The following is a 52,098-nucleotide window of genomic DNA, read 5'->3' as shown; positions in this document are numbered from 1 at the left end:
CAGGACAAGGCGGAGGAAGGAGGCAATGCGGGGGCATCGTCGACCGATGACAACGCAGTACTGGGGTGGACAGCGAGTGCTGATTGCTCAAGGCTTTCTGCATCGGGGTACTAGGGACATTCTACCACATTTCGCCTTGCTTTTCCACAAAAGACATCATTTGGATGCCTCGGTATTGTATTTCCTACACCTTTCCATTATACTGTAGATAGAAAGAAAAAGGGGGAGCCTGAAATGGAGATATCAAAGAGCGACTGGAAGCTTTTTAGAGAAAAAATAGCCGATTGGCAGGAAAACTATATGGATCGCCTGAATAAGGAGTATATAGCTCTGCTGAGTTCGGATAAGGGCAATCCTTCCGACAGATTCTGGAAGCTGGAAGGGCGGATCAGGAGAGACAAAAAATCCCCGGGCGTCATGATTGAGAGGGAGAAATCAAGCGCGGTCTTCGATATTGCGGATCTCATCCGCCTTAAAGTCATCACAGTCGATGACCTGGCTGATTTCAGCGACACATTAAAGGAAGCGGTAAAAATGATACTGGACAGGTAGGCGCGCCTGCGCAGACCAGTCAAAAGCCGGCAGGATGGTCTGCCAAAGAAATACCGGAAGATTCTGCCGGAAGAAGGGGCGAAGAGATGAATTGGAAGAGACTGTTTGCGGCACGGATCCTGGAACGGGGATACGATTATTATTGTGATGACGCAGTGGAAAACATGGAGATTGCCGCGGACAGCATAAGGGCAGATGTCATTGGGACAGAGGAGTATGAGGTGGAGATTACCCTCAGGAACGGGGAAGCCGTGGATATGTACTGCTCCTGCCCTTATGCTGAGGACGGAAACCGTTGCAAGCATATGGCGGCGGTCTTATACCAATGGTCTGAGGAGGGACAGGAGGCGGAAGAGTCGGGAGGAGCCGAAGAGGACGACAGCCCCAAGACCATTTCCGTCGAGGAAATTGTCCGGGAAGCGGATATTGACGTGGTAAGGTCGTACCTGGTATCGCTTTTGAAAGAAGATGAAAAGCTGCTGCTCCGTTTTCGAGGCATGGTGAAGAAAGGGACGACAAAAGAGGACATAAAAAGGTACGTCCGCCAGATAGACCGTATCACGGACAGATACCTGGGAAGAGACGGCTTTATCAGTTACTATGAGGCGGACGGCTTCTTGTCCGAGCTGGACGAAATATTGGATGCAGATGTGCGCCGTATGGTTGATGATGGAGACTATATGAGCGCCTTTGCGTTGATGAATCACATGTTTACTGTCTTAGGGGATGTGGCCATGGACGACTCCGATGGCGGCACCGGCACGCTGGCCGGGGAGATAGAGCAGTATTGGCGGGAGATCCTGTCCAAAGCCGACATGGATGTAAAGCAGCAGATGTTCCGCTGGTTCACGGAGCATCTGGACGGTTCCGTCATAGACTATCTGGAAGAATATATAGAGCAGGTTATCATGGAGGAATTCCAGGAAAAGGAATTCAGGGAGCCTAAGCTGCAGTTCATAAAAGATATGATAGAGAAGTCATCGCTCCAAAGCGACAGCTGGAGCGGCAGCTACCACACGGGAAAATGGGCCACCAGATATCTGGGAATGATTGAAAAGCAGAAAAATTCCGGAATCCTGATAGAGGAATTCTGCAGAAAGCATTGGCGCAATTCCTTGGTAAGACGGTATTACATAGAATTTTGCACAAAAAAGAAAGAATACGCGCACGCTCTGGAAGCCCTGGACGAGAGCATGGCTTTGGATAAAGAATACAGGGGCCTGGTAGCGGAGTACAGCAATCAGAAAAAAGAGATTTTTCTTTTACAGGGGAACCGGGAGGCGTACAGAAAGCAATTATGGAAGCTGGTTCTGGAAGATGACCCGGGGAAGCTGCATATCTACAGGGAATTGAAGAAACAATATCCCCCCGGGGAATGGAAGGAAAAAAGGGAAGAGGTATTCGCGAATCTCCCGGGACATGTGCGCCCGGACGAGCTGTATAAAGAAGAAAAGCTGTATGACAGACTGCTTGAACTTGTCACGGGGAGTCCGGGGCTGAATATGCTGCAACAGTATGAAGATGTCCTGAAGAAGGACTATCCCGGGGAACTGCTGCAGAAATACAAAGAGGAAGTCGATAAGATGGCGATGCACACCGGCGACAGAAGCAAGTACCGGCAGCTTGTGGCGCTGCTTTGCAGAATGAAGAAGATAACGGGAGGTTCTAAAGTGGCAGAAGAAATCGCGGCAGAATGGAGGGGCAAGTACCGGAACAGGCGCGCGATGATGGATGAGCTGGGGAGGCTTTAGGGAGCCAAGACAGAAGTACGTGAAAACGATTGAACCGCCTTGGTACCGAACGGTATGCCAGGCGGTGTGGAAGGGGGACTGATTATCCCCCTCTCCGATTTTCCCGCGTGGGCGGGGGTGAGCCTGCTTTTCATGGCTTCGGGGCTGAACGGCGCACTAGCCCTGCAGCCCCCTGGCCTGCCTGTCCATGTCCTCGATGACGATGTCATGGATCTCCCCCAGGGAAGCGCAGTATTCCAGCACCTTCCAGGGCTCATTGGTGTGGTAATGGATCTTGATCAGCTCATCGTCCCCCACCGCCAGCAGACAGTCGCCCTTAAAGTTCTCCGTGAAATAATCCGTAATCGTATCTTCGTCCAGATTTTCACCCTCTATCAGCAATTGCGTGTCGTATCGAAATTCCAGCATGGTCATCCATCCTCCTGTTTTTTGAAGTCCCGGCCCCAAAGGGCCACCCTCATTATATAATGGAACGAACCCATAACGCAAGCTTCTTTTTCCAGGACCCTGATGGCCTTGCCAAATCCTACCGGTTCAGCGGCTTCCTGGAAAAGGCCTCCCGGTAGGCGGTGGCGGTGACGCCCTCATAGCGCTTGAAGAGCCGCATGAAATATTTCTCGTCCCCGATGCCCACCTGGGTGCCGATCTCCGCCAGGGTCAGCTTCGGCGTGGAGGTCAGGAGGTTCTTCGCCACCCGGATGCGCTGACGGTTCAGATATTCGGTGATGGTGCACCCGCTGTAGCGCTTGAATACGGAAGTCAGGTAGGAGGGATGGTAGCCGAACTTCTCCGCGATGCCCGCCACGGACAGGGCAGTGTCGAAATTGAGCTCCAGCCATTCCATCAGGTCCGCGATGCCCAGGGGGACTTTCTCGTTCTGCTGCATCAGGTGACGGCGGAAGAAGCATTCATGGGTCACCTCCAGCAGCAGGGTGCTCTGGGCATAGCTGCACTGGGTGGAGGACAGGCTCCCTAAGCGCTTGGCCAGATCCAGGAGCTGCACGAACAGCACATTGACCCGGCTGTTGGCGGACAGCGTGCCGGTCTCCGGAAGGATGTACCGGGGGCGGCTCTCGTCCGGGAACAGGGCGGCCTCCGGGGGTTCCTCGTAGACGGCGCTGACTTCCGCGTCGAAGTGGAAATGGGTCCAGTAGAAGCCCAGCTCCCCCTGGGAGGCCCGGGTGCCGAAATGGCATTCCCCGGGGAACAGCAGCACGAACTGCCCGGGGCTCAGCGCATAGTCCCTCTGGCCGGACTGGATGTGCAGGGTGCCCCTGGTGACGGAGATGAGCTCATAGGACTGGATGGTGCGCTTGGAATGGAGGAACTGGTCCTCATTGTTGAGATTGCCCGCGGACAGGAAACGGACCGGCCTGGAGGCGTCTGATACCAGGTACAACATCTATGATTTGTCCACCTTTCATTGAAAACTGTATGTTGCGTTTATTTATGAAAATGATAACATAGTTCTTGGGAACAGGCAATTCCCGTTTTGGAGATATTCGTATTTGTACACATCTGAATATGAGACGGACCGCAAGGATACATGCCGCCTGGCGGCAGAATGGAGGATGGACATGAAAAAAACGGCAAAAGAGGTAAATGTCAGCCAGGTGAAGGTGGCGGACGGATTCTGGAGCGGGATGCAGGAGAAAGTCATCGATGTAGTCATCCCTTTCCAGGAAAAGGTTCTGAACGATGAAGTGCCAGGGGTGGCGAAGAGCCACGCCATCGAGAACTTCCGCATCGCCGCTGGCTTGAGCCAGGGTGAGTTCTACGGGATGGTATTCCAGGACAGCGACCTGGCGAAATGGCTGGAGGGCGTGGCCTATTCCCTGTCCGTGAAGCCGGACCCGGCGCTGGAGAAGCGGACGGACGACATCATCGATATCATCGAGAAGGCCCAGCAGCCCGACGGCTATCTGAACACCTACTTCACCATCAAGGAGCCCGAGCACCGCTGGCAGAACCTCCACGAGTGCCATGAGCTCTACTGCGCCGGGCATATGATGGAGGCCGCCGTGGCTTATTTCGACGTCACCGGGAAGGATAAGCTCCTGCATGTGATGGAGCGCATGGCCGACCATATCATAGACCGCTTCGGCCCCGAGGAGGACAAGGAGCACGGCATCCCGGGACACCAGGAGGTGGAGATTGGCCTGATGAAGCTCTACCGGGCCACGGGGAAAGAGAAGTACAGGGACATGGCGAAATATTTCCTGGAGGAGCGGGGGAAGAATCCGGACTATTTCCACCAGGAGAAGCTGAAGCGCGGCTGGCAGCACTGGGGGCAGTACAGCATCGAGGCCATGGACGTGACCTACAACCAGGCCCATGAGCCCATCTACGACCAGAAGGAGGCGGTGGGCCATGCGGTCCGTGCCCTGTATATGTACACCGCCATGGCGGACGTGGCCGGGGCGGACGGGGACGAGAGGATGTATCAGGCCTGCCGGACCCTGTGGGACAATGTGGTGAACAAGAAGATGTACATCACCGGGGCCCTGGGCGGGAACCCGGAGGGGGAGGCCTTCTCCAACAATTACGAGCTGCCCAACGACATGGCCTACGCGGAGACCTGCGCCTCCATCGCCATGGTGTTCTTCGCCCACCGGATGCTGGAGATGGAGATGGACGGCGCCTACGCGGACATCATGGAGAAGGAGCTGTACAACAGCACCATCAGCGGCATGCAGCTGGACGGGAAGAAGTATTTCTATGTGAACCCTCTTGAGTGCGAGCCGGGAGTGTCCGGGAAGCTCTTCGGGTATCAGCATTCCCTGCCGGTAAGGCCCGGCTGGTACGCCTGCGCCTGCTGCCCGCCCAACCTGGTGCGGCTGGTGACCTCCTTGGGGCAGTACTGCTGGAGCGAGAACGAGTCCACGATCTACTCCCACCTGATGATCGGGCAGAGGGCGCAGCTGGAGAAGGCGGACGTCACCGTGGAGACCAGCTACCCCTGGGAGGGGAGGACCCGCTATACCGTCGCGCCCAAGACGGAGGAGGCGTTCACCTTTGCCATCCACATCCCTTATTATGTGAAGCCGGAGGACCGGCGGGTGTTCCTGACCGTGAACGGAGAGAAGCTGGACATGCAGAAGCTGGTGAAGAAGGGCTATGCCTACATCACCAGGAGATGGGAAGACGGAGATGTAGTAGAGGTGGAGTTCCCCATGGAGGTGCGCAAGGCCTACGCCAACCAGCATGTGCGGGAGGACGCGGGCTGCGTGGCCCTGCTGCGGGGACCTGTGGTCTACTGCTTCGAGGGCGTGGACAACGGGGAGCTGATTCAGAGCCTGCGGATTCCCAAAGAGCTGAAGGCGGAGGCTGTGACCTGCGAGGAGGGCGTGCTGAAAGGAAATGTACTGCTGAAATTTGAGGGTCTCCGCATGGTGGGCAGCGATGAGTTGTACAGCGAGGAGCCTCCCGTGAAGGAGAAAGCGCAGATGACGGCCATCCCTTATTATGCCTGGGCCAACCGGGGCGAGAACCAGATGCGGGTGTGGATGCAGGAAGAAGTCTGAAAATAGCTGAGAAAAGAATGGCTGCAAAGAAAGGGGCTGTCGGCTGCGCGCGGACGGCTCCTTTTTCAGGCCGGCTCTGCAGAAATTCATGATTGAATTCCGCGGCGTTTTATATTATACTGCTTAACGATTTCACTTGCCGTGAAATCAGACTGCATAACGCTGACCGGTTCAATCGCATGATTGCATTAGGCAGTATTCAGCGTTATGCAGTATAAGCTGGAAGTAGCGTAAAAAGCGGAGAGCGGGAAAACCGGGATACATAATCCGAGAGAAGGAGACGAGGTGCGTGACATGAGGAAGAGGATGGCGGCGCTGCTGATGACGGTGCTTTTGATCGTGCAGATGACGGGCTGCCGGAAGGACACCGGAGGACGGGACGACTACTATGCGTTCATCAATCAGCCCATTCTTTCGAGGATTGAGCTTGAGCCCACGGAGGCGGGCTGGGACTGGTTCGGGGAGCTTCAGGCCGCCGCCAGGAACGAGATGGAGGAGACCATCCGGGAGCTGGCAAACGACAGGAAAACCTATGAAAAAGGCAGCTCCGAGCAGAAAATAAAAGATATGTACGAATGCGTCTCCGATATGGACAACCGGAACGAGACAGGCCTGGGCCCGCTGCAGCCCCATATGGACCGCATACGGAACGCAGCGAGCATAGAGGAGTACGTGGAGGCCCTGGCGCGCCTACGGGGACAGTACGGCTTCAGCAGCATCCTGGGCGGCTACAGCGTCATGCAGGACATGGCGGATTCCGGCAGGTACGCTGTATACATGATGTACGCGGACACTCTGATCGGCAAGGAGTATGTGGAGGGCGAGGACACCCGGGAATATATGGAGGCCTACTTTGCCTATGTGGAGGACATGCTGCTGGAATTCGGCATGACCCGGCAGGAGGCGGCGCGGAGCGCGGATTCCATAGAGGGGCTTTTGCGGGACATCTGCGGGTCCACATTGACCGCGGAGCAGTATCAGGATCCGGCCCTGATTTACAATGTGTACACGGAGCAGAAGCTGCAGGAGCTGTACAGCAATGTGGACGTCCGTAAGCTGCTGGAGCTGCTGCGGATAGACGGGCAGGACAGGTATATCGTGATAGACGTGGGGCAGGCGGAGAAAATCAACTCCCTGCTGGTGGAGGAGAACCTGCAGGCGCTGAAGGACTACTCCACCTTCGCGCTGCTCAACGATGTGGCGGAATACGGGAGCGCCGCGTATGTGAAGCTCTATACGGATATGCAGAACGCGCTGTATGGCATTACGGAGAGCTGGGACGACGAATTCGTCTGGATGAATCTGACCCAGGAGCTGCTTCCGTGGGATTTCGGGAAGATATATGTGAAGGAGCATTTTTCCCGGGAGGACAAGGAGGCGGTGGAGGAGATGATCGGCCTCATCCTGGAGGAATACGAGGAGATCATCGACAGGCAGGACTGGATGAGCCTGGTGACCAAGGAGAGGGCGGTCAGGAAGCTCAGGACCATGCAGGTCAAAATCGGGTATCCGGACGAATGGCCGGCGGCCGGCGACATGATGCAGGTGACGCCCGTTTCGGAAGGCGGGAGCCTCATGTCCAATCTGCTGGCGGGCATAGAGGTGTCCATAGAGGACGACCTGGACAGGCTGGGGCGGGAGGTGGACCGGACGGAGTGGGACGTGACGCCCCAGACAGTGAATGCCATGTACGACCCGCTGAACAATGAGATCATCTTCCCGGCGGCCATACTGCAGGCGCCGTTTTATGACAGCGGGAGCAGCCAGGGGGCCAATCTGGGGGGAATCGGCTTCGCCATAGCCCATGAGGTCAGCCATGCCTTTGATTCCAGCGGTGCCCTTTATGACGAATACGGAAATTATAATGTCTGGTGGCTGGAGGAAGAGCTTGCCGCCTATGAGGAGCTGTCGCAGTCCATCGTGGAGTATTATGAAGGGTATGAAGTGATGGGCATGCCTGTGGACGGGGAGCTGACTCTGGCGGAAAACATCGCCGACCTGGGAGCCATGACCTGCATCACGTCGATCATCGGCGACGACAGGGAGATGCTGGAGGACGCTTTCGAGCAGATGGCCTACAACTGGGCAGACGTCACCACGGAGAGCTATGCGCTGTACCTGCTCAAGGTGGACACGCATGCGCCGAACAAGGTGAGGGTGAATGCGGTGCTGAGCTCCTGCGACGCCTTCTATGATGTGTACCGCATCTGGAACTGGGATGATATGTATGTCGCGCCCGAGGACCGGGTGGGCATCTGGAAATAGGGAGGATGCCCACGGATGGGGAAAGGCGGAGCAGCGCATGGGAAGCCGGCGGGGACAGGCCGGGCGGATGAAAAAAGAGAGATGAGGAGGGACGGCATGAAGAGGTTATTGGTGACAGGGGCATCGGGATTCATGGGGGGCAGGGTGGTAGATTTCTACCGGGAAAAATATGAGATCTGCGCCCCCGGGCACGGAGAGCTGGACATCACGGACGAGGCCGGGGTCATTGCCAGGCTCCGGGACTGGAGGCCGGACTATGTGGTGCACTGCGCGGCCATTTCGGACATCGGGCAGTGCGACAGGGAGCCGGAGCGCTCCTGGAAGATTAATGTGGACGGGGCGGTGAACCTGGCCAGGGCCTCTGCTTTGGTGGGCGCGAAATGCCTGCTGTGCAGCTCGGACCAGGTCTATGCCGGGAGCGGCGTCAGGGGCCCCCACCTGGAGACGGAGGCTGTGGTGCCCGGCAATCTCTACGGCAGGGAGAAGCTCGCCGCCGAGGGGCTGTGCATGGAGGCGAACCCTGACAGCGTGCACTTGAGGCTGTCCTGGATGTATGACGCGCGGACCCTGAATCCGGGGGAGCACGGGGATTTCCTGCGGACGCTTCTGCCGAAGGTGGGGACCGCGGAGAAGCTGCACTACCCTGTGAACGACATCCGGGGCATCACGGACGTGAACCGGGTGGCCGGGAACCTGGAGGCGGCCTTTTCCTTAAAGGGAGGCGTCTACAATTTCGGCGCGCCGGGCAGGAAAGCCATGTTCTACATGGTGCATTCCCTCTTCGAGAGGCTGGGCTGGGATACGGGGCGGCTCGTAAAGGAGGGGGAGGCAGGCGAGGAGAATCCCAGGGACCTGACCATGAGCCAGGAGAAGCTCAATGCAGGCGGCATCTTCTTTGAGGACACGGAGGAGCGGCTGCTGGCTGTCCTGGCGGCAGAGATGCATGCCGGATGAGAACAGGAAGGCGGCAAGGGCGGTATGACATGGCCCTTGCCGCCTTTTCGGCTACTGTGTTCTGTTCAGGTCTGCGGCCGCCTGGCAGGCGCCCTGCAGCAGGGGCAGCGCCACGTACATCCGGTGGAGCCTTCCGTTGGAGCGGATCTCCAGCAGGATGTCCGTCCTGCCCCGGACGGGTGCCTGGGGCGTCACGGCGAAGTCGAACTCCGTGATGCTGGAGCCGCCGTGGGTCTGGTTCAGGTTTACGCAGATGGTATCGGAGGGGTCGCCGCTCCAGCCCTCCGGCAAGTGCAGGCGGCACTCCAGCCACTGCTGGCTGTGGAGGCGGTTTTTGGCCTTTACATGGAAGACCTTCGTCTGCCCCTCACGGATATCCAATTCTCCGTCATATTCTATACGGATATCCATGAGGCAGTTGGACCTGCGGACGCACACCGGGGACACGGATATCTCCCGGGAGAAATCCTCCCTGTCGAAGACACCGGTCTTGGTGACGGCATTGGCGATGCACTCCACCGGGTGGAAGGCGATGGCGCCGGTTTCGTCCAGGTCGAAATGCCCCTGCAGGAAGGTGGGCATCAGCTGGATGATTCGGGCGGTGAGGGCGCTGACGGTCTCGGGCACGTCCAGGCAGGCCTTGGTGCGGTCGATGGACACGGTCTTGATCTCGTCGCCTATGGGCTGCAGCCATTTCTCATCGATGGCCGCGGTGCCGCCTATGATGCCCAACAGCGCTCCCAGAGTGCCCGCGGTGCAGTCCCCGTCCTCGCAGCAGCCTGCGGCGATGCAGATGCTCCGGGAGAAATCCCCCTCCCCGTACACCCAGCCCAGCGCCATGATGCCGATATTGCTGGGGGCGTCATAGCCCAGATTGCCGACAGGAACGTCTTCCTCCGGTTCCTGGTCCCTGTAGCCGTGGAGCATGCCGAAGGAGCCCGGGAATTTCTGCAGGATGGCCTTGCGGGCGGCCTTCCAGTCCATGCCCTTCTCATGGCATTCCAGGGCGGCCCGCACCGCCCCTGCCACGGCGCAGTCCTTCGGGATATAGGAGAGGGCCGCGTCTATGAGCGCGTGCATGTCCTTCTCCACGAAAGCAGCACTCTGGAGGGCGGCACAGAAGATCTCGCCGTACATGCCCTCACCCGCATGGTCGCATATGGCGTCCTCATAGGCGTATCTCACGGCAATCTCCGGGTGCCCCGGGGCCAGGCAGGCCCAGATCTCGCTGCGGATGAAGCAGCCGCAGCTATCCTTGTTGTGGTTCCTGTACCAGCCGGAGATGGGGGGCACCAGGCCGTAGCGCAGATTGTTCTTCCCCGCGCCGTACTCCGACCAGTCCGCCACGATGTAGGAGAGCCAGTATTCCCCCAGGATCTCCGCGTCCACGCCGCGGCCGTATTGCTCTGCCGCGTTCAGCCACACCAGCTGCAGGTCCAGATCGTCATTGGGCAGCACGCCCAGGGACAGGTCGTGGGTGTAATAGTCGATGTCATAGACCCCGCGGATGCACTCAAAGGGCGCGCCCAGGGTCCCCCCGATGTTCTTGCCCAGAAAACAGGCCTTTACCTTGTCACGGTATTCCTTGAAAGATAGCTGTGTTCCCATAGATGGCCTCTCCAATCTTTTTTTGTGATTGTTCTCTGTATACCATATTCCGCGGGGGCTGTCAATAAGGAAAATATGGCCGCTTCGCCCGTCCGGGAAGCGCTTCGGGTATCGGCCGCCATACCCTGTTACGCCTGGGCCAACCAGGGCGCGGACCGGATGCGGGTGTGGATACAGGAAGAGGTCTGAGAATAATTGAGAAAAGGAAAGCCAGGGGAAATCCCTGGCTTCAGACCGCCCACGGTATTGCGCCGAAACCGGCTTGTGGGAGTAGTCAGAGACAGTATATGCGTATGTGCGGATAATATTACAGCATCTGCTGCCAATCGCCGCGGAAGCCATAGTAATCCATCCGTACAAATGGATATTTTTTTTTCAGCATAATGATGGAATCTTTTAATTTCCTGAATTCATTCGGGGAAAGCATCCGTCTCATAATTAGAAGGAAACCGTAAAAATGTGCATTGTCAAGTTCACCTTTGCTGTTTTTTATTAACAATGCCTTCTCTTTTTTGTTAAGGGAGGGCTTCTGCTCAAAAAGGCGGTTATATATTCTGCATCCATGTGCACAGAGATTACGGATAATTGTCATGCTGTGCATATAGCTTCCCAGGATGGATGAGCCTTTTCCCATGGACAAGCCAAAGACGCGGGCAACGGCATCCTGGATGGCTGGCTCAGAGATGGCATATAAAAAAGAGATGTCGGATATGGTCAACAAATCGACATATGCCCACAGAGGAATGTCTTGTCCGAGGTCATTTACAAAATGCTTCAGATAAGCCTCATGGGGGAGGCGCTGTGCTTTCTGCTTTTCTGCTTTATCGATGATTTCCCTGTGCCTGGCTTTGTTGGTAAAAAAGGTAGGGATGAGGTATCCGACAGGACCATGGGCTTTTGCAAATTCGTGTGCGTAGACAGATTTCATCTGTACTTCAATTATCTCCAGGTATTGGAGGATGATGTGCCTGAACTCGTGGTCGAAACGGTAGATATCCACAATGTTCTGGAAAGTAGCGGACTGGAAGAATATGTCGTTCTTGCGGAGTGTGAGAGAATAGCCGCTGAGCCGATAATAATTATTGTGGAGCAGAAAGTCTCTTGCGCTGGGCACATCCTCAATGGTGAGGCCGCGGGAACGGAGGATTTCCAGTTGTTCTTCGATTGTCTTAAACTCCTTGCCAGGCATAATTCGGCTCCTTATAAACAAAACGCCCTCAAGTGTGCATACGTTTCCGCAGAGGCCTGAGGGAGATGTTATCTGTATCTTACCACAAAACAAAAAAATGTCAAGGGACAAATCTGCCCAAAATGCAGCGGTCAAGCGGGCCGCAACAGGAAAATGCAGGCCCCCTGCGGATTACATGCCGCGATAGACGCACAGTGCATCGGACAGCTTCAGGGTGTCCACGCATTCCCTGCCGCCCGCCCCTTTCCGGAAAAGCTGCAGCGTGCCGACCCCTCCGCCGCCTGCCCACAGGGGGCGACTGTCCTTATATCCGTCCGGATCCTCGTACTGGAGCTGCAGCATCTCCCTTTTGGCACAGCTTCCGGAGAGCTTGACCACCACGTTCTGGTTCTGGGCCAGCACATGCCAGACGAACCGCTTTCCGGTCTCTTTGGTCTCCCATTTGCAGCGGGAGAACTGGAAGTCCTCCCCCATATAGGTCAGCTGCAGCATCAGTCGGGGCCGCAGGGGGAAGAGGAGGAGCCTGGGGTGCAGACAGTTCAGGGCCACCACGGAATGCCGCAGCTCCCTGTCCGAGCGCCCGCTGAGGAGCTTCCCGCAGGCGAACTGGAACCACGGCCTGCCCGTGCTGCGCCCCCAGTGCTTGTCCGCGTAGCCGTAGCCGGTCTCCGGGGCCACTTCATAGGATGCCCCGTCCAGCGTCACGGTGCCCTGAAAAAAGCTGCGGATGCCCTCCCCGTGCCAGAAGCTGTCCAGTCTGCGGAAGGTCTCCGCGAGCCTGTTGCAGAGGCCGCCTGTGTGGCAGGAAACGGCCTTCTGCACCTTTACGTCCCACTCCATGGCGCCTGCCTGTGTCATGCGGGAGCGGTGCCTGGCCTCTCCCGGTGTCACCTCCAGATTGCCCACAATCCTGTCTTCACTGTACAGGAAAAGGCCTGTGAGGGGATCCTCTATCTGCATGACCAGGGGGCTGCCCGTGGCCTGCAGCGCGGAGATTGGGTAGAAGGCGTGGAGCTGCCTGCCGCCGTTCCCCTCCGCATCGGGAAAGGCCCCGGCCTTTATCATCACATAGGAGGGCCGCATGCCCCGCTTCCTGAAATAGGGATGCTGGCCTAAAATGGGCCTGGCCGCGCCCAGACCGGGATTGACGATGAAGAATTCCACGAAAAAAGTGCGGGCCTCCCCGGTCTCAGGCTGTACGCCGGAAAAGGAATGCCACCAGCGCATGTAACCTCTTTTGGCCAGGGAGCCTCGCAGCATATGTGAATTTCTCGTCAGGTCAGACAGGTTCATCCTTCGTTCTTGCCTCGCTTCTCTTCCTGCGTGGGGATTCCTCGCCCCGATCCATATGGGAATCATAACAATATTTAGTAGCAGATAAAGGTATTATAATACCAGATATAGGAAATGACAAGAGTGTTATAAAAATTTCCCTGGTATTTCCGGACATGAAGGGACTGCCCGTGAAAAATACGGCCGCCTGCAGTCCGTCTGCAGTGCGGCCGTATCGAATATCTGTGTTCGGTTTTGCGTTTATGAACCTTCAGGCCCTATTTGGCCTCATCGGGAAGCTCTACCCCAAGCTTCTCGGCCTGGGCAGTCAGGACATCCCTTCCGCCTCTGTCAAGCCATTCCTTCACATAGTCGTCCCACTCGTCCATGCTGCGCTCGCCTACCACGAACTTGTACAACTGCTGGATCTCATACTCGCCCAGGTTCGGAGCGATGGTGCTGGTGGAAACGGTGCTCAGGAGCCCGTCGTTGGGCCATCTGTCATAACCGGCCATGGCCTTGATGCCCTCGTTGGTCTTCTCCTTCTGCGCCTTCAGGTCAGGATCCATGTCATCGGTGACATATTCCATCTGCCACTTCAGGGTATAGCCGAAGTTCTGCCAGGTGGCAAGGGCCAGATTGGTGGTGCCATAGGTGCCGTCGAATCCCGGATGGCTGGCGTCCACGTAGCAGTAGTTGGTGCCGTCGGGCAGATATTCCCTCACGTCGGCCTCATATCCCTCGTGGACCTCATTGCCGCCGCCCTGGACAGTGGCGAAGTAGCTGTCGCCGCCATAGCACATGGAATCCATGATATGCAGGATCCTCATCAGCTTGCCCTGATCTCCTTCCACCTTGCTCTTGGGAATCGCCCAGAGGGGACCCGCATTGCCGCCTGCGCCTCCCTTTGCGCCGTCGGGCAGGCTGGGCAGATATGCCCATGTCTTTGCGGCGCCGGCGAAATCGTTGTCGTTGGCCAGGGCCTGCTCATTGTAAAGGGCGCCGGAGGGATAGTTCACCATGCCCACCCTGCCTTTCAGCATATAGGCCTTGGCGCTCTCCCAGTCGATGGTGAACCAGTCGGGAGCCAGCACGTTCATGTCATAGAGCTCATGCATGAAGGTGATCCAGCCTTTGTGGGAGCCGTCCAGCATGGGGGATACCAGCTTGCCGTCCTGGGCACGGGCAGCGGGATTGCCGAACCAGGGCTGGAATCCGCCCAGGCATCCGAAACCGGTGCCGTTTCCTGCGCCTGTCATGAACCAGGTGTCGTCCTGGCCGTTTCCGTCAGGATCGTCAAAGGTGCATGCCCTTGCGTATTCCTTAAGCTCGTCCAGCGTGGTGGGCATTTCCATGTTCAGGCTCTCCAGCCAGTCCTCGCGGATCGCCAGGCCCCAGATGTCTCCGTCCTGGATGGCGTATTTGGTAAAGACAGGGATGCTTCCGTCCTCCATGGTGGTGTATTCCAGCAGAGTGGTGGTGACGAATTTGCAGGTCTGAGGCATGTAGGGATAGATTTCCGATGCGTCCACCAGCAGGCCCTGTTCGCCCAGGGTAAAGCCGTAGTCGAGGCTGGGCAGAGAGAACAGATCCGGCACATCGTCTGATGAAAATCTGGTGGAAAGGATGCTTTCCAAGTCGCCGCCGGCGGCAGTGGTCAGGGTGATCGTCACATTGAACTTCTCATTCAGCCATGCCGCGATGGGATCGTTGGCCGGAAGCTCTTCCCCATAGTTGTAGGTGAGGAACTCCAGGTCATAATGTACGCTCATGTCATCGTAGTCATACCAGCCGTCCTCGGCCAGGGTGGGATTCGCGGGCATGGTATCCGGGAACTGGATGTCCTCGAAAGCAGGCACGTTTGCGGCTGCCGCTCCCCCGGCCGCCCCGTCGTCGGGTGCTTCGCTGTCGGATGCCTCGGCTTCCTCCCCGCTGCTCTCTTCGGCGCTGTCCTGGGCCTCTTCGCCGGATTCCTCCGCGGAAGACTGCTCTTTGCTGTCTCCGGACGCTTCTTTGCCGTCGCTGCCGCAGCCGGCCAGCATGGACGCGGACATGGCCGCTGCCAGACACAGAGCCATTAGTTTCTTTCTCTTCATTACTTTATCCTCCTTTTTTTCTCTATGTTAAGCCATTGCAGACAGAACCCATTCCCGTCTGCCGGCGTAACAATCCGATGAAATCTCAGGTCAGCCTTTCACGGAACCCGTGTACATGCCATAGATGAAATACTTCTGCAGGAATGGGTACACGCACAGGATGGGCAGCACCGCCACCACCACGCTGGCCATCTTCAGGGACTGGGGCGTCATCTTCACGTAGGTGGAGACCAGGTTGTTGCTGATGTCCGTCTGGGCGGTCTGGGTCAGCAGGTTGCGGATGATGTACTGGGCCGGATAGAGATTGGAATCCCGGACATACAGCATGGTGGAGAACCAGTCGTTCCAGTGCGCCACCGCCGCGAAGAGCCCCAGCGCGCAGAGGGTGGGCTTGAGCAGGGGCAGTGCAATATAGGACAGCTTTTGCAGCTCCGATGCGCCGTCCAGCTCCGCGGAATCCATCACATCCTGGGGCAGCCCCTCCACGAACATCTTCACCACCAGCACCCCGTATGGATTGCCGAAGGCCGGGACGATGTACACCCAGAAGGTGTTGAGCAGGTGCAGCTTGCTCATCAGCAGGTATCCGGGAATCAGCCCGCCGCCCAGGATCATGGTGATGATTAGGTAGATCATCAGGGCCTTGCGGCAGGGGAAATCATAATTCGCCAGGGTATATCCCAGTATCAGCGGGAAGACCAAAGCCACCACCACGCCCAGCAGGGTGCGGATCAGGGTGATCAGCATGCCGTGCAGGAAGTTGGTCCCGGTGATGATGTATTTGTATGCGCTCAGCACGGGCTTCCTGGGAATGATGATGAAATAGTTGCGCTCCAGCATCTCCCCCTCGGAGCTTAAGGACATGCCCAGCACGTAGAACAGCGGAACCACGCATATCACCAGCACCAGCACCATGATGACATTGATGACGATCTGGTATGTCCATTCCTGCCTGGACATTTTGATCCGGTTCTCCTTGGGCGTTCTGAATTTTATAGTCTCTTTTTCTGCTTTCATGTGCGTCCGGCTCCTTTCCCTAAAACATGCCGCGCCCGGCCACCTTCTTCGAGGCGGTGTTCGCGATCAGTATCAATACCAGGCTCACCACGGCCTTCATCATGCTCACGGCCGAACCAACGCCGTACTGCATCCTGCCCAGGCCTATCCGGTACACCCATGTGTCTATGACATCCGCCACATCGAAGACGCTGGCATTGTAGAACAGCAGGATCTGTTCAAAGTCGCTGTTCAGGATATTGCCCATGGCCATGATCAGCGAGAAGGAGATCACGGGGATCATGGCGGGGAGCGTCACGGCCCTGATTCTGGCAAGAGGCCCTGCCCCGTCGATCTTGGCCGCCTCGTACAGCTCCGGGTTCACGCCGGTCAGCGCGGCGAAATAGAGAATCGTGCCCCATCCGGCCTCCTTCCAGACCTGGGAGCCCACCAGCAGAGGGACGAAAGCCTTGCTGGAAGTCATGAACGGATAGGTATTGCCGCCCAGCTTGCCGATCAGGATATTGATGAAACCGCTTTCGCTGAAGAAGGCAAATACGATGCCGTAGATGATGACCCAGGAGAAGAAATGGGGTATGTACACCAGCGTCTGGCCGAATTTCTTGAACAGGGTGCTGCGCAGGTCGAATATGATGATCGTCAGCAGAATCGGCGGGAAGAAGGTGAACACCAGCCTGGCGATGCTGATGGTCAGCGTGTTGCGCAGCAGCTTGAACATTTCCGGGTCGTTCAGCACATATCTGTAATGCTCCAGCCCCACCCAGGGCGCGTTGGAGATTGTGCTCCCGACCTTCATGTCCTTCAGGGAGATCATGAATCCCCAGATGATGGGGATGTAGTTGAAGATAAAGTAGTACGCCACCCCGATCAGCACGAACGGTAACAGCAACCGGTACTTCTTCAGGCGGAATCCCAGCGGCCGCCTGCGATACGTCAGTTCATTTTTTCCCATGTCTGCTTATGCCTCCTTCTCCTTGGCGAAACATTAGATTATTTTGGCCTTCGACAGATTCGGGTTCGCTTTTGCGCCATAAAGTACACTTTTTGGCGCAGAGAAAGACCGCGATTTCTTCTACAAAAAATACGGTCTGCGAGACAAATGATATTTCGTCATATACTAAGTAATATTTGATTACAATTAGGATATTATGCTGGAAAATGCTGATGTTCTTTCATGCTAAAGAAACAGACTCCGAAAAGCACACTTTTTGGATTCGCCCGGAAAGCTGTCATTTTTACCAAATTTATTTGTATAAATACTTGATTTTTTTACTTTTGTGTAGTATAGTTATTAAATCATTCGACAGTTTGTTGAAGTGCCAAAAAGTGTACTTTTTGGTGCGAAAGGGAACATGTATCTTTTCGATTCTCCTTCTGAACATCACCGTTCGCCCCGCGGAGCACATGATTTTGCGCACATTTTTAAAGTAGACTGGCGAGACATCCCACAAACGGAAAAAGGAAAAGAAAGTATGAATTATAAACAGTTGGATCGGGCTCTGCGGCAGTTGGAGCCGATGGAGGAATATTACAGGGAGACGGGGGGCAACCTGGAGTATCAGATGAGGAACAGGGCCAAGAGACGAGGGGCGTTTTATCAGATGGACTATGAGCCCAAGTATAAGAACGATCTGTTCTCCTTTCAGGCCCACCCGTACATATACATTTCCCGGCATATCCGCTATGTGCCGGTCTTTAACCACAAGCATGACTGGGTAGAGCTGTGCTACATGTATTCCGGCTCCTGTGAGCAGACCATCAACGATTCGGTGCATCTGACGCTGAAGGAGGGGCAGATGCTGATTATCGACACGGACGCATACCACTCCATCGGCAATACAGGGGAGAACGACATCCTGATCAACATGCTGCTGAAGAAGGAATTCTTTACAGAAATCTTTTTCAGCCATTTTTCGGAGCAGAGCGTCCTGCTCCGGTTCCTGCTGAACGCCATTTCGGAGAAAGCGAACCATGACAACTACATCTTGTTCCCCTCGGAGGACAGCACGCGGATCGGGCTGTTCATGCGGGAGCTGATGATCGAGTTCCTGGCCCCCCGCAGCCCCAGCTCCGTGGACGTGGTGGACAACCTGATCAATCTGATTTTCCTGGAGCTGGCCCAGGTCTACCAGTCCGAGGCCATGCGCTCCGGGCTCCAGGTGCCGGAAAATAAGGTATTCAGCATCCTTCGCTACATCCAGGCCAACTACAGGAGCTGTACGCTGACCTCCACGGCGGAATTCTTCGGGATGAATCCGAATTACCTGTCCACGCTGCTCAAGAAGAGCACCAACTATACTTTCAAGGAGCTGGTGCAGGGGCATCGCTTCGCCTATGTGACCACCATGCTGCAGAATACCCAGGTGCCTGTGGACGAGGTGATATTCCGGGCGGGCTATGAGAACACTACCTATTTTTATAAGAAATTCAAGGAAAAATACGGTTGCTCTCCGAAGCAGTACCGGATAGAGAATTCTTGAACAAAATATGAAGTTTTGATGGAAAAACTGTGAAGAAAGGAGGTTAAAAACAGGAGTATATTCAGGTATGATAGGAACATCAGAAAGGAGAGGTGCAAATATGCAAAAGACCAAGAAAAAGCCCGGGCATATCAAGCGGCAGCTAAAACGCTACAGCGTGCTGTATGTGATTCTGCTGTTGGCTATCGTCTATTACTTTGTGTTCATGTACGTGCCGCTGATTTGGGGTGTGGAGATTTCCTTTAAGGATATGAAGATTGGCAGCACCATCCAGGATGCCCCATGGGTGGGCTGGAAGAACTACAAGTACTTCTTCCAGAACAAATCCATGCTGAAGCTCCTGCGCAATACCCTCATCATCAGCATCAACAGCATGATTTGGGGCTTTTTGCCGCCAATCCTTCTGACGATCGCGATATTTGACCTGCGCAGCAAGAAATATCAGAAGTTCTGCCAGACCATGGTGTATATCCCGCACTTTTTCTCCTGGGTCATCATCTACGGCATCGTGTTCGCGTTCTTCTCCGGGAACGGATTCGTCAATGGCATCATCCGCGCCCTGGGCGGCACGGAAGTGGGCTTTCTGACATCCAAGAAGGCGTTCCTGCCCCTGCTGATCGGGACCCAGATCTGGCAGAGCGTAGGGTGGAGCACCATCCTTTACTTTGCGGCGCTGACCTCCGTGGACACCGAGCTGTACGATGCGGCGAAGATTGACGGGGCCGGCCCCATCCAGAGGATCCGGGCGGTGACCTTCCCGGCCATGAAGCCGGTCATCACTTTCTCCCTGATCATGTCCCTGGGCGGCGTGCTGGGCACCAACTTCGAGCAGATTATGATGTTCTACAACTCGGCCCTGTACGATGTGGCGGACGTGATCGACACCTGGGTATACCGCGTGGGCCTGGGGCAGATGCAGTACGGCTATGGTACTGCCACCTCCATGATGCGCTCGGTGGTGGGACTGGTCCTGATGGTATCGGCGAACACGATTTCCAAGAAGGTATCGGGACGAGGAATGTTCTAAAGGAGGGGCCAAATGAAGAAAAATCGAAAAGTATCGGTTCCCCGGGGCAGCCAGATTAAGATGTCCCGGGAGGAGAAGCTGTATCAGGCGTGCATCGCCATCGTGGTGGGATTCGTGACGGTGGCCTGCATCCTTCCGCTGCTGTATGTGGTGGGGATGTCCCTCACCTCCGAGGGCGAGATGATCGAGAAGAACTTCTTCGTCATCATCCCGGAGCATCCCACGCTGGCGGCCTACAAGAACCTGTTTTCCAGCGCCAACTTCTTTGACGGCATGAAGATTACGATATTGCGTACCTTCATAGGGATATTCTCGGCATTGGTGCTGACGGTGCCCGTGGGCTATATCCTGGCCATCAAGGAGCTGCCGTTCAAGAATCCCATATTGCTGTATTTCATCACCACCATGCTGATCGGCGGCGGGACCATTCCCTCTTATCTGCTGTACCGGGATCTCCATCTGCTGAACAGCTTCTGGGTCTACATAGCCCCCAGCCTGGCCAATACCCATGGGATACTGGTGGTGAAGCTCTTCGTGGAGGGCATCCCCACGGATTTGATGGAGTCGGCGGATCTGGACGGCGCTTCGGAGCTGCAGAAGATGTGGCATCTGGGGATTCCGCTGCTGCGCCCCACAATCCTGGCCCTGGGCCTGTTCGCCGCGGTGGCCCACTGGAATTCCTGGATGGACGCCATGATCTACGCTCCCATGAATACGAAGATATGGCCGATCCAGTACATCATCCGCAACATGATGCTGGCAGCCAGCACCAGCATGGACAATGGGATACCGATTTCCTCGTTCATGAAGATGACGCCGGAGGGCTTCAAGATGGCCGGCGTGCTGGTGGCGGTGCTCCCCATCCTGTGCGTGTATCCGTTCCTGCAGAAGTATTTCGTCAAGGGAATGTTTACCGGTTCCGTCAAGGGATGATGCCGGTTTACAGATATCTAGGATTCACAAGTTTAGTTCCATTTTAAGGAAAGGAGAGTTATGAAAATGAAGAACAAAACAGTAAAGCTTATGGCTGTGTTCATGGCTGTGGCAATGGCGATGACAGCCTGTGGCGACAGTGGCGGTGACAGCAAAGAGTCTTCCGGAGACAATCAGGAGAAGTCTTCTGCGGAGGAATCCAGCAAGGAAGAGGAGAGCAGTGCCGAGGAGACAGGCTCCGAGGATGCGGATTCCGAAGACGCGGGCGCTGATGGGGGAGGTTCTGCGGCGGCCAACATCCCCGCTTTCGAGGATATCGAGTTTGCGGACGCGCTGCCCGTGAATCCGCCTATGGCGGACGATGTCAACTATGACTATGACGACATGAGCGTCCATTACGACCTGGTGTTCCAGACCTATTCCTACGGCGAAGTGATGCCGGAGAACGACCCGATCAAGAAATGGCTGGAGGATAGGTTCAATGTGACCCTGACGCTGATTACCAGCGCCCAGCAGGATTACGAGACCACCATGTCCACTATGTTCGCCGGAGGGGACACCCCCGACCTGGTGATGTTCACCAAGCCTGACACGGCGTTCGTCATCGGCGGACAGGGGCTGCTGGTAGATGCCAGGGAGATGTACCCCTACATGCCCCAGACCTGCAAGTTCGTCACCAAGACCATGATAAAGGCCACCACTATGGACAATGGCGAGATTCCCGCGGTGACCAAGTATTCCATCCAGGATTCCGACGGCTGGAACGTTTCCTTCCGCCAGGACTGGCTGGACAAGTTCGGGATGAGCATCCCTACCACCCAGGAAGAGCTGCTGGCCTATGCCCATGCCTGTACTTATGACGATCCCGACGGCAACGGTGTGGACGACACTTATTTCATCCTGGGAGCGGGCAGCGGCAAGAGCCTGCAGATGCTCAACGGCTTCGCGCCCTTCTTCGGAAATCCCGCCTATACGGTGGGCGATGACGGGAAGCTGTCCGTGCCCATGATGAACGGCTCCACCGAGAACTTCCTGAAATTCGCGAACGCCCTCTATGCCGACGGCTGCCTTCCGTCCGACTGGTACACCATCCAGTGGGAGGAAGCCAAGTCCTACTGGCTCAACGACAGGCTGGGCGCTGTCCATGCTCCGAACATGATTGGTGAGTACTGCTCCCATTTCATCAATGACGAGAACAAGAGCGACCTGGAATATTTTGAGAAGCTGGTGAACACATGGGTATATTCCGACAAGGCTCCCGTGGAGGGCGGCAAGGGCTCCGCAGGCGGCAGCCTGGGCATGCTGTGGTCCATCCCGAAGAAGAACGTAGAGGGAGACCAGGGCAAGATGCTGCGCATCCTCCACATGCTGGACGAGATGTGCTATGGCGGCGAGGCTTACTTCAATACGGTACAGGGCGGCGGCAATGAGGTCTATGCGGCTGACGGCTATGACCAGGATGTGCGTTTCTTCAACGAGGACGGCTGGCAGGTGATCTCCAAGACATCGGAGCATCCCTCCGACGCAGGACAGTACGGCGCCAGCGGACTGGCCCTTGCTCCCTGGCAGAACTTCGGCTTCACCACCAAGTGGATGGCCAACTACGTGAGAGAAGAAGAGGATCCGGACGATCCCACAAAGGTAGAGCGCGACAAGCTCAGCGCGGAAGCCAACGACAAGGCCAACGCGGCAATGGCGGCAATGGACCGCTGGCCGGCAGACGCATTGCTGTACTCTACTGCAGGGCTGGAAGGGACTGAGATGCTCACTGAGTTCGTCAACGCAGAGCAGTATAAGTTCATCGTGGGCGAGAGAAGCTTCGACGAGTGGGATGACTTCGTGCAGGAGTGGCTGGATCAGGGCGGCGCGACCATCGTCCGTTCCGTTGCAGAGCAGCTTGGCTGTGAGCTTCCCGACGGCGTGGAGTAAGAGTGATTTGTAATCAATATTTTTGAGGAATAACTGATATATGAAAAAGGGCTGCTATAAAGACGAAGGATTTGTGGCGGCCCTTTTTCTATTTCTGACAGGACAGGACTATTGTGGCAGGTTGCTGTTATAACGGCATTGCCGTTATCACAATCTGCCATTGCGGTAATATGCGATGAATCGTATGTCAAATAAGAAGGAGGCGGCAGCGATGAAGGTGCTGGAGGCGAAATGGAGCGCGGGGAAGGGCGGAGGCTCTGTCACATTTGAGCAGGTGGCCCTGGAGGAGCCTGTCCGCGGGGTACGGGTCTGGTATAAGGCCGTGGATAAGGGCGTCTTTGACATGGAGGTGTGGGTGGACGGGGCAGTGGCGGCGGTGATCGCCATTGCCGGAACGGCTTATTTCAACGAGCTGGAGAGCGTCTGGGCGGAGGTGCCGGAGATTGGGGCGGGGGTGCATGCTATCGCGTTCTCCTGCGGGGAGAACGGCTATTTCGACCGCTTCGAGCTGACGCAGGAGAGCCCCTGCGCCGGGGCGGAGGAGGCACCGGAGCGGCATTTCCGGGATACCTGCAATGACCTGCTGGTGGCCACGGACATGCTGGGCAGAAAGCTGCCGGGGCATGAGGAGGTGGGCGGCCCAAAACGTAAGCTGGTGGGCCTGTTCTACTGGACATGGCGCAATGGCCAGGGCGCAGGCGGCAGGGCGATTCCCCGGAACCTGACCCGGATATTGGAGCAGGCCCCGGAGGCGGAGTTCGACATGGGGCATCCGATTTGGACGGACGATGACCTGGTGCATTGGAATGAGCCCTTCTACGGCTTCTATCGGAATGACGATCCGTATGTAATCAGGAAGCATGCCCAGTATTTTGCCGACGCGGGGGTGGATGTGCTGGTGTTCGACGCCACCAATGGTTCCTGTGTCTGGCGGGACGCCTATATGCCGCTGCTGGAGGGGCTGGACCAGGCCAGGCGGGACGGCATCCGCACGCCGCAGGTGGCGTTTATGATGAATTTCGCGGCCTGCCCGACCACCCTTGCGATGCTGCGCAGCGTGTACCAGGATCTGTACCGCCCCGGCAGATACCGGGACCTGTGGTTCCTGTGGGAGGGGAAGCCCCTGGTGATGGCTTACCCGGAATCCATCCCCCGGGAGGGGAAGTCCCCCTATGACACACAGATCCTGAATGAAATCCGGGCGTTCTTCACCTTCCGCCCGGGACAGCCCGGCTACGCCACCGGCCCCAAGAGGCCGGACCACTGGGGCTGGCTGGAGACCGCCCCCCAGAACGGCTTCGGGGCAAGGGAGGACGGAAGCTTCGAGATGTGCACGGTGGGCGTGGCCCAGAACGCCCGGGACGGCCGCATCTGCACGCATTTCAACGACAAGGGCACCTACGGCAGGAGCTACACCCATGAGCACGGCCACGAGGGGCTTACGGAGGATTCCTATCTGTACGGGCTGAATGTACAGGAACAATGGGAGCGCGCCCTGGAGCTGGATCCGGACTATGTGTTCGTCACCGGCTGGAACGAGTGGCTGATGGGGAAGTTCCCGGGCAAGCCCTGGATCTGGGACGAGGACAGCACCCAGATCGCCTTTGTGGATCAGTATGACAGGGAGCATTCCAGGGACATCGAGCCGGACTGCGACGGCTATCTGGACTCCTATTATCTGCAGCTGTGCGCCAATATCCGCAGGTTCAAGGGGGTGGCCCATGTAGACCGGGACGTGGCGCCCATAGAGCTTATGCCGGGCGAGATTGAGAAACTCAGGGAGGCCCTTCCCGCCTATCTGTCCCATGCGGGCACAGAGGCGAAGAGGGACTACCAGGGTCTGGGGAAGGCTGACCGCTATGTGAACCACAGCGGCAGGAACAACATCGTGGAGGCCCGGGTGGCCTATGACAGCGGGAAGGTGCATTTCCTGGCAATCTGCCGGGAGGAGATCCTGCCCGCGCCTACAGGGGCAGTCAATCCCATGACATTGCTTCTGGATACGGACTGCGACAAGGCCACCGGATGGGAGGGGTATGACTTCAAGATTACTGAGGGCGTGCTCTACGGCTGGCGGGACGGGGCGTTCCGGGAGATTGGCGGTGTGGAGGCCGTGCGGAGGGGCAATGCGCTGATGCTGACCGTAGACCGGGAGCTTTTGGGGCTTGCCGGAGAGGGGAAGCCGGTCTTCGAGTTCAAGTGGATCGACAGCATCGCCCTGGACGACGTGATGAACTTCTACCGGGACGGGGACGCGGCGCCCTTTGGGAGGTTCAATTTCATCTATTGACCGTATGGACAACGGAAGACAGCGCTGCAGCGGGAGCCATGGAAGGGGCAAGCTTTCCATGGCTCCCGGCTTTTTGCGCTCCGGGGGCATGGCGGGGCGGACGTGTGGCGCCCGGCGCAGGAGCGGAGAGAGAGGACAACCTAAGACATTGAAAAAGGGAAGGATTTGTGATAGAATAGATTCAACATTCATCCTGCAATATGGGGGTATTTTTATCATGAAATTTCTGGTAAACCGCAAACTGGCAACCCGTATCGGCATCATCACCACTGTCATCACTCTGGCGGGGATGCTGCTTCTATGGCGCACGGTATCCGACAGGGTCTCGGAGATCGTCAAGAACGACATCACCAACCAGATGACGGATGCAGTGGAATCCAGGGCCGCCATCATCAACGATTACGTAGCGTCCGCAGAGGAGTATATGACAGCTTTCGCCATTGGAAAGGAGGTACATGACCTGCTCATGGATCCGGAGGATCAGGAGCTGCTGGCAAGCGTCCAGAAATATACGGAAGACTTTGCGGCTGTCAAGGGCATCTTCGAGGGGCTCTACATCGCCACGCCCGAGACATATGTCCTGACCCATACTTCGCAGCAGGCCATCGGTATCACCACCCGGTCAGGGGAATCCCTGGAACTGTTCCGGAATACCATCCTGGCCCAGGAGCAGCTGACCAATTCGGGCATCATGAAATCACCCGGCACGGGCAGCATGATACTTTCCATGTACTATCCGATTTTTGAGGAGGGGGACTGCATCGGCTATGTGGGGGCAGGGGTCTATGCGGACCGGCTGATGGACGTATTGCTTGGACTGGACATCCAGGGGCTGCCGGGCAGCGAGTATGTGTTCCTGAATGTGGAGACAGGCGTCTATCTTTACCATGAGAACGAAGAGCTGCTGAACACGGAGACGGCGGACAGCGGCTATCTGGAGATCATCGACAGGATCAAGGCGGACGGCGGCACCCAGGCCGGCACCTATGCCTATGAGGACGAAAACGGCGTGGAGCAGATGGTGGTATACAAATATCTGAAGGACCGCGGATGGGTCTTCATGGTGCGGGACAACGCGGCGGAGGTGTATGGGGCTTTGGATGAGGTGCACTTCGCGGTGGGCACGGTATGCGCGGCTGTGGCAGTGGTCATCATCCTGGTGACGCTCCTCATATTATATCGCCAGGGCAAGGAGCTCTTGGCTGTGGAGAGGGCCATCAGGCACCTGGGCAGCCTAAGCCTTTCCGCCGACCAGGAGCTGGAGCGGTTTTACGGCAGAAAGGATGAAATCGGCATGATCGCGCAGACGATACATGATGTCTGCGGCTATCTGCGCAAGACGGTGGAGGATATGGGGCGGATTCTGGGAGAGATGGCGGACGGAAACATTGCCGTGGACGTGGTCAGGAACGAGGCGTTCTACATCGGCGATTTCAGGGTTCTGGCAGAGAGCCTGAAGACCATCCGCACCAATCTGACCAAACTGATGCGGGATATCTCCCATATTTCAAACCAGGTGGATACCGGGGCGGAGCAGCTTTCGGCGGGCGTCAATACGCTTTCCCAGGGGGCAGTGGAGCAATCGGCATCCGTGGAGGGGCTGGCGGAGAACGTGACGCAGATCACGGCCCAGATAAAGGACAGTACCGTATGCTGCCATGACGCAAGCGAGCTGGTGGACAAAGCCAACGGCTACGCAGCGGAGGCCGACGCGAAGATGGCGCAGCTGAAGGTGGCCACAGAGAATATCCAGCGCTCCTCGACCAAGATAGGCAGCATCATCGAGACCATTGAGGACATCGCGTTCCAGACCAATATCCTGGCGCTGAACGCGGCGGTGGAAGCGGCCCATGCCGGTGAGGCGGGCAGAGGCTTCGCCGTGGTGGCGGAGGAGGTGCGCAGCCTTGCCGCGGAGTCCGGGGAGGCTGTCCAGAGCACCAGCGTCCTGATCGGAGGTTCTGTCCAGGACGTGAATACGGGGACGGCTGCCGCAGGGGACGTCATATCCGCGGTGCAGATCATCAACGAGTGCATCCAGTCCATCAAGACGCTTATGGACGACCTGGCCCGGGCAAGCGTGCGGCAGTCGGAAATGATCGTGTCCGTGGAAGAGGGGATTCAGGAAATCGAGAGGGTGGTACAGACGAATTCCGCCGTGGCGGAGGAAAGCGCCGCGGTTTCCAGGGAGCTGTCAGACCAGGCTAAGACCCTGAACAGCCTGATTGGCCAGTTCCGGGTGCAGTGAGCCGCGGATTGGGCAAAATCCACATGCCAGGCGGAGGGAAGGTCCGGCTGAGGAATATATATGCAGCGATTAAAGCTTGCCCCAAAGCCGGATAAACGGCATGGCTTGCTGTGCTATGTGACGGGCAGGAATTCAATGCCGTTTATATAGGATCGAAGAAAGGAGAGAGATGGATGAAGCAGAAGACCACAGGGGCCTTATTTGCGAACGGCCCCAAGCTCTTCATTGCCCATGCAGAAATCGCGGGCATATAGGAATCTGCATGGGCCAATAGCACTATATGCTCTGCTGTTTCTGCACTTTATTCATGATGCCTGACAATGCTTGAATAAGGAGCGGGAAACGGAGGAAAAGCATTCCGATGAAATATGTAAATGCAGCAGAGATATTGCCGGAGAGGTTGCTGAGAGAGCTCCAGACCTATATCGACGGGGACGTGCTCTATGTCCCCAAGTATTCGTCCAAAAAGAAATGGGGGACCGTCAGCGGCTCCCGCAGCTTTTACGGAGAGCGCAACAGGGAGATCCAGAGGCTGTACAGGGAGGGATGCTCCATGGAAGCGCTGTCGGAAAAATATGGTCTGGCACACAGTACCATTCGGAAAATCATATATGGATGACAAAAAGGGCGCTTGCCGGGAAGGGCAGGCGTCCTTTTTTGCGTTGTGCGGGGAATCTACAGGGAGGGCCTGGGGCAGACGGTGGCCGCATACCGCAGGGAGGGGAAGCGGATCGCAGGGTTCGGGTTCCTGGAGCTGCTGCTTGGAGATTTCATCGGGATTACCCAGGCCATAACCATTTTCAGCTCGGATGTGGAGTGGATGCTGGATACGGCCCTGGAGATGAAGACGGCGTCCCTTTATATAAACGAGTATACGGAGTATCTGGCACAGGAGGCCCACAGAACGGAAGGGAACGGGGGAGCCGGGCAAAAGCCTGACGCGGCCGGGCCGTTTTGCATCACCTTTGACCATGTGAAATACCGATATCCCGGAAGCCGGGTGGACGCGCTTGACGATGTGACGGTAGAGATCAGGAGTGGCGAGAGAATCGCCATTGTAGGGAAAAACGGGGCGGGGAAAAGCACCTTTGTGTCCCTTCTGGTGAACCTGGTTTCCGCCAGCGAAGGAAGGATCGCGCTGAACGGCAGGGATATGGATACCTGGGAAAGGGAAGCGCTGAAGTCCTTTTTCGGAGTGGTGTGCCAGGATTACCGGATTTATCCTGTCTCTGTCCGGGACAATGTATCCATGGGCGGCGGGGCCGGGGACGGGGATATCAGGGAGGCCATTGAAAAGGTAGGGCTAGGGGCCAGGATTCCGGATATAGATGCCGTCATCGGGAAGGAGATCCATGGGGAAGGCCTTGTGCTGTCAGGCGGGGAGCGGCAGAGGCTGGCCCTGGCCCGGGTAATCGCGAATCCGTTCCCGGTGGTGGTGCTGGACGAGCCCACCAGCGCCCTGGACGCGCTTACGGAGCGGAACATGAACCGGCTGATACTGGATGCCCTGAGGGACACCGGCCGTACCCTGCTGTTCATCTCCCACAAGCTTTCCACCACGAAGCTGGTGGATCGGATACTGGTCTTTGACGGCGGCAGGCTGGTGGAAGAGGGGGACCATGCCGCGCTGATGGAAAAGAAAGGGATCTACGCAAAAATGTATCTGGAACAGACCAACCTGTACAAGGGACAGAGCGTATGAAGAAAGACGGTTTATCGATAGGGGCGATCATTAAAAACAATTTTTACATGGCAGCCGCCGTGTTCCGGGCGGATGCCGCGTACCTGGGCCTTGCATTGCTGGTTCGGGCGCTGTCCGCGATCGCCGAATCGTTTCTGTATGTGTATCTGTTGGGGACAGTGATATATTTTGTGGAAAACGGGAAGGGGGCTGGGACGATCCTCCTGTTTCTGCTGTCTGGCATGGCGTTCCTGGGGGCGGTGTTCGCGCTGCAATCTTATTACAAGCATGTCTTCGAACCTGTCCACAGAGAACGGATCGTCAGCGGGCTGCAGCGGGAGCTTTTTGATAAGCTCCAGGCTGCGGACATGGCGAATTATGATTCGGAGGAACTGTACACGGCGGTGGCCCTGGCAAACAGGGAAATCGCGGTGCGCCCTCTGGAGGCCACGGACAATCTGTTCCGGGGGTTTGAGGGGCTGGTTGCCGCCGGTGCCATCATGGCCGGAACCGTTCCCACCAATGGATTCGTGCCGGGGATCTGCATAATCTCCTTTGCTGCGGGCATTTTCCTCACAAATGTCCAGTCTGAAAAAGAGGTCGGATACGACGAGGAGATGAAAAAGAAGGACAAGAAACTGTCCATGCTGCGCCGTCTCCTGTATCTGCCGGAGTACGGGAAGGACAATCGGCTGAGCCATGTGCATAAGGTGTTCCTGAGGGACTACAGGGCCACGGTGGAAGAAAAGGAAGGGATTGGGCTGGACAGCGGGAGGAAGATCGGGAACCTGGCTTTTCTGCGGAGATTGTTCTGCAGCGCATTCTGCATTGATTTCCTGATTCCCCTGTATCTGAGCATGGCGGCCCTGCTGTGGGGAAAGCTGCCCATTTCGGCGTTCGTGGTGGCGGTCAACGCCGGGGACCAGATACAGAGGAAGCATCAGGGCTTCTTTGCCTATCCGGACGGCACGCCGGGGCTGCAGGGGATCGACCTTGCCATCCGGAAGGGGAGCAAGGTGGCGATCGTGGGGAGGAACGGCTCCGGCAAGAGCACTTTGATAAAGCTGCTGCTGCGCTTTTACGATGCCTCCTCCGGCAGCATCCGGCAGAACGGGAGGGACATCAGGGAGTTTGCCGTCTCCTCCTACAGGGCGCAGTTCGGCGCTGTCTTTCAGGACTTCAATATCTACGCCGCCTCTGTCAGGGACAATGTCTGCATGGGGGAGGAGGCGGAGGAGGGTAGGCTGGTGCGGGCTCTGGGGAGGGCCGGGTGGTACGGAGGCGTTAAGGAGTTCGGAGGAGGCTGCTGTAGGGACGGTGGCAAGGAGTACGGCGAAGGCTGCGGCAGAGCCTATGGTGAAGGCGGCGTCCCGGAGTTGGAGTTGCAGTTGACAAGGGAGCTTGACGAGGAGGGAGTCCTGTTCTCCGGCGGACAGCTGCAGCGGCTGGCTCTGGCCAGGGCCTTCTATAAAGACAGCGATATCGTCATCATGGATGAGCCCACCGCTGCCATGGATGTGTTCTTTGAACGGGAATTTTACAGAACCGTGTTCCGGCAGCTGAAGGATAAGACGGTGATTTTCGTGTCCCACAGGCTGTCCTCCGTCACCGCATGCGATACGATCGTCTACATGGAGCGGGGCAGGATCCTGGAGCAGGGAACCCATGATTACCTGATGGGCCTGCAGGGGGGATATTACCGCCTGTTCCGGGCGCAGTTTGAATAGGGGATTTCATAAAAATTTCGACTTGTCACGGAGTGGGCATTGTGCTATACTGAATCTATCAGACGGGGCGGCAGCCCCGGAGAGATTCGGCAAGCAGGACATTCGGGCCGCGCCAGGCAGCGCGGGACTATAATTTCTGACATTCTATCATTCAGAACACCCTGCTTAAGACCAACGATTCGACATAGGCAGGGGAAGGGAGCGGGCTCCGGCAGAGGAGGGCCCTCCGGCGCTGTACCGTCATCCGCGCCCCCCTGCGGAAAGGAAGGCCATGGGGGGACCAAACAATGCGCTGAGGGTGTACATGAAGCGCCCGGACAGGATACGCGCGGTACTGGAATACTATCTGAGGGAGGAGCTGCCGGTGGACTGGGAGTGCCGTCAGCGGGACGGGTTCCTGCCGATGCGGGACAGGAAGGGGAGGCTGACGTTCCGGGAGAGGGACTACCTGGGGGAGGCCAGGGCCTGGGGCGTGCGCTTCCTGCTGGGAATAGAGAACCAGCAGACCGTGAACCTGACCTATCCCTGGCGTCTGATGGAGATGGACTGCCCAGGAATTGTCATGGACAATTCCTTGCTATGGAAGGGAGATAGAGGCCATACGGGAGGGGAACGAGGAAAGCGGCGCGGGATACGGGCCGGAGGACGACTTCAAATACCGCTTCCGCAAGGGCGACGTGCTGGAGCCTGTGGTGGACCTGATGCTGTATTGGGGGAAGAAGGAGTGGAAAGGGCCCAAAACCCTGAAGGGCATGATGCGGGACATGTCGCCGCTGCCCCGTAGGCTCCGCAGGCTGGTGGGAAACTACCGGACGGCCATGATCCCCATGCGGTCCATACCGGACGAAGACCTGAGGAGGATGGGCTCCGACCTGAAGTACGTGCTGGGGATACTGAAATGCACATCCTCCAGGAAGCAGTATGAGCAGTATATCCTGGAGAACCGGGAATACTTCGCCAGGATACCCAGGAGCGCGGTGGATGTGATCGACGTGTTCACGAACATCGGGGACATCAGGAGCCGTCTACAGTATGAATGGAACCAGGACAATGGGGAGGAGGAGACAGACATGTGCAAAGCTTTGGAGGACATCAAAAAGCATGAAATGAAGAAAGGCGTAAAGGTGGGCCGGAAACAGGGCATCGAACAGGGCGAGCGGCTGGGGACCCTCAAGACCCTGTGCGCCCTGGTCAATGACGGCCTCCTGAAAGCGGACGAAGCCGCCAGACGTGCGAACCTGTCGAAGAAGGCTTTCGGCATGGAGATGAAGAAGGCGGGATATCGATAGAAAAGGAACCTGACGAAACCCGAAGGAGGCATGAAATGAAAACGATTCTCATCTATGAGTCCACCCATCACGGAAACACCAAAAAACTGGTGGATGCGGTGGCGAAGCGATATGGAATCCGGACAGCGACAGTGGAGGAAGCTGCCGCAATGGATTTGAGCGCCTATGACAGGATTGGCATAGCATCCGGCGTGGCCTTCGGAAAATTTTATGAGGCCACGGAGCGGTTCATGGACGATTCTCTGCCGAAGGGGAAAGACGTATTTTTCCTGGAAAGGCTCTTTTTTCCATTATACTTGCGGAAATGACAGCGGGAAATACGCGAATTCGGTTTCGGCGAAGGCCAGAGCCAGGGGCTGCAGGGTGCTCGGAGTCTATGGATGCCGCGGCTTTGACACCTTCGGGCCGTTCAAGCTGATTGGGGGCATCGCCAAAGGACATCCCACACAGAGTGAGATTGACGGCGCGGTGGAGTTTTATGGGAGCCTGGCGGAGTAGAAGGCTCCTGGGGGATTTGGATAGGTGGTTTGAGCTTCTGCGGAATCCGCAGAAGGACGGACAGGACTGGCTGCAGGATGCAGATGCATGGCCGGAAGATTGGGCGGAGAGGATAAGGGGCAAATGGGAGAGCAGACAGGAGGACGCATAGCCGATAGGATACAAACTGAATTATGGGAACTGCAGGACGAGGGCTACAGGGACTTCCACGCAAAACTGATTCCCACCGTGGCGCTGGAGAAAATCATCGGCGTGCGCACCCCGCAGGTGCGCACGCTGGCAAAAAAATGGGCGAAAGACCCCAGGATTGGGGAATTCCTGGGACAGCTCCCCCATAAATACTATGACGAAGATAATGTCCATGCCTTTATCGTAGAGCAGTTTAAAGACTATGGGGAATGCCTGGAGCAGACGGAGCGCTTCCTGCCTTACATCGACAATTGGGCCACCTGCGACATGATGGCTCCGAAAGTGTTCGCCAGACACACAGACAAGCTTCTGGAGCCTATCCGCCGGTGGATTTCCTCCACGGAGACCTACACTGTCCGCTTCGGAATAGGGATGCTGATGCGCTTCTATCTGGATGAGGTGTCCCGGCCGGAGTACCCCGAGTGGGTGGCGGCAATCCGTTCGGAGGAGTATTATGTCAACATGATGCGGGCATGGTATTTCGCCACGGCCCTGGCCAAGCAGTACGAGACGGTGGTTCCGTTCCTGGAGGAGAGGCGGCTGGATGCCTGGACGCACAACAAGGCCATACAGAAAGCCCGCGAGAGCAACCGGGTGACGGCGGAGCAGAAAGAGTATCTGAAAGGGTTAAAAGTATGAATGCCAAAATGATTTTGACGGATTTGGATTACACGCTGCTGCATTCTGATGGCAGCATATCAGGATATACAAAGCAGATTTTGAAAACATGCCAGAGCAGAGGAATCCTTATCGCGATTGCCACTGCCCGGTACTGGATAGGGGCAGAACGGTACATAGAAGAAATCCAACCGGACTACGAAATCACTACGGATGGGACTCTGATCCATCAGCGTGGGATACAAGTTTACAGCTGTAGCATGGATACGGCTGATGCGAACCGGATTATACAAGAGCTGAAAGGACAGAATCCAGATACGGAAATAACAGTGGCATCAGGACGTCGAGTCTTTTGGAACAGTCATCACATATCGGAGTCGGAGAAGCTATATAAAGCCGTCTTCTGTGATTATGAGAAGCCCCTATCCGGCCCGGTCAATAAAATCGTGGCGGAACTTCCCGATAGCCGCGTGGCGGAAGAAATTGCAGATAGAAATCATTGCCGCCTACAAGGTTATCGGGGAGAGGACTGGTACGCTTTCCTGCCGGAAAAATCGGGCAAGATACAGGCAATCGTGGAGTTGGCAAAGCGGTTGGATATCCCTTTAGACGATATTGTATCTTTTGGCGATGATGTAAATGATATGGAAATGCTTCGAATATGCGGTATGGGAGTCGCTGTCTCCAATGCGGTTGCGGATGTAAAGGCCGCTGCGGATTGTGTCGCATGGTCCAACGATGAGGACGGTGTGGCCCATTGGATTGAGAAAAATATACTTGCCGCAGGGACGTGAATGCTGAAATCAATAAAATCTTACTGGTATTGGATAGCGAAAAGGAAGAGTGACATGATGCACGAAAAAGGAAAGAAATCAGAAAATACAGCAACAATACGGCTGGCAACAGAGCAGGACTATGACGCAGTGGAACGGATCATGAAACAGGTACACAGGATGCATGTGTGCTGGAGGCCGGATATCTATGTAGATATGGATCCCATACTGCCCTGCGACAGATACCTGGCCCATCTGGCGGAGGAGCAGGTCTTAGTGGCAGACCTGGAGGGGGAAGTGGTGGGACTGCTGATCTACCTTGTCCGCCATATCTCTGGCGGCCCGGTAAAAGAGCGGGACGTGCTGTTCGTGGACTCCATGGCGGTGGAGGAGCGCTACCGGGGGCAGGGCATCGGACGCAGACTGTTCGACACATTGCTGGAGCTGTGCAGGGAGCGGGGATATGACGGTCTGGAGCTGCAGGTCAATGCCAGGAACGCAGGGGCCAGGGCCATGTATGAGAAATACGGGTTTACGGAGAAATCGGTGAATATGGAGTTTTTGAAGCTTTCCGTTAAATGAGACGCGCTTTTTTGGCTGCAGGCGCATCCTCCCCCGCAGCAGAGCTGCGGGAAACTGCGCCCTGCGGAATCAAAGCCGCCGGATGGGGAAGAACATGTACTGCTTTCCTGTCTCCGGACAGGTGAAATCATGCACGGCTCCTGCCAGGGAGAGGCTGTTCTCCTCCAGCCAGTTCAGCATTTCCGGGAAGGCGTTCCCGCCGTCACATTCTACATAGGCATATTCGAAGCCCGGAACCACCCATTTCGTCCAGCCCTCCGGGGCCTGTGCCTCATCATCTCATTCCACCCCGGCCAGATACAGCCCTTTGGTAAACCCCTCCTCCCAGGGCCGAAAGGAGCGGGAAAAATCGGACATGGCACCCCAGATGCCGGCCAGGCCGCCGTTTTCGTCCTTTTTCGCCAGATGCTGTACCTCCGCGAAATGGGAGTTGGCATCCTCCCACAGCCTCCGGATGAAGCCCTCGCCGTCCCGGGTGGAGCCCTCCTTGCCGATTACGGTAAAAGATTCCTTGATACACTTGTTTACGTTCATTGATATACCTCCATTATGTATCGCGCTGCGCAAGAATCTCCTCCATGGACGCGGCATCGAAGGCCTCCAGCGCCCTGTGACCTGTCAGCGCTTTCATGATTCGCCATCCTTCCAGGCTGTTGACGGCATTCTGGGGCAACGGAAGGAAGCCCAGATCCAGGTAGACCTTGCAGGCCAGCCAGGTGGTGGTCTGGGTGGGGATTTTGGCATGGGTATAGTTTAGATTCCGCATGATATCCAGCACATGGGCAATCAGAGGCTTCGCCAGGCCTTTTCCCTGCTGCTCCCTGCGGACGGCCACCCAGTGTAGCCAGCCGGAACCGGATTTGTCCCGGCCGGTGATGTCGTAGTAGGCCGTGGCGGTGGCCACCTTCTCGCCCTCGGCATTTTCCACAAATACCATACGGTTCAGGAGAGAATCCTCCCTGCCGCCGTAATATCTGTTCCAGACCTCCAGCCCCTGCTCATAGGTGGAGAATTCCTTTGCGGACTTCTCGATGTCAATCCAGCTATCCCTGTCCCCGTACTGATAGAAGACGAAGCGGTAGCCTTCCGGAAGGGGAAGCTGGGGGACATTGTCCAGATCCTGTTCCAGCAGCAGTTCGTAGTGTTTTATCCGATGGTCATGATTGTCGAATTGGATGACTGTCTGTTCCATTGCGATGCCTCCTGAGAGCCTTGCCCGTCATGGGCTGTGTCGGTTGCCTGTGAAGTTCCGTAATGCCATAACGGTATCATAATTCGGTTTCCGTGTCAAGGTGCGGAGGGATTCCGCCATGCAGGACTTCCGGATTCACATGTCACATACGGACGGAAAACCTGGATTCCTGGTTCGTGGCATGGTGCCATAGATTCCCGCAGCTTGTCATGCGGATTGGGTTTGGGGTTATCGGCCTGGTGTTCACGCGTTTGGCGATAGCATTGTTCCGCCTGACCAGAGAAGGTGCAACGTGACTGCATGCATTGAAGAATTGAAGAACGGCATGGCCCGCAGGTCATGCCGTTTGCGCTGGGTGAGGCATTTTCGACAGGCTCCGGAGCGTTGTTCCCTCAGGCCGGAAACGCCTCCGCCAATTCTCGGATAAGACCATATGCCCGCCCATCGTGGGCCTTCATCCGTTCAATCTGCCCGGCGAAGAGGCGGCGGTTCTCGGCCTTGGCCAACTGGCGGGTCTGGGCCTCGCCCCGCTCCCAGCCGCCCAGGACGGGAATCATTTCTTTCCAGATGATTTCCGGTATCCTCTCCAGCTCCCCTGCGGCGGCATTCAGGCCGGGGGCCATGGCAGGGGACTGCTCCGCCAGCCTGCGCAGGTACTTTGCGGCGTTGAAGCGCCCGTCGGAGAGGCAGTCCATGGCGTCGCCGTGGCACATCATGCGCTCCACCAGCAGGGGAAAGACAGCGTCAGGAGGGAAATCCTGGTCGCGCAAAAGGGCGTCTTTCCAGGCATCGTAGGCAAGTGTCCCCTTGGCATAGGTTCCGCACATGCGCCCCTCAAGAGCCTGCGCCGCATTCCGGAGCGCTTCCCCGGGAGTAAGGGGAGGCAGGCTTTCCGTGCCGGTGGCGATCAGAGCGGTGGTGTCGGGATTCTCCCACCAGTCGGCAGTGATGAAATAACCGTTCTTCTCGAACCGGACGCTCGCCTGGTATTCCGGATATTCCTGGAACACATTCCAGCCCATGAGCACATTGCCGCCCTCCCGGTAGCCGGTGATGACGCAGGCTTCCGGGGGACCGATGACGCCCAGGGCGATGACCGGATTCCCGGCGTCGATTTCCCGGCGGATGAAGTCTGTGAAATCCTCCTTTTTCGTCTCGGGCGTGCGGCCAAGGAACTTAAGCTCCCGCTCCATGGCCCGCATGCCGCAGCGGAACACCATTGCGGGGTCGTCGAAGGTGAAGACCGCATCCACATTGCCGCCGTCCCAACAGGCGGTATTCCAGGCCAGCCGGAAGGCCGCGCCGCTCTCCGCCATGGCCCGGGTGTAATCCAAGGGGATTCCCAGGTATTTCCCGCAGGAATGGACGCACATGGGAAAAGGGGTGCATCCGTCCTGGCCGTAGGCTACTTTGGGGACTCCGTATAAAATCGCGCTTTCTTGTTTTTCCATATTTTTACCTCGCTTGTTTTTACCTCGATTGCACTTTAAAATTGTAGTCTATCCGGCCCCTCTCCAGGGTCCGGATATTATTTCATCATAACCGCTGTCTGTGCGCCACAGCGTTCCCGGCCGGGCTTTTCCGTTTTGCCGGACGGTTCCATGATACCCGATACCCCGATGCAGGAATCCCTGAGCGACTGGTCCTGGCTGTCCACCCCGGTGCTGCGCTGTCGTCAGCCAGCGATGCCTTGCGCCCGCCGCCTTTCTCCGCCTTGTCCCGGCGCGGACATCTGGCACTGCGTACCCGGGAATCCGGACGGCTCTAGCCTATTCCGCAGAAGTCCGGGCAGCCTGGCAGCGTTCCTTATCAGGGGGGTCTTCCGCTGCGGTGCGGCAGTCTCCGGCATCTTTCGCTGCGGTCTGGTTACCTCCGGCATCGCCGCGCCTGTCCGGAAGCGCCGCGCCGAACACCCCAGCACAGAGCCGCACCCGGGAAAGCACAGGGGCCTCGGCGCGAAACTGGGAGGGCGTGTAGCCGGTGTGCCGAAGGAAGGCCCGGGAGAACACAGTCCTGCCGGAGTAGCCGTAACGGATGGCGATGTCCATGACCTGCCAGTCCGTGTCCAGAAGCTCCTGGGCAGCATTGGCAATCTTCCGCTCCTGTATGTACCGGGACAGCGGCTTCCCCGTGCATGTCCGGAACACGTCACGGATGTGGGCCAGGGAGAACCCGGTGTGGCGGACAAGCTCGTCCATATCGATTTCCTGGCGAACACGGCTTTCCACAAAGGTGCACACAGACCAGATTAGAATATAGTGGTTCATAGGGCCCTCCTTTCGCCGCATGTCCGTATTGCTTCGAAGCAAGATAAGTATAACACAGTCCGGGGAATCGGGCGCAACGATTTTGAGGAATTTTGGGGCAGGACCGGGGAATATGTGTTGCGCAGGAGGATTTTTCAAATTCACCGGCGGTGGAATCTGCCGCATATTTACGATGCTTTCCGCTCGTGAGTCAGGTGTCATGGACGAAGAGCATTCCATGGACGTGACAAGCTGTCAGTGTGTGGCGCGGAAAACACCCCGAAAGAGAGGAGCAGGAAAATTGTAGATTTTTTCACATTGTGGTGCTATAATTATCAAAACTGTTGTTTAGAGTTTGTCCTCCACTATCAACGAAAAGATTGCTTTGGGTTAAAATTGAAGAACTTAAAATCCGCCAATTAACGAATCAGTATCTTATGACACCCACAGATAAAATGACGGTGCCTTGTAATGCCTGCTGATATGAGGAGAAGCAAGATTATGAGCGAAATGAAACACGAGTCAATCGACAACATACCTAAAAACTATATAAACGAACACGAGGGCTACGAATATTTTCGCCGTAAGTTTGTGCCCTTTGGAGGCGCCAAGAACACCTTGGTCAGTATTTATGAGATACCTCCGAAGAAAGCGGCATACCCCTATCATTTCCATCACAACAATGAGGAGACATTCTATATTATCAGCGGCGAAGGAATTTTGAGAACTCCGAGTGGTGAGCGTAAAGTCAGTGCGGGAGATCTTCTGTTCTTTCCTACCGGTGCGGAAGGTGCTCATAAACTGACCAATTCCTCGGAAACTGAAAATCTTGTTTACATCGATTTTGATGTGGTACACGATGTGGATATTACTGTCTACCCCGATTCAGATAAAATAGGCGTTTGGGGCATGGGAATCAACAAGCTCTATCCACAGGCAGGCGATGTGGACTATTACGACGGAGAATAAGGCTTTCAAGACGCAGAGCATGGTGAGGAATTATTATGGCAGATATACTTTTCAAAACCGACGATTATATCTTTTCGTACCGTGTCGGCGGTGTGCTTATACATAACGGAAAGGTGCTTATGCAAAATGCAGAGGGCGATGATGGCTACGCCTTTATCGGCGGTCACGTTGCCTTTGGCGAAACCACCGATGAAACCCTTGTACGAGAGTTCAAGGAGGAAATCGGCGCAGACATCAAGATTGAAAGATTGCTTATGGTGAATGAAAATTTCTTCCCTTGGGGCGATCGTCCTTGTCAGCAGATCAATTTGTATTATTTGATTTCCTTGAAGGATGAAACACAAATTCCTCTTGATAGAAATTTCAAGGCGTTTGACGATTTGGGCAACGAGCGAATTGAGCTGAATATGTGCTGGATACCGCTTGAAGACGTACCCAATATGAGTATTTATCCCCCTCAGGCAAAGGAGTACATTATGAATCTACCCGATGAGATCGTGTACTTCGTATATAAGGAGTAAGCTATTGGGACGGCGTTGCAGAAATATCCGCGGAGAGCGAATATACGGTGAAAAGGAGACTGTGATGGAGAATTTACAGGACAGATTCTGTTGGTATGAGCCGGAGGAAGACGGCTCGGATGTAAGCCCCAAAGAGCGGTATCAGCGCATGGTGGACTGGGCGGGCCAGGCCAGGGGGACGAACCCTGACGCCTTCGACGCGGTGACGGCATGGCTCCTGGAGGGCGGTAGGTGGAACGATGAAGAGATGGCCGCGAACCGCAGGCTCCTCATGGAGGGAATCATCGGCAGGTTCCTGGAACAGACCCGGAGGCTTCGGGTAGAGCTGAATGCCCTGGTGCCCTCGGGCCTGGTGAACATGGCCGTATTCGACACCCTGGACAGGTTCGAGGAAGAGCTGACCGGTGCCACCCGGGCCGATGAACTGAAGGAAGCGGTGGGGAAAGTGTTCACCGATTTTTCGTCTATCAGGAATCGGGAAACCAGAGAGCTTTTTGCGGGAGGCATCACGGGCAACGCAGGGACGGATACGGTGAGGATTTACGGATACATCAATTTCCTGAAAGACTGCGATGCCGGTGTGCAGTGGACGCTGTTCATGCCGGATGTGGTGGAGCGGCAGCAGGACGGCTTCCGGATGCAGCGGTTTGAGTACAGGAAGCTTCCCGCCATGCGCTTTATCGGGATGGAGAAGGACTTCTCCCGGGATGCCGCGGGACTTGAGGAGCTGCAGCGCACTCTGGACGCCATGGAGGGATACCGCAGCGTATTTGATTATGATGTAATCCTTCTGCACCACTACGGCAGAGGGGTGGACGTGGAAGCCTGCCACGGCCTGTGGGGGCGTTTCCTGGCGGCGGGCGCGCCCGTTCCGGAAGGATATGCCTTTGTGGATTTCGTTCCGGAGAGCGACGGAAAATCGGGGATGCCTTACCTGTCCCAGTTCGCCTATGCGGAATTTACCGGGGACATGGATGCCATACACAGGCAGGAGGGCTTCGACTGCGATGCCATGTACGATGTGACCAGGAACAATATCCTGGCCCAGAATGTGATGATTCCCTATCCCGCCAAGTACTGGACGGCGGAGGTCTATCTACAGGGGTTTCGGAAGGGGAGCAGCGCATATCTGTTCAGTGTGGAAAGATAGGGAACGGCGTAAGAGCGCCTGGCCTGAAACCGGGACGGGAGGACGGCAGGCGCAAGCCGACAGTGGATGCGGTTGACAAAGGGACAGAGGTGACGAAGATGGGAATCGTGTCGGAAGAAATGACATTTATCAGGAGAGACGGAAATAGAATCAGAGGGCGCATCTACCTGCCGGAAGAGAAGGACGGGAAGCTTCCGCTGGTGATATTCTGCCATGGCTTCGGCAGCAATTACCGGGAGCTGGAGCACCACGGGGAGGGCTTCGCGGAGGCGGGCATCTGCTGCCTGTTCTTCGACTTCTGCGGAGGCGGGCTTCAGTCCCTCAGCGACGGGATCATGGAAGAGATGACAGTGGCCACGGAGTGCGCCGATTTGAGGACTGTCATCGCCGGTGCGAGGGAACTGGAATACGTGGATCCGGAGCGGATTTTCCTCCAGGGGGAGAGCATGGGCGGCCTGGTCTCAGCTTTGGTGGCTGCGGAATGCGGGAGGGATATCAGGGCGCTGGTGCTGTGGTATCCGGCCTTGGGGATTCCGGAGGACGCCGGAAAACGGTATGAGGCCGGTGCGCGGGAAGTCTTCGGCCTGCGCCTGGGGGAAAGCTTTGACAGGGAGGCCAGGGACATAGACGTATACGGAACCATTCCGGCTTACGGCGGGCCCGTGCTGATGATTCATGGAGACCGGGATATCATCGTGCCCCTGGGCTATTCCCAGAGGGCGCTGTCCGCTTATGAGGACGCCAGGCTGATCGTCATCCCCGGCGCGGGGCATGGCTACGACGGAGCCGACAGCGCGGCCGCCCGGGAGCACTCCATAGGCTTTATCAGGGAGAGGTCATAGAAGCGTCCGCGGGATGCGCAATTCCTGATAAAGCCTTGCCCTGGCTTCTGTATCCCGCACGGCCAGCTTTGCCTCATCGTCCCGACCCTGGTCATACAGCGTTTCCAGAAGCAGGGTCAGCTTTGCTTCGCTTTTCTTTTCGCCTGTCGATTCGCCAATGGCTTTCCCTCTGGCCTCGCCTCTCCGCGCGATTCCAATATTTATATATTCATATCCTTGTTCTAATAAAAAATATTCGCGTCCATATCCCGTTAGCTCTGTAGAACCAGGTAGATATAAACTTGTATCATTGACATGGAAGAAAAGCATTCCTTGGAAAAATGGTTATAGGAAAGTGTGATGAATAGTATGATAATGGCAGAAGACGAAATGAAAAAGGTGGCTAAATCAGCAGATTTTCTGAATGATAAAGGATATGCAAGAGAAATAGGAGAGAGTACAATTTCTTTTTTGGGTGAGGGAATCAACTTCATTATTAGTTTTGAACGATACAGCAATGTAAGCGATATACTTATTAAATTCATAAAAGAAAACGAAATATATAGTGTTGGATGGATAGCATGCGTTAGGAGTGGCTTGAGTATTGAACCACATCAAAGACTAGAAAATGTATTAAGGTTATTGTCATATATAAGGGAGAACTATAGTTCAATTATAAGCAGAGATTATTGTAAAGCAAGCGATAAATTAATTAGGGAGTTTATTGAAAACGAACGAAGAAGTAAAAAAGTTTGAACCTGAGAGGTAGCAGTTGGAGCAGAGTAGGAGATGACATACCTCCATTGCTTCAATAGGCTGAGTGCCTGGGCAATGGTCAATACTTTTGACTTTTCCGCAGGACGTGGCTCAACAAAGCCGTCTGGTGTATAGGGCTTACAATCTGGGAGTAAGTGCCAGATAGCGGTCAGGAGCATATGGCAGATAGCGATGATGGCTTTCTTGCGGCTACGGCGTGCTTTATACGCTTATAACGATTAGTGATTTCAGGATGGTTCTTTGTTTTTGTCAAAGCACTTGCAACCTGCGCTGGGACTGGTTTAAAATAGGAGCCAGCACGGGAAATCCGAGTGGATTTGATTTTGCCAGCACTTTGGTCGTTATGGGGACAGCATCCTGCCCATGAAATGAGGTGTTTTGCTGTGGGAAAGACAGACATATCATTACCGATTTCATTTTTTGACAGATGCCGCCGGTGCGTGGTAGACTGAAGTAACGGTTCAGACAGCTTGATATAACTGCTCAGCGCACTGCCTGAACCATCCCAGATAGAAAGCCAATGAAAAGTGTCCCCAGGGAGGAGCCATGGAGAAAGACAACGAAACAATCACATCTCTTGCCAGAGAAGTCATGCGCCTGTCCCGTGACGATATCCTGATGCATCTTCGCTTTTTCGACAGGGCGCTGTCGGCTCTGCGCCTGGAGGAAAAGCAGGGAACGGAAGGATTCGCCACGGACGGGGCCTCCTGCTTCTATGACCCTGCCTGGGTCTTAAAGCGCTACAGAGAGGAGCAGCCATGGATCACACGGGTTTATCTCCATATGCTGCTGCACTGCGTCTTTGCCCATCAGTTCCACTGTGATCAGCTGGACAGGGCGGTGTGGGATCTGGCGGCGGATCTGGCTGTGGAGAATGTCATCCTGGAGCTGGGGCTCGGAGGCGCGGCGCTGGAACGGGACGGGCTGCTTGCAGGCAGGCTGGAGGGCCTGAAAGAGAAGGCGGGAGGCCTCACTGCGGAGCGCCTGTACCGGTATTTCACCACGGATTCCCTGCCTGGGGAAGAGGAAAAGGAACTGCGGCGGCTTTTCTTCCGGGACGACCATTCCCTCTGGACATCTGGGGAGCGTCCGGAGATGACGCGGGAACAGTGGAAGAAGATCAGCCGTCTCGCGAAGACGGAACTGAAATCATTCGCACGGCGGAAATCCGGCACCGTGAGCCTGGAGAAGAACCTGGAGGAAGCCACAAAAGAGAGGTATGATTACAGCGAGATTCTGCGCCGGTTCGCGGTGCCCGGGGAGGAGATGGCAGTGAGCCAGGAGGAGTTCGATTATGTCTACTACACTTACGGCCTGTCCTGTTACGGCAACCTGCCCCTGATAGAGCCCCTGGAATACAGGGAGGGCAGAAAGGTGAAGGAATTCGTCATCGCCATCGACACCTCCGCGTCCTGCAGCGGCTCCGCGGTGGGGAAGTTTCTGCGCAGGACATACGATATCCTGAAGGATGCCGAAAGCTTCTTTACAAAGATAAACGTGCACATCGTCCAGTGCGACAGCCAGGTGCAGAAGGATACCAGAATCGCCTGTCAGGAGGATTTGGAGGATTTTCTGGGGAAGGGCAGACTGGCGGGAGGCGGGGCCACGGATTTCCGTCCTGTCTTCGCCTATGTGGAACAGCTGCGGGAGCAGGGGGAATTCGAGAACCTGAAAGGCCTGATTTATTTCACCGACGGTTACGGCGTCTACCCGGAGCGGCCGCCGGAGTACCAGGTCATCTTCGCATTCCTGGAGGAGGACGAGAACCGGGCACCGGTGCCGCCCTGGAGCATGAAGGTAGTAGTGTGAGAAGAAGTTCTAGGCGGCCAAGAGGGGGCATAGCCTACCTCTTTAGGACGCCCGCCAAGAACTTCTAGACTCGTGAGCGAACAAGTTCGCTTAACGAGTCGGTCTCACACGGAAGAATGCCCAGAGTGCGGGCATTCTTCCGGTCTTGCACCGATTGTCCTTGACAACAGAACTATGTTCTGTTGTATGTGCCGTGAAGCGGCATGTCTGGAAGGATGCCCGACTGTCTTTTAAGATTTATACCACTGCTCCTGGGCTTCATAGAGCCTTTTGTACTCTCCCTCCCGGGCAATCAGTTCATCATGGGTGCCTATCTGCACCGCCTCCCCGTCTTTCATGACCAGGATCCGATCCGCCAGCTTCACAGAGCCCAGGCGGTGGGTCACGATGACGGCGGACTTTTCACGGGCGATTTCGGCAAAGCGATTATAAATCAGTGTTTCCTCGTATGGGTCGATGGCTGCCGTGGGCTCATCCAGGATGATTAGGTCATGGCCGCGGAAGAAGCCCCTGGCGATGGCCACGCGCTGCCATTGGCCTCCGGACAGGTCTATGCCGTCGAATTCCCGGGAGAGCATGGTATCATAACCCTGTGGAAACGCGCCGGGCTCCGTCCCCGCCATGGCGCATACGCTGTCCAGTCGGGCTTTTTCGGATCCCGCCCCGGAATCGCTGATGACGATGTTCTCGGCCAGGGTCATCTGGTAGCGCTGGTATTTCTGGAATACCGCAGAGGCTCGGCATGTGAGGGCGTCCATGGTAAGCCGCCTGGTGTCAACGCCGTTTTTCCGTACCGTACCCTCCACGGGCAGGTAGAGTCCGGCTATCAGGCGGATCAGGGTGGACTTTCCGGAGCCGTTCTCGCCCACCACCGCCAGGGTCTCCCCCTTGCGTAGCGTCAGGCTCACGTTCTTTACGGCATACTTTATCTGTTCCGGGGGGCCGTCCTCCTTTTTTCCAGCCGGGTAGGAGAAGCTTACGTTCTCCAGCACCATATCCCCCCAGCCTGGCGCGTCATGGCGCTGTCCGGCCCGTTCCTCCATGGCCAGGAAATTAAGGTAGTTGCGGATGGAGCCTGTGTTCGCGGCCATCTCTCCTATATGGTGGCAGACCACCTCCTCCATGATGTCGTACAGCATGCCGATGGAATTGAAGACCGCGGCGAAAGCTCCCACCGTTACCTCCCGTTTCATCAGGGCGTCATACAGCATCCAGAGGATGGCGCAGTATCCCGCTACGGTGATGGCGCGGGTGGAGAGCTCGAACAGATTTGATTTCATGGCGGCCTTGAACTTCAGCTTCTGCAGGCAGGCAAGGGTCTCCTGATACAGCTTCTTAAAGTAGGAGAAGCCTCCCAGAATGCGGGTTTCCTTGAAATATTCCCGGCCTGCCATACAGGTCTCATAGTATTCGTATTCCCTGCGGACCGGGGCCGAAGCGTCCTCCAGATGGGAGAAGGCCTTGGCGCGGATCAGCTGGGCCAGGGCAGTGGGCAGGAAGATGATGACAATGGCGCTGGCCAGGATTGGTTTCAGGGAAAAGAGATACCAGCCCATGAATGCGAAATAAGGAATATAAAAAGTCAAAATCGCAAGCACATCGGTGACATACCAGAAAGCGCTGTCCTTTCCCTGCTCCGCCTTATTGATGTCGTCCAGCTTTTCCGTGTCCTCAAAGACAGATGGATCCAGCCGGGCGATTTTCTTCTGGATGGCCATGGACAGATGGGCGCCTACTTTGCCTTCCAGTACGTCCGGCAGGAAATTGGCCACGCCATTCAGCACCTGACAGGCCACATTGGCGATGCCCAGGAGCGCCAGCGCGAGAAAGGCCTGGCCGATTCCGATTTTTCCCCCTGCCGCGTCCACCGCCCTGTCGAAGAAGCGCTGCTGCATCATGGTCTCCACGCCGAAGGATACGCCGTGGAGAATGGACAGCACCATGTATGTCATGAACAGGAGGGGCGCTGCCTTTATTATCACCGGCAGGAGCCTTCCGAAAGCGCCTGCCATACCCCTCTCTTTTTTCGTCCCGCTTTGTCTTTTCATTGATACCAGCTCCTCTGCGCCTCATACATGGAGGCATAAATGCCCTTTTGGGAGAGCAGTTCTTCGTGATTCCCCTTTTCCGCCACTTTTCCGCCGTCCACCACGATGATCTCATCCGCCAGCCGGGCGGCCCCCAGCCTGTGGGTGATGAAGATTGTGGATTTCCCGGCGCTGATCTTGCCGAACATTTCATAGATGCCGCTCTCCGCCACCGGATCCAAGGCCGCCGTGGGCTCGTCCAGGATCTGTACCGCCGCCGGATTGTACAGAGCCCTGGCGATGGCCAGGCGCTGCCACTGGCCCCCGGAGAGGTCTACGCCCTGTTCCTTTATTTTGCCCAGAGGGGTCTCCATCCCCCGGGGCAATTCGGCAATCGTCTGGCCCAGGCCCATGGCCTCCGCGGCTTCCTTGATCTTCGCCGGGTCTTTTCGGAGCACGTTTCCCAGGGCGATATTGTCATCCAGGGATATCTGGTAGCGGGCGAAGTCCTGATAGACCACGGAGAAGAGCGCTTTTAGATCCGCCTGGCGGAAGGTTCTCAGCTCCCTGCCGTCCAGCAGGATCTCCCCCTCGTAATTGTCATACAGGCCGGTCAGAAGCTTGGTCAGCGTGGTCTTTCCGGCCCCGTTGACGCCCACGAAGGCATAATGCCCGCCGCATTCCAGGCGAAGGCTGAAATCCTTTAAGATATCCTTATCCGTGCCCGGATACCGGAAGGATACCTGGCGAAACTCCAGGCTTTCGAAAGGGATTCCGGCGCCTGGCAGGTCCAGCGCCCCGGGGGTTTCGGACAGGGCGCAGAAGGCGGTCAGATCCTTGCAGTACTCCAGGTTCTGGGCGATTTTATTCATGGTGTCGGACAGCTCCCAGGACATCATCTGAATCAGGTTCAGGGTGGAAGTGATGAGCCCCATGAACATGCCCGGCGTGATGAGCCCCTTTGTCAGCGGAAACAGGAGTACGCTGATAATCAGCAGGGAGAGCAGCATTGTAATCAGGCTGGAGCCCTTCAGGCGGACAAAATATCTGGCGCTCACTCCCACGGAAATCTTCCGGGCGGCCTCGTATTTTTCCAGCCACTGCCGGTTCACCTTTTCCGTATAACCGAAAAGCGTCCGTTCCTCCACGTTTTCCCGCCCCTGCAGAACGCTCTTTAAGTAGTCCGCCCTGCGGCGGTGCTTCTCCGCTTCCTTATTTTCCTCGTAAATCTGATGTCCGCCTTTGATAGCCAGCCGGAAGAGAGGGATAGAGATGGCCACGATGGCCAACCCCGCCCACCACACCTGGGCCATGAGGATGACAAGCAAAGAGCCCACCCGCAGGACGATGTTCGCCGCGCCGAGGATATTGTCGAATCCGCCCGTCAGCTTCCCTACAGGGTCGCTGCAGACCCGGTTGATCAGTTCCCAGGTATCGTTGTCCTCCACATGCCGGTATTCCAGCGCCGCCCGTTTCTCAACGATTCCGGTGCGGTATGCGAATTCCAGGCGCATGGCCATTTTCAGGTTTATGTAGCTCATGAGCTGCCAGTTCAGGTTGTTGTAGGCCACTATGGCGATCAGGCACAGCAGGGGCGCGGTGATGGCCGACTGCCCTGCCTTTCCCGCGAAGATGTCCAGGGCGGTGTCGATGAAGGCCGCCGTGGCGAGCACCTGCAGTGACGGTAGAACGGATACTAATACCTGATTGAGCGTCTTGATTCCCGCATATACCGGGCAGACCGTGAAAGGGATTCGCAAAAAGTCCCCGAAGCCGTATTTTTTGTGGTTTACCAGTAATTTTTTCATGTTTATACCCCTATGCCCGCCCTTGGCGGGCGTACCAATCAGAATTCCATACAATAGAATCCTGCTTTTCGGATTCTATTGTATGGAAGTTTACTTCCAAACTTTTCTGCCTTTCAGAGCCGTGGATTTGTTTTAAGCTGGTCTTGAGCAAAGGATTCCAGAGATGTTGCGGCAAATTGCATCGCTGATGAGTATAACATATTTTAGGCTCCGCCGTCCAGCGCATGCTTTTTTCTAAAAAATCATGAGGCCAGGAAATCTTTTCTTGGAAAAGTGCAAATCGGTATAGTTGGAAAAGGGGAATTATGGTATACTTGCACACAGATAGCCATGCACCGTGCCGGGTGGCGGGGTGCGGTGAAGCTGTATCTGGGGAAGAAGGACGAACTGTGGCAGAGGCCTGTAAGAGACATGGCGCTATCGCTTAGGAGGATAAAATGAGGATTCAGAACTTGATTGAAAATACAGAGGGCGCAGCAGGGTGCCTCTGCGAGCATGGCCTGAGCTTCTACATCGAGGCAGGAGGGCGCAAGATTCTGGCGGACACAGGGGCCTCAGGAGCCTTTCTCACCAACGCGGAGAAGCTGGGCATCGACCTGAGCCAGGTGGATACCGTGATTGTCAGCCACGGGCATTATGACCATGCCGGAGGGCTCCTGGCCTTTGCGGAGCGCAACAGAGGGGCCCGGATATGGATTAACCGCCTGGCCGCGGAACCCTATTACCATAAAAACAATACTATGGAGAGATACATCGGCATGGATCCGCGGATCAAGGCTTTGCCCCAGGTGGAATGGGTGGAGGGAGACCGGACGATTGACCAGGGAATCTTTCTCTTCGGCAAGGCCCTTGGGCGGCGGCTGTGGCCCGGCGGCAACCGGGAGCTGATGCGGAAGACAGGAGAGGGATTCCTGCAGGATGATTTCCTCCATGAGCAGTACCTTGTCCTGGAGGAGAGGGGAAAACGGGTGCTGATTTCCGGCTGCGCCCACAACGGCATCCTGAACATTCTGGACAGATACCGGGAAATCTATGGAGAAGAACCGGATGTAGTCATCAGCGGCTTCCACATGAGCAGGAAGTCCGATTACAGCCAGGCGGATTACGCCCTGATCAGGGACACCGCCAGGGAACTGCAGAAGCTCCGCACCCGCTTTTTCACCGGGCACTGCACAGGAGAGCTGCCCTATCAGATTCTGAGGGAGATCATGGGAGAGCAGATCGCCTATGTCCACAGCGGGGAGGAGATCCTGCTGGAGGACATGTGACACAGGGCAAGAGCCACAAAGCCTACCATCGCGGAGAACGCCGTATGGATAAGCCGTAAAACGCATAAGCCAGAAAGCAAAAACACGGAGATCGACATGAACATAAAACAGGCAAAGGAATATATCGAGAACACAGTCAGGCTTTACCTGAAAAAGGACGAATTCGGAGAATACAGGATACCTCCGGTGCGCCAGCGCCCCATTTTCCTTCTGGGGGCCCCGGGCATCGGCAAGACCGCCGTCATGGAGCAGATTGCCCAGGAGATGGGCATCGCTTTGGTGAGCTATTCCATGACCCACCACACCAGGCAGTCCGCCCTGGGGCTGCCCTTTATCACCCAGAAGACCTACCGGGGAGCCTCCATAAGCGTCTCGGAATACACCATGAGCGAGATCATCGCCTCCGTCTACGACATCTGTGAGGACAGCGGCATCAGGGAGGGCATCCTGTTCCTGGATGAGATCAACTGCGTGTCCGAGACCCTGGCCCCGGCCATGCTCCAGTTCCTCCAGTATAAGACCTTCGGCCGCCACAGAGTGCCGGAGGGCTGGGTCATCGTCACCGCAGGCAATCCGCCGGAGTACAACAAATCCGTCCGGGAATTCGACGTGGCCACCCTGGACCGCCTGAAGGTCATGGAGGTGGAGCCGGATTATGGCGTCTGGAAGGAGTACGCGGGGGAAAAGCGCATACACAATGCCGTCACCAGCTATCTGGATCTGAAAAAGGAGCATTTCTACCGGATAGAAATGACGGCAAAGGGCCGCAGCTATGTCACCGCCAGAGGCTGGGAGGATCTGTCGGAAATCCTGGCCCTCCATGAGGAGGAAAACCTGCCCGTGGACGGGGCGCTGGTGGGCCAGTACCTGCGAAACGACAGGGTGGCCGAGGAATTCTGCGCCTATTATGAATTGTACCGGAAATACAAAAACGACTACAATATCGCAGATATCCTGGACGGCCGGTTCGGCGGCGCGGTCCCCAAGGCGAAGGAAGCGCCCTTTGACGAGCGGCTTTCTTTGCTGGGGATGCTGCTGGACGCGGTGCAGGGGGACATGAAGGAAGTCATGGAACAGGCGGCATTCCTGACGGATTTAAAGAACGTGTTGAAAGGCGTGGGCAGCCTGGCGGAGAAGGAGGGCTGCTCCGGGGCACAGATCCTGGAGCGGCTGGAGGCCCTTTCCCAGGCACGTAAGAAAATGCTGGACAGCCTGCAAAATGCCGGCGCCCTGTCCCAGGCGGACAGGAGGAAGCACAAAAGCGTCATCCGTTTCCTGGAGGATGCCCACAGGGAGCTGCGGGTGCGGGGCGATGCGGAGAGCCAGGCGGCCTACGGCTTCCTGAAGGAATGCTTCCGGGCACAGGTGGCAGGGATGAAATGCGAGACCGATAAGGCCCAGTCCAGGCTCCGCGCCCTCTTCTCCTTTGCCGAGGAGGCCTTCGGCCAGGGGAACGAACTGCTCATCCTGCTCACGGAGCTCACCGCGGGCAGCGCCAGCTCCCGGTTCATCGCCGCCTTCGGGAGCCCGGAGTATGGGAGGCTCAGTGAGGACATGATGCTGGCCCAGCGCAGGGATGACCTTAAGGAGCGCATCGCGGCGCTTGACCTGTAGCACCACAGCCGGGTGCCTGGGCGGCGGAAGCCTCAGGAGCCCCCGGCCCCCGGCAGCGTGAACACCCGGGTGAACTGTGCCTTCCGCTCCGGAGAAAGATGATGGCTGACCAGAATCAGCGTCAGCTCCGGCCTGGACAATTGGATACAAGGCAGGCATATTTGGGAGAATCCAACCAAAACTTGATTTATCGTTGTCCCGGGGCGGTCATGGGATTACAGCAGATAATTGTTTTCCCGGTTGGCAATCTGTAAGCCCACCAGCTTATAGCCCGCATATCCGCCCATGACCAATGGCTCTGCCCTGCAGATCTCCTCCGCCTCCTCCCGGCTTTCCGTCTTCAGGATATACATGCCCGCCATTCCCGGATAGCCCTTGAAGACGCCGCAGAGCTCCAGCTTTCCCGCGTCGTCCAGCCTCCGGATGTTCTCCACATGCTCCGTGACCACCTGTTTTGTCATCTTGTTATAGGTCTTGCTCTTCTCGATCAGCATCAGGTACATCATTTTTTCCATAAGATATGCTCCTTCCATTTTGCGCTGCGGGTTCCTGCACAGTATGTTTTTTCCAATGCCGTATTGCATTTGGGATACGGATAGTTTATCATAGAATAGTGACAAGGACTGTCACCATTTGGAAAGGAAATGAAAAATGTCAAAAGCAGAACGGCTTATTGAAATGATGATAACCATAAACGCGAAAAGGGATTTTACGGTGGGGGAGCTGGCGAAAGAATTCTCCGTCTCAAAAAGGACCATACTGCGGGACCTCCAGGAACTGGAACAGGCCGGTTTCCCTCTTTACGCCGAAGTGGGCGCGGCGGGCGGGTATCATATCCTGAAAGAACGCATCCTGCCGCCCATCGCTTTCTCCGAGAGCGAGGCGAAAGCCATATTCTTTGCCTGCCAGGCCCTGCAGTATTACCGCGACCTGCCTTTTGAACAGGAAACCATATCCGTGCTGAAGAAGTTCCTGAACTGCCTGCCATTGGATGTGCAGAATGGCATCACGCAGATCCAGAACAAAGTGGTGTTTTGGATTCCGGACAGGCACTGCGATTCGCCGCTGCTGAAGGAGATGTTCCTTGTGGCCGTGAACCGCCATGCCGCCACCATACGGTATTCGTCCACACATTCTGAAAGCATCCGCACCATCGTACCAATCGGCCTATACGCCATGAACGGGCTCTGGTATTGCCCCGCCTACTGTACCGCGGCGAACCAGATCAGGACATTCCGGGTGGACCGTATCAGGGAAATCCTGGAGGAGGCGCCCTGTCCGAAAGGGAAATATCCCATCCCCGGATCCATTCAGGAATATCTTGAAAAGACGGAGACCAAAAACGACCACCGACTGAAAATCCGGTTGACGGACATCGGGGTGAAGCGCTGTGAAAGCGAATGCCTG

The 52,098-nt window shown here is 56.3% G+C and carries 46 protein-coding genes and 1 pseudogene; 30 read left to right on the top strand and 17 right to left on the bottom strand.

Annotated elements, in window-relative coordinates; genetic code table 11:
- Window positions 1-234 precede the first annotated feature (234 nt).
- Window positions 235-552: a hypothetical protein gene (locus Q2B33_RS03590; protein ID WP_296477784.1), complete on the top strand. Its 318-nt coding sequence runs from the start codon at window positions 235-237 to the stop codon at window positions 550-552.
- 86 nt (window positions 553-638) lie between these two features.
- The gene (locus Q2B33_RS03585) at window positions 639-2,303 is read left to right on the top strand and encodes an SWIM zinc finger domain-containing protein (RefSeq protein WP_300566722.1); all 1,665 of its coding nucleotides are present in this window, start codon (window positions 639-641) and stop codon (window positions 2,301-2,303) included.
- Between the two features lie 156 nt (window positions 2,304-2,459).
- Here the strand turns inward: Q2B33_RS03585 and Q2B33_RS03580 are convergent, their stop codons facing one another.
- On the bottom strand, window positions 2,460-2,711 hold the full coding sequence (locus tag Q2B33_RS03580; protein ID WP_296473470.1) for a kinase to dihydroxyacetone kinase: 252 nt from the start codon (window positions 2,709-2,711) through the stop codon (window positions 2,460-2,462).
- A 118-nt stretch (window positions 2,712-2,829) separates the two neighbouring features.
- On the bottom strand, window positions 2,830-3,705 hold the full coding sequence (locus Q2B33_RS03575) for an AraC family transcriptional regulator (RefSeq protein WP_300566717.1): 876 nt from the start codon (window positions 3,703-3,705) through the stop codon (window positions 2,830-2,832).
- A gap of 169 nt (window positions 3,706-3,874) precedes the next feature.
- On the opposite strand from Q2B33_RS03575, the gene Q2B33_RS03570 reads away from it, so the two are divergent.
- From Q2B33_RS03570 to Q2B33_RS03560, 3 genes are all read left to right on the top strand, one after another.
- Entirely contained in the window at window positions 3,875-5,827 is a 1,953-nt protein-coding gene (locus Q2B33_RS03570) for a glycoside hydrolase family 127 protein (RefSeq protein WP_300913865.1), read from the top strand.
- A gap of 294 nt (window positions 5,828-6,121) precedes the next feature.
- On the top strand, window positions 6,122-8,092 hold the full coding sequence (locus tag Q2B33_RS03565; RefSeq protein ID WP_300566711.1) for a M13 family metallopeptidase: 1,971 nt from the start codon (window positions 6,122-6,124) through the stop codon (window positions 8,090-8,092).
- Between the two features lie 96 nt (window positions 8,093-8,188).
- Window positions 8,189-9,046: a sugar nucleotide-binding protein gene (locus tag Q2B33_RS03560; RefSeq protein WP_296466173.1), complete on the top strand. Its 858-nt coding sequence runs from the start codon at window positions 8,189-8,191 to the stop codon at window positions 9,044-9,046.
- A gap of 51 nt (window positions 9,047-9,097) precedes the next feature.
- Here Q2B33_RS03560 and Q2B33_RS03555 read toward each other — a convergent pair whose 3' ends face one another.
- On the bottom strand, window positions 9,098-10,654 hold the full coding sequence (locus Q2B33_RS03555) for an ADP-ribosylglycohydrolase family protein (protein WP_300566707.1): 1,557 nt from the start codon (window positions 10,652-10,654) through the stop codon (window positions 9,098-9,100).
- 75 nt (window positions 10,655-10,729) lie between these two features.
- On the opposite strand from Q2B33_RS03555, the gene Q2B33_RS24680 reads away from it, so the two are divergent.
- Window positions 10,730-10,843 (top strand): hypothetical protein, encoded by a 114-nt coding sequence (locus Q2B33_RS24680; RefSeq protein ID WP_369124245.1) that lies wholly within the window; start codon window positions 10,730-10,732, stop codon window positions 10,841-10,843.
- A 118-nt stretch (window positions 10,844-10,961) separates the two neighbouring features.
- Here Q2B33_RS24680 and Q2B33_RS03550 read toward each other — a convergent pair whose 3' ends face one another.
- From Q2B33_RS03550 to Q2B33_RS03530, 5 genes are all read right to left on the bottom strand, one after another.
- Window positions 10,962-11,843: an Abi family protein gene (locus Q2B33_RS03550; protein WP_300566704.1), complete on the bottom strand. Its 882-nt coding sequence runs from the start codon at window positions 11,841-11,843 to the stop codon at window positions 10,962-10,964.
- 171 nt (window positions 11,844-12,014) lie between these two features.
- Window positions 12,015-13,136, bottom strand: a complete 1,122-nt coding sequence (locus Q2B33_RS03545) for a hypothetical protein (protein ID WP_300815405.1) — start codon at window positions 13,134-13,136, stop codon at window positions 12,015-12,017.
- Window positions 13,137-13,393: 257 nt separating this feature from the next.
- A complete protein-coding gene (locus Q2B33_RS03540) occupies window positions 13,394-15,211 on the bottom strand; it encodes an extracellular solute-binding protein (protein WP_300782987.1) in 1,818 nt (605 codons plus the stop codon).
- 90 nt (window positions 15,212-15,301) lie between these two features.
- Window positions 15,302-16,228, bottom strand: a complete 927-nt coding sequence (locus tag Q2B33_RS03535) for a carbohydrate ABC transporter permease (RefSeq protein WP_296466158.1) — start codon at window positions 16,226-16,228, stop codon at window positions 15,302-15,304.
- A gap of 19 nt (window positions 16,229-16,247) precedes the next feature.
- Window positions 16,248-17,180, bottom strand: coding sequence for a sugar ABC transporter permease (locus Q2B33_RS03530; RefSeq protein WP_300782990.1), 933 nt, complete (start codon window positions 17,178-17,180; stop codon window positions 16,248-16,250).
- A gap of 520 nt (window positions 17,181-17,700) precedes the next feature.
- Between Q2B33_RS03530 and Q2B33_RS03525 the strand changes: the two genes are divergently transcribed.
- From Q2B33_RS03525 to Q2B33_RS03455, 15 genes are all read left to right on the top strand, one after another.
- Window positions 17,701-18,708, top strand: coding sequence for an AraC family transcriptional regulator (locus Q2B33_RS03525; protein ID WP_296477748.1), 1,008 nt, complete (start codon window positions 17,701-17,703; stop codon window positions 18,706-18,708).
- Between the two features lie 100 nt (window positions 18,709-18,808).
- Window positions 18,809-19,735, top strand: coding sequence for a sugar ABC transporter permease (locus tag Q2B33_RS03520; protein WP_296477750.1), 927 nt, complete (start codon window positions 18,809-18,811; stop codon window positions 19,733-19,735).
- A 12-nt stretch (window positions 19,736-19,747) separates the two neighbouring features.
- A complete protein-coding gene (locus tag Q2B33_RS03515; RefSeq protein WP_296477751.1) occupies window positions 19,748-20,668 on the top strand; it encodes a carbohydrate ABC transporter permease in 921 nt (306 codons plus the stop codon).
- 66 nt (window positions 20,669-20,734) lie between these two features.
- Window positions 20,735-22,597, top strand: coding sequence for a hypothetical protein (locus Q2B33_RS03510; RefSeq protein WP_300775096.1), 1,863 nt, complete (start codon window positions 20,735-20,737; stop codon window positions 22,595-22,597).
- Window positions 22,598-22,781: 184 nt separating this feature from the next.
- Entirely contained in the window at window positions 22,782-24,887 is a 2,106-nt protein-coding gene (locus tag Q2B33_RS03505; protein ID WP_300782993.1) for a hypothetical protein, read from the top strand.
- Window positions 24,888-25,104: 217 nt separating this feature from the next.
- The gene (locus Q2B33_RS03500; RefSeq protein ID WP_300782995.1) at window positions 25,105-27,132 is read left to right on the top strand and encodes a methyl-accepting chemotaxis protein; all 2,028 of its coding nucleotides are present in this window, start codon (window positions 25,105-25,107) and stop codon (window positions 27,130-27,132) included.
- A 361-nt stretch (window positions 27,133-27,493) separates the two neighbouring features.
- Window positions 27,494-27,751: a CD3324 family protein gene (locus tag Q2B33_RS03495; protein ID WP_300775102.1), complete on the top strand. Its 258-nt coding sequence runs from the start codon at window positions 27,494-27,496 to the stop codon at window positions 27,749-27,751.
- Window positions 27,752-27,796: 45 nt separating this feature from the next.
- The gene (locus Q2B33_RS03490; protein ID WP_300782997.1) at window positions 27,797-28,834 is read left to right on the top strand and encodes an ABC transporter ATP-binding protein; all 1,038 of its coding nucleotides are present in this window, start codon (window positions 27,797-27,799) and stop codon (window positions 28,832-28,834) included.
- Complete coding sequence (locus tag Q2B33_RS03485) at window positions 28,831-30,540, top strand: ABC transporter ATP-binding protein (protein WP_300782999.1); 1,710 nt, start codon at window positions 28,831-28,833, stop codon at window positions 30,538-30,540. The genes Q2B33_RS03490 and Q2B33_RS03485 overlap by 4 nt, the downstream gene beginning before the upstream one ends.
- Before the next feature lie 557 nt (window positions 30,541-31,097).
- Entirely contained in the window at window positions 31,098-31,829 is a 732-nt protein-coding gene (locus Q2B33_RS03480) for a hypothetical protein (RefSeq protein ID WP_300819410.1), read from the top strand.
- Between the two features lie 35 nt (window positions 31,830-31,864).
- Window positions 31,865-32,137 (top strand): flavodoxin domain-containing protein, encoded by a 273-nt coding sequence (locus tag Q2B33_RS03475; RefSeq protein WP_300783402.1) that lies wholly within the window; start codon window positions 31,865-31,867, stop codon window positions 32,135-32,137.
- Between the two features lie 55 nt (window positions 32,138-32,192).
- On the top strand, window positions 32,193-32,327 hold the full coding sequence (locus Q2B33_RS03470) for a hypothetical protein (protein ID WP_300566662.1): 135 nt from the start codon (window positions 32,193-32,195) through the stop codon (window positions 32,325-32,327).
- An 87-nt stretch (window positions 32,328-32,414) separates the two neighbouring features.
- Window positions 32,415-33,155 carry a DNA alkylation repair protein gene (locus Q2B33_RS03465; protein ID WP_300783404.1) on the top strand — a complete coding sequence of 247 codons (741 nt, stop codon included), beginning with the start codon at window positions 32,415-32,417 and terminating at the stop codon, window positions 33,153-33,155.
- Window positions 33,152-33,928 (top strand): HAD-IIB family hydrolase, encoded by a 777-nt coding sequence (locus tag Q2B33_RS03460; RefSeq protein WP_300795033.1) that lies wholly within the window; start codon window positions 33,152-33,154, stop codon window positions 33,926-33,928. The genes Q2B33_RS03465 and Q2B33_RS03460 overlap by 4 nt, the downstream gene beginning before the upstream one ends.
- Before the next feature lie 54 nt (window positions 33,929-33,982).
- The gene (locus Q2B33_RS03455; RefSeq protein ID WP_300566650.1) at window positions 33,983-34,489 is read left to right on the top strand and encodes a GNAT family N-acetyltransferase; all 507 of its coding nucleotides are present in this window, start codon (window positions 33,983-33,985) and stop codon (window positions 34,487-34,489) included.
- 69 nt (window positions 34,490-34,558) lie between these two features.
- Here the strand turns inward: Q2B33_RS03455 and Q2B33_RS24480 are convergent.
- From Q2B33_RS24480 to Q2B33_RS03435, 4 genes and pseudogenes are all read right to left on the bottom strand, one after another.
- Window positions 34,559-35,023: pseudogene (locus Q2B33_RS24480) on the bottom strand (GyrI-like domain-containing protein).
- 13 nt (window positions 35,024-35,036) lie between these two features.
- On the bottom strand, window positions 35,037-35,681 hold the full coding sequence (locus Q2B33_RS03445) for a GNAT family N-acetyltransferase (RefSeq protein ID WP_300783406.1): 645 nt from the start codon (window positions 35,679-35,681) through the stop codon (window positions 35,037-35,039).
- A 392-nt stretch (window positions 35,682-36,073) separates the two neighbouring features.
- Entirely contained in the window at window positions 36,074-37,132 is a 1,059-nt protein-coding gene (locus Q2B33_RS03440; RefSeq protein ID WP_300775236.1) for an RNA polymerase subunit sigma-24, read from the bottom strand.
- A 318-nt stretch (window positions 37,133-37,450) separates the two neighbouring features.
- On the bottom strand, window positions 37,451-37,948 hold the full coding sequence (locus tag Q2B33_RS03435) for a helix-turn-helix transcriptional regulator (RefSeq protein ID WP_300566638.1): 498 nt from the start codon (window positions 37,946-37,948) through the stop codon (window positions 37,451-37,453).
- 480 nt (window positions 37,949-38,428) lie between these two features.
- On the opposite strand from Q2B33_RS03435, the gene Q2B33_RS03430 reads away from it, so the two are divergent.
- The 4 genes from Q2B33_RS03430 (at window position 38,429) to Q2B33_RS03415 (ending at window position 41,409) form a co-directional block, all read left to right on the top strand.
- Window positions 38,429-38,896 carry a cupin domain-containing protein gene (locus Q2B33_RS03430; RefSeq protein ID WP_300783408.1) on the top strand — a complete coding sequence of 156 codons (468 nt, stop codon included), beginning with the start codon at window positions 38,429-38,431 and terminating at the stop codon, window positions 38,894-38,896.
- A 35-nt stretch (window positions 38,897-38,931) separates the two neighbouring features.
- Complete coding sequence (locus tag Q2B33_RS03425) at window positions 38,932-39,417, top strand: NUDIX hydrolase (RefSeq protein ID WP_300770290.1); 486 nt, start codon at window positions 38,932-38,934, stop codon at window positions 39,415-39,417.
- Between the two features lie 64 nt (window positions 39,418-39,481).
- On the top strand, window positions 39,482-40,567 hold the full coding sequence (locus Q2B33_RS03420; RefSeq protein ID WP_300783410.1) for a hypothetical protein: 1,086 nt from the start codon (window positions 39,482-39,484) through the stop codon (window positions 40,565-40,567).
- 62 nt (window positions 40,568-40,629) lie between these two features.
- Complete coding sequence (locus tag Q2B33_RS03415; RefSeq protein ID WP_300783412.1) at window positions 40,630-41,409, top strand: S9 family peptidase; 780 nt, start codon at window positions 40,630-40,632, stop codon at window positions 41,407-41,409.
- Here Q2B33_RS03415 and Q2B33_RS03410 read toward each other — a convergent pair.
- Window positions 41,404-41,718 (bottom strand): hypothetical protein, encoded by a 315-nt coding sequence (locus Q2B33_RS03410; protein ID WP_300913863.1) that lies wholly within the window; start codon window positions 41,716-41,718, stop codon window positions 41,404-41,406. The genes Q2B33_RS03415 and Q2B33_RS03410 overlap by 6 nt on opposite strands.
- Before the next feature lie 45 nt (window positions 41,719-41,763).
- Between Q2B33_RS03410 and Q2B33_RS03405 the strand changes: the two genes are divergently transcribed.
- Window positions 41,764-42,144 (top strand): hypothetical protein, encoded by a 381-nt coding sequence (locus tag Q2B33_RS03405; protein WP_300898413.1) that lies wholly within the window; start codon window positions 41,764-41,766, stop codon window positions 42,142-42,144.
- A gap of 169 nt (window positions 42,145-42,313) precedes the next feature.
- Here the strand turns inward: Q2B33_RS03405 and Q2B33_RS24475 are convergent, their stop codons facing one another.
- Window positions 42,314-42,565 carry a transposase gene (locus tag Q2B33_RS24475; RefSeq protein WP_300783429.1) on the bottom strand — a complete coding sequence of 84 codons (252 nt, stop codon included), beginning with the start codon at window positions 42,563-42,565 and terminating at the stop codon, window positions 42,314-42,316.
- 146 nt (window positions 42,566-42,711) lie between these two features.
- On the opposite strand from Q2B33_RS24475, the gene Q2B33_RS03395 reads away from it, so the two are divergent.
- Complete coding sequence (locus tag Q2B33_RS03395; protein ID WP_300783414.1) at window positions 42,712-43,974, top strand: VWA-like domain-containing protein; 1,263 nt, start codon at window positions 42,712-42,714, stop codon at window positions 43,972-43,974.
- Between the two features lie 230 nt (window positions 43,975-44,204).
- Here the strand turns inward: Q2B33_RS03395 and Q2B33_RS03390 are convergent, their stop codons facing one another.
- Both Q2B33_RS03390 and Q2B33_RS03385 read right to left on the bottom strand, forming a co-directional pair.
- Entirely contained in the window at window positions 44,205-46,022 is a 1,818-nt protein-coding gene (locus Q2B33_RS03390; RefSeq protein WP_300783416.1) for an ABC transporter ATP-binding protein, read from the bottom strand.
- Window positions 46,019-47,809 carry an ABC transporter ATP-binding protein gene (locus tag Q2B33_RS03385; RefSeq protein WP_300566617.1) on the bottom strand — a complete coding sequence of 597 codons (1,791 nt, stop codon included), beginning with the start codon at window positions 47,807-47,809 and terminating at the stop codon, window positions 46,019-46,021. The genes Q2B33_RS03390 and Q2B33_RS03385 overlap by 4 nt, the downstream gene beginning before the upstream one ends.
- 437 nt (window positions 47,810-48,246) lie before the next feature.
- Here Q2B33_RS03385 and Q2B33_RS03380 point away from each other — a divergent pair, with 437 nt between their 5' ends.
- Together Q2B33_RS03380 and Q2B33_RS03375 are read left to right on the top strand one after the other, a co-directional pair.
- Window positions 48,247-49,077, top strand: coding sequence for an MBL fold metallo-hydrolase (locus Q2B33_RS03380; protein ID WP_300566614.1), 831 nt, complete (start codon window positions 48,247-48,249; stop codon window positions 49,075-49,077).
- A gap of 96 nt (window positions 49,078-49,173) precedes the next feature.
- Window positions 49,174-50,691, top strand: a complete 1,518-nt coding sequence (locus Q2B33_RS03375) for an ATP-binding protein (RefSeq protein WP_300783419.1) — start codon at window positions 49,174-49,176, stop codon at window positions 50,689-50,691.
- Between the two features lie 215 nt (window positions 50,692-50,906).
- Here the strand turns inward: Q2B33_RS03375 and Q2B33_RS03370 are convergent, their stop codons facing one another.
- Window positions 50,907-51,206: a YciI family protein gene (locus Q2B33_RS03370; protein WP_300566608.1), complete on the bottom strand. Its 300-nt coding sequence runs from the start codon at window positions 51,204-51,206 to the stop codon at window positions 50,907-50,909.
- 136 nt (window positions 51,207-51,342) lie between these two features.
- On the opposite strand from Q2B33_RS03370, the gene Q2B33_RS03365 reads away from it, so the two are divergent.
- On the top strand, window positions 51,343-52,098 hold a 756-nt coding region (locus Q2B33_RS03365), incomplete at its 3' end, for a YafY family protein (protein WP_300913861.1).

The organism is uncultured Acetatifactor sp. (assembly GCF_948601915.1).
Classification (GTDB): domain Bacteria; phylum Bacillota; class Clostridia; order Lachnospirales; family Lachnospiraceae; genus Acetatifactor.
This window is presented reverse-complemented; position numbering and strand designations above follow the sequence as displayed.

Excerpts from the sequence above, each read along its gene's own strand:
- Q2B33_RS03505 (WP_300782993.1), top strand. The coding sequence starts at position 22,782 with ATGTCAAATAAGAAGGAGGCGGCAGCGATGAAGGTGCTGGAGGCGAAA.
- Q2B33_RS03555 (WP_300566707.1), bottom strand. The coding sequence starts at position 10,654 with ATGGGAACACAGCTATCTTTCAAGGAATACCGTGACAAGGTAAAGGCC.
- Q2B33_RS03385 (WP_300566617.1), bottom strand. The coding sequence starts at position 47,809 with ATGAAAAAATTACTGGTAAACCACAAAAAATACGGCTTCGGGGACTTT.
- Q2B33_RS03425 (WP_300770290.1), top strand. The coding sequence starts at position 38,932 with ATGGCAGATATACTTTTCAAAACCGACGATTATATCTTTTCGTACCGT.
- Q2B33_RS03590 (WP_296477784.1), top strand. The coding sequence starts at position 235 with ATGGAGATATCAAAGAGCGACTGGAAGCTTTTTAGAGAAAAAATAGCC.
- Q2B33_RS03515 (WP_296477751.1), top strand. The coding sequence starts at position 19,748 with ATGAAGAAAAATCGAAAAGTATCGGTTCCCCGGGGCAGCCAGATTAAG.
- Q2B33_RS03370 (WP_300566608.1), bottom strand. The coding sequence starts at position 51,206 with ATGGAAAAAATGATGTACCTGATGCTGATCGAGAAGAGCAAGACCTAT.
- Q2B33_RS03575 (WP_300566717.1), bottom strand. The coding sequence starts at position 3,705 with ATGTTGTACCTGGTATCAGACGCCTCCAGGCCGGTCCGTTTCCTGTCC.
- Q2B33_RS03485 (WP_300782999.1), top strand. The coding sequence starts at position 28,831 with ATGAAGAAAGACGGTTTATCGATAGGGGCGATCATTAAAAACAATTTT.
- Q2B33_RS03550 (WP_300566704.1), bottom strand. The coding sequence starts at position 11,843 with ATGCCTGGCAAGGAGTTTAAGACAATCGAAGAACAACTGGAAATCCTC.
- Q2B33_RS03460 (WP_300795033.1), top strand. The coding sequence starts at position 33,152 with ATGAATGCCAAAATGATTTTGACGGATTTGGATTACACGCTGCTGCAT.
- Q2B33_RS03430 (WP_300783408.1), top strand. The coding sequence starts at position 38,429 with ATGAGCGAAATGAAACACGAGTCAATCGACAACATACCTAAAAACTAT.
- Q2B33_RS03560 (WP_296466173.1), top strand. The coding sequence starts at position 8,189 with ATGAAGAGGTTATTGGTGACAGGGGCATCGGGATTCATGGGGGGCAGG.
- Q2B33_RS24475 (WP_300783429.1), bottom strand. The coding sequence starts at position 42,565 with ATGTCTGTCTTTCCCACAGCAAAACACCTCATTTCATGGGCAGGATGC.
- Q2B33_RS24680 (WP_369124245.1), top strand. The coding sequence starts at position 10,730 with ATGGCCGCTTCGCCCGTCCGGGAAGCGCTTCGGGTATCGGCCGCCATA.
- Q2B33_RS03540 (WP_300782987.1), bottom strand. The coding sequence starts at position 15,211 with ATGAAGAGAAAGAAACTAATGGCTCTGTGTCTGGCAGCGGCCATGTCC.
- Q2B33_RS03405 (WP_300898413.1), top strand. The coding sequence starts at position 41,764 with ATGGCAGAAGACGAAATGAAAAAGGTGGCTAAATCAGCAGATTTTCTG.
- Q2B33_RS03410 (WP_300913863.1), bottom strand. The coding sequence starts at position 41,718 with ATGCTTTTCTTCCATGTCAATGATACAAGTTTATATCTACCTGGTTCT.
- Q2B33_RS03570 (WP_300913865.1), top strand. The coding sequence starts at position 3,875 with ATGGACATGAAAAAAACGGCAAAAGAGGTAAATGTCAGCCAGGTGAAG.
- Q2B33_RS03380 (WP_300566614.1), top strand. The coding sequence starts at position 48,247 with ATGAGGATTCAGAACTTGATTGAAAATACAGAGGGCGCAGCAGGGTGC.
- Q2B33_RS03495 (WP_300775102.1), top strand. The coding sequence starts at position 27,494 with ATGAAATATGTAAATGCAGCAGAGATATTGCCGGAGAGGTTGCTGAGA.
- Q2B33_RS03535 (WP_296466158.1), bottom strand. The coding sequence starts at position 16,228 with ATGAAAGCAGAAAAAGAGACTATAAAATTCAGAACGCCCAAGGAGAAC.
- Q2B33_RS03545 (WP_300815405.1), bottom strand. The coding sequence starts at position 13,136 with ATGAACCTGTCTGACCTGACGAGAAATTCACATATGCTGCGAGGCTCC.
- Q2B33_RS03500 (WP_300782995.1), top strand. The coding sequence starts at position 25,105 with ATGAAATTTCTGGTAAACCGCAAACTGGCAACCCGTATCGGCATCATC.
- Q2B33_RS03580 (WP_296473470.1), bottom strand. The coding sequence starts at position 2,711 with ATGCTGGAATTTCGATACGACACGCAATTGCTGATAGAGGGTGAAAAT.
- Q2B33_RS03465 (WP_300783404.1), top strand. The coding sequence starts at position 32,415 with ATGGCCGGAAGATTGGGCGGAGAGGATAAGGGGCAAATGGGAGAGCAG.
- Q2B33_RS03420 (WP_300783410.1), top strand. The coding sequence starts at position 39,482 with ATGGAGAATTTACAGGACAGATTCTGTTGGTATGAGCCGGAGGAAGAC.
- Q2B33_RS03565 (WP_300566711.1), top strand. The coding sequence starts at position 6,122 with ATGAGGAAGAGGATGGCGGCGCTGCTGATGACGGTGCTTTTGATCGTG.
- Q2B33_RS03525 (WP_296477748.1), top strand. The coding sequence starts at position 17,701 with ATGAATTATAAACAGTTGGATCGGGCTCTGCGGCAGTTGGAGCCGATG.
- Q2B33_RS03510 (WP_300775096.1), top strand. The coding sequence starts at position 20,735 with ATGAAGAACAAAACAGTAAAGCTTATGGCTGTGTTCATGGCTGTGGCA.
- Q2B33_RS03520 (WP_296477750.1), top strand. The coding sequence starts at position 18,809 with ATGCAAAAGACCAAGAAAAAGCCCGGGCATATCAAGCGGCAGCTAAAA.
- Q2B33_RS03585 (WP_300566722.1), top strand. The coding sequence starts at position 639 with ATGAATTGGAAGAGACTGTTTGCGGCACGGATCCTGGAACGGGGATAC.
- Q2B33_RS03440 (WP_300775236.1), bottom strand. The coding sequence starts at position 37,132 with ATGGAAAAACAAGAAAGCGCGATTTTATACGGAGTCCCCAAAGTAGCC.
- Q2B33_RS03375 (WP_300783419.1), top strand. The coding sequence starts at position 49,174 with ATGAACATAAAACAGGCAAAGGAATATATCGAGAACACAGTCAGGCTT.
- Q2B33_RS03455 (WP_300566650.1), top strand. The coding sequence starts at position 33,983 with ATGATGCACGAAAAAGGAAAGAAATCAGAAAATACAGCAACAATACGG.
- Q2B33_RS03445 (WP_300783406.1), bottom strand. The coding sequence starts at position 35,681 with ATGGAACAGACAGTCATCCAATTCGACAATCATGACCATCGGATAAAA.
- Q2B33_RS03475 (WP_300783402.1), top strand. The coding sequence starts at position 31,865 with ATGAAAACGATTCTCATCTATGAGTCCACCCATCACGGAAACACCAAA.
- Q2B33_RS03395 (WP_300783414.1), top strand. The coding sequence starts at position 42,712 with ATGGAGAAAGACAACGAAACAATCACATCTCTTGCCAGAGAAGTCATG.
- Q2B33_RS03435 (WP_300566638.1), bottom strand. The coding sequence starts at position 37,948 with ATGAACCACTATATTCTAATCTGGTCTGTGTGCACCTTTGTGGAAAGC.
- Q2B33_RS03390 (WP_300783416.1), bottom strand. The coding sequence starts at position 46,022 with ATGAAAAGACAAAGCGGGACGAAAAAAGAGAGGGGTATGGCAGGCGCT.
- Q2B33_RS03530 (WP_300782990.1), bottom strand. The coding sequence starts at position 17,180 with ATGGGAAAAAATGAACTGACGTATCGCAGGCGGCCGCTGGGATTCCGC.